This is a genomic window from Aquimarina agarivorans (assembly GCF_000218485.1).
GTDB classification, from domain to species: Bacteria; Bacteroidota; Bacteroidia; order Flavobacteriales; family Flavobacteriaceae; genus Aquimarina; species Aquimarina agarivorans.
Genome location: NZ_AFPB01000089.1, coordinates 1 through 57,671 on the forward strand (window position 1 = coordinate 1; position 57,671 = coordinate 57,671).

Below are 57,671 nucleotides of genomic sequence, written 5' to 3' on the forward strand. Positions count from 1 at the left end.
TTAATACCATCGCTGGGAATGGAATCGAGTTCTGAAATAATAATAATAATAATAATAATACCAGAAAGACTATCAAAACTCTTTCGCATATCGGTTGGTGGGACGTATAAAGTATAGCTGTTTGTAGAGCTTAAAGCTAGCATATCTATGTCTTTAAAGTTTATTCAAACTTAAAACACAACTATAAAATTTAAAATATGTATTTGCTCGGATGGATACGTTTCCTTTGTAATTAAAGTGCATAAAAAAAGTAGGGAAGATTTTATCTTCCCTACTTTATATCGTTTCCGATGTTAAATTTTTCTACTTAAAATCAGAGTTGATATTACAAATTTTATTATGGTTTAGTCTTTATCTATTAATGAGCAACCACAATTCTGTGTACTTCTTGTCTATTTCCTCCAGAAACTTTTAGTAAGTAAATACCATTACTTAAAGACTCTAGGTTGATAGTACTTACTGAACTTAAATCAGTTTCAGAAATTACTTTACCTTTTAAATCATAAATAGTTGCAGTATCAAAATCCTCAATACCAGCTAGCGTTAAAACATCAACAACTGGATTTGGATAAGCTTTTGTAGTATTGAAAGCTGCATCCGAGTCTAAAATTTTTGCTCCACTACCTGTACTTAAAGTAATTTTTTCTAAGTTCCATTGCCACTGATTACTTCCTGTTGCATTGATTCTTACAGTATGAGAGCCTGCTGATAAATTAACCGTACTTCCAGCTCTTAAAGCTCTAAAATCATTCCATTGCCCATTATTAGGAACATTGTCAGTAGAAACAATATTTCCATCAATCAAAAATTGAATTTGAGCATTATCTGAAGGGGAAGATATCATGTAATCGATAGTATAAATCCCAGCAGTAGCAACATTAATATTATAAGTTACATAATCTCCAGAATTTACATAATTAATATTAGCACCAGCATTATTAACACCTAAACCTGGTCCACCTGCAAAAGCATCATTAATAGTACCATTTGTACTATTAAAATCTTCAGCTTCAATTACTAAAGTTGCATTTGTATTTGGAGGAGTACCACCTCCACCAGAACCTTCAGTTCCATTAACAACTAATTCGCTAATATGTAAAAAATTTGAACCTGCTAATTGTACACGAACATATCTACCTGATCTATTTGCCTGGATTGTTGTAGGGGTACCTGCATTACCCGATGTAAAAAAGTTACCAACACCATTTTGGTTAATTGTTGTATTTAAATTTTTAGAACTAAATGGCGTATTAGAAACTAATACATGAAAATTACTTAATCTTTCTGCACAACAATCAGTTCTATTAAATACTTGTATGGTTGAAATATCTGAAACTACACCTAAATCAACTTCTACCCATGCATTTTGATCATTTTCAGTATGATTAAAGCTATTTGGATTTCCATCATTTGCTAATGATGCAGGCGAACCATTTAAATAGTTACTAGATTGAGTAACTGGTTTATTTAATGCAATATTATCTCCTCCTGTAACTGGAGGGGTACCTGGATCAACAGGTCCACCTTGCCCATCAACTAATTTATAGGTATGTACCCAATCCACTCTCATAGTATTTACACTATCATCATTCAAATGCTCTCTAAGAGCAAGACCTCCTAAAAAGTTTTCATCAGCAGTCCATAAATCCCAAATTAAGTTTAAATCTCTTGCAAAAATAATTTCTGGATATGTTCTTCCACTTCTATCCTCTCCGACTCTTACACTTCCTGCTTCTTCACCATCAAGATAAAAAGTCATATTTTTTTCATCTTTCCACCATACTCCTACTACGTGATAATCTTCGTTCCAACGCACTCCTCTTTTAGGATTATTGGCCGATAAATTTCTATTGTCAAAGTTATCCGCATTTCTTACTGTAAATCCGTTTGTTGCCTGAAAATATTGAGAATTCATTTGCCAAGGAAAGTTTGGTTGACAACCACAACTTGGTCTCGAATTATTTTCTATTACATCAATTTCATCTCTCCCCTCTAAATTTCCATTATTTAGCCAGAATGTATTATATGCAGATAAATGAGCAGTAATAATTCTACTCTCCGTATACATTGGATACTTTATTTGTGCATTTGAATAAATCCTTGAACTATGAAAATAAGTTGGATCTGGACCTTCAGTGGCTTTAATCCATAAATTTCCATCAGAAACACCCGAATTTTCTGCCACCATAAGAGTAGGTGTGTTAGGATATTGCCATAATTCTTTTCTCCATTTTACGGTATCAAATCCATTGTTAAATTCATCTGTCATTTCAGGATAAACTTCCCATGTTTTACCAGGAGGAGGTGTAGGTTGAGCATAAGCAGAAAATGCTGAACCAGCTAGTATAGCGGTAGCAATGCTTTTTTTTAAGTAATTCATTTTTAGCTTAGTTTTTAGAAAAACAGAAGAGCTTTTATACTCTTCTGCAATTAAATTTATATTTATTTAGTTATTTATTATTATTTGACTAATGTCTAACTACTACTTTTTGTAGTTCTTGTTTAACAGCCCCTTTGATTTGAACGATGTAAACTCCATTACTAACGTTACTTAAATCGATACTTTGCGTTTTTGTTAAGTCTACTTCAATTACATTTGATCCATCCAAACTATACAAGGTAGCTGAGTCAAATTCATCAACATTACTAAAGTTTAAATTTGTAGCTACAGGATTTGGATATATATTAACTGAAGGTAATAACTCATCGCTTAATGCTTTTGCTCCACTATTTCCAGTGCTTAATGTAATTCTATCTAAATTCCATTGCCATACATTACTTCCTGTTGCATTAATTCTAATTGTATGTGCACCAGCAGACAAATTAACTGTACTTGAAGCATTGATAGCTCCAAAAGTATCCCATGCACCATTATTTGATACATTATCAGTAGCAGCAACAACACCATCAACTACAAATTGAATTTGTGAATTATCAGATGGAGTTGAAATTAAATACTCAATTGAATAATCTCCAGCTGTAGCAACATTAATATTGTATGTAGCAAAATCACCAGAATTCACATAATTTATATAAGCACCAGCGTCATTTACACCAAGACCAGGTCCTCCTGCAAAAGCATCATTAAATGTACCGTTAGTAGTTGCAAAATCTTCTGCCTCTATAACTAAAGTAGCGCTACCACCACCTGTTGTAGGAGTTCCGCCTCCTGTATTAGTTCCTTCAGTCCCATTAACCACTAATTCTTGTACATGTAAGAAGTTTGATCCTGCCAATTGAACTCTAACATATCTACCTGTTCTATTTACATCAATCAAAGTAGGAGAACCAGCATTACCTGAAGTAAAGAAGTTACCCACACCAGATTGATTTATTGTTGCATTTAAGTCAGTAGATGAGAAAGGAGTATTAGAAACCAAAACATGGAAGTTACTTAATCTTCCTTCACAACAGTCTGTTCTATTAAATACCTGTATTGTTGTTATATCAGATACCGATCCTAAATCAACTTGCAACCATGCATTTGTATCATTATTAGTATGATTGATAGTGCTTTGGTTGCCATCAACTGCTAAAGAAGCTGGACTTCCTCCAAGATAATTACTTGATTGTGTTGCTGGTTTATTTAAGGCTATATTATTTCCTGATGGAATAACTGGAGGGGTACCTCCGCCTGTATTAGTAGCATTTACAGTTACATTTGTTGTATCAGTAAAGTTTCCATTAGCTGTAGTTGCTGTAATTACAGCACTACCTGCATTTACTCCAGTTACTACTCCAGAACCATTAACTGTAACTACGTTTGTATTACTTGAACTCCAAGTTACTGATTGATTAGTTGCATTTGAAGGAGTCACACTTGCTGATAAAGTTCCTGTTTGCCCTTCATCAATAGTTAAACTAGCTGGTGTTACATTTACTCCTGTAGCATCAACAATGTCTGGCTGGTCTGTAGGGTTTGATCTTCCCGGAGTTTTACTGAAATCCCAAGTTAATAGATTTACAATATTTACTTCTCCTACATGTTGAAAATCAACTACAATAGTATTGTTTCTTTGTACTAAACTAGCAGGAACTGGAATTTCTAAAGCTCCAAACCATTTAGATCTAAATTGTTGCTCACCTCTCCAATCGAATGGTACATCAACATCAACTCCATTAAATGTGAATTTATTTAATGATAAAAATCCATTTTCAGTTTGTGGAGCATCAAAAAGAGTTACAGTCATTTTAACCATTGCTTCAGCTTGGTTAGGATTAGCTGGAACATCAACATTATTTACAAAAAATGTATTATCTCCACCTTGAATATTTACTCTTTGGTCATCACTTACAGGTTCTCCATAAAATTTATTCTCAACAGAAGTTTCATTAACCGCAACTGCATTAGGGAATGTATACTTCAATATCATTGTAGCTTCAGGATTAACTGTAACTGAAGATGGAATATTATTTGTAGTGTTATCAGATAATACAATATCTCTAACACCTTCTAAGTATAAATGTTTTATTCTTACACTTGTTGCATTGTTATTATTGTCTTCAAAAAAGTTTAAATCAATAGTTGTTGCTTGTTCTTGTAGATTATTAAGAATTAAATAAACTTCATTTCCATCAACATAACTATCTACTTGAATATCTGGATCAGAAGACATCGTATCAACTCTGGTTCCATCAACATCTGCCCACAATTCATACCACTTTACTAACTCACTACGTTCCCATTCACCATCACCATCATCATCACGAAGCGTTTTGTAATGATAAACAACTTCAGGAATTCCATCACCATTACTATCTATATCTCTAAACTGTGCTTTTAATAAGTGAAAAGGCATTGATAATTCTATATAATCTGGTCTTTCCAAAAACTGCATCATCATAGCACTAAATGGTTTTAAGTTTTCCCAGTCGTAACGTGTATCATGAGGCATCGGATCCCATGCATTTGCTACTGCACCATATTCAGAAATAATTACTGGCTTTCTATTATTTTTTCCGTTTTTGTAAACATCATACCATTCTAACATTTCCAATGTAGCTTCCACATGACCCCCAGATCGTCTTTGCCCTCCATTGTTTTGATAACGAGGCCAGTCATAAAAATGCACAGAGTAAAAATCCATATTTTCACCAGCTCTGTCTAAAAACTCTTTCCAAATTACATCCCATTGATACCAATCTACATCACTTGGCAATGCAAATAGAGGCGTATCAACTTGACTTCTAGCATAATCTACTGCTACCTGATCGGCTGCTGTAGTTCCATAAAAATTTGCCACGTAATTAGGATCTCTAAATCTAGAAAAACCATCACCTCTAAAAAGGTCATGTAATCCCCAAGTCATACCTCCAATTTTTGGAGCTCTGCTACCTAATCTTTCTTTAATACCTTTTGCTACTAAATTATGATATTCCATAACATCTTCCCAACTAGACATCATAAATTGACCTGTATTTAATTCAAAATCAGGTTCATTTATTACTTCCCAATATTCTGGTATTTGGACTCCTTCTTCACTTGCATTTTCAACAAAAAATTCTTCTAAATACTGAACCATCCATTCAGCAGAAGTTTCAATATCTTGAGGTATCCAAATAAATCCATTTTCACGCCCCCATGCTGAACCATTTAAACCATTATCAAAATAAGATAAGGTTGGATACGTTGGATGCGCATTTGTTCCCATTATTGCTCCTTTACCTTGTTTTTCTTTAAAAGGTAATAAGCCTCTATCTGTAATTCGTTGTTGATATTCCCCTTTCCAAAAATCCAACAATACAGTTAAACTGTCTGGATCGTGATGGTTTCTATTATTTTCATCTTCAGGAGTGAACTGGTGTAAAAAAGAAGCAATACCATTATCACGTCCTAATTGAATATCCAATTCATTAAATAAATAATCGGCTTGATCTACTTCTCCTTCCCAAGCATTTTCATAAAGACTGGCGTGCATAGTAATATGCCTATCCCTTCCAAAATCAGATACTCCTCCTACAGAATGTTTAATGTTAAGATTAACATCAACATTTGCTGTTTGAGCTACAATCAAATTACCAACGAACATAAGAAGACCTACTCCCAGTGTTCTCTTTAATTTTAATTTCATAACAAGTTTAGTTTTGAGTTATTTTTCATATGTATTTAAGTTATTTTGATTAATGAATTCCTAAGTACACTTATTATTTACACCTATATGTTAAAAAAACGTTATAGCCATAATAAAACCTTTAAAAATGAATGAATCTTAAAAATTCAATTACCAGGGAATAAATATATTAATAAAAACCTATTAAAAACATCAAATTGAAACCACTAATATTAAAAATCAGGTAATTAGAGTAAGAATCGGCGTAAATGAATACTTACAAATTATTCCATTAACAATTTATACACATTTTTAGCAATAACTCAATAAACATTGGCTTAAATTAAATTATTAATAAAAAAAACACTGCAAAATTTCAAATAAAATACAAAAAACATAGATTAAATACACAAGTAGAAATGTAGTACTTGCATATACTAAATTGAATTTTATTTAAAAAAAAGTGCTTTTTTAACAGTTGTTAGATAGAAAAAAGCAGCTTTTTTTATGTTTTTATGGGTTTTGGACAGAAGTTTGCAACAAAAAAGTGCTAAGTATGCTTACAGGATGATCAATTTTACTACCTATAGCGTCTTTTATTTGAGTTCTACAGCTTGTTCCTGTAGCTGCAATGAGAGTTGTACTATCAGAATTTTTAATTTTCGGAATCAAAGATAATTCGGCAATTTGCATACTGGTTTTATAATGTTCCTTTTCATAACCAAATGATCCTGCCATTCCGCAACAACCAGAATTGATAATAGTAACTGTATTATTTTTTGGAAGATTTAATATTTTAAATGTTTTTGATATATCTGATAATACCTTTTGATGGCAATGTACGTGTAACTTAGTTTTTTGTTTTGCATCAGAAAATTGACTAGATTGAATATTTCCTAAATCTATTTCCTGAGCTAAAAATTCATCAATTAATAACACATTTTTTGCCAATTTACTTGCCGCTTTTTTGTCATCGGCTAATACCAAGTATTCATCTCTAAAGCTCAAAATGGCTGAAGGCTCTATGCCCACCAAAGGCACATCTTTTGAAACTAATTCTTCAAAAATAGCTACATTCTGGTTTGCTATTTTTTTAGCTTCTTTTAAAAATCCTTTAGATAACAACGCCCTACCACTTTGTTTGTGCTTAACAAAATTAACTTTATAGTTTAATGCTGTTAATAAAGCTATAGTATCTTTTCCTACCTGAACGTCAATGTAATTTGTAAATTCATCAATAAAAATGTACAATTCTTTTACGGGAGTAGCTATAACTGTTGTTTTTAAATATTTGACCAACCAGTTTGTTAAAGACTGCCTGTTTACATTGGGCAACTTACGTTCATTTGCAATACCTAGCAGTTTTTTTATAAACGTTGATGTTATTCTGTTATTAAATGTAAAGTTTGCTATTGGTGCTGTTTTTGAGGCTATGCTGTTCAACGAGTCATTAAAAGCAAAAACCTTGTCGCGTAATGATACCCCATTGGTTTTGTTATATTGATAAAGAAATTCTGCTTTTAATAGGCTTACATCAACATTGGAAGGACATTCACTTGCACAAGCTTTACAACTTATACACAAATCAAACACCTCTTTTAACGCTTTGCTATCAAATTGATTTTTTTTGTTGGAATTAGTCAACACCTCCCTTAATGCATTTGCTCTTGCTCGAGTAGTGTCTTTTTCGTTTTTAGTTGCTCTATAACTTGGACACATACCCCCTCCTGCATCCACAGATTTTCTGCAATCACCACTACCATTGCACTTTTCAGCCGCTCGCAAAATACCTTTTGATGCTGAAAAATCAATGACAGTTTTAATATTTGGAACTTCTACATCTACTTCATAACGCAAATTTTTATCAATTGGTAAGGGGTTTATGATTTTACCTTGATTAAAAATTCCCTCAGGGTCAAACGCTTTTTTTATTTGCTTTAATAGCTCATAATTTTCGTTTCCTATCATTTGCGGAATATAATTGGAACGCACAATCCCGTCGCCATGTTCACCGCTCATTGACCCTTGATACTTTTTTACTAAAAGTGCTACTGCATCAGTAATTTCTTTAAATAAAATAACATCGGTACTTTTTTTCAAATTTAAAATTGGACGTAAATGAATTTCACCTGCACCAGCATGCGCATAATAAACAGCATCTTGCTTAAAATTTTTCATTAATTGTGTGAAGTCGTCAATATACGGCGCAAGATCACTAATGGCTACAGCTGTATCTTCAATACAGGCTACTGCTTTATTGTCACCAACCATATTACCTAATAGACCTAGTCCCGCTTTTCGTAATTCTAGTGCTTTGGTAATATCATTATCATATAATACTGGTAAATCATCACTTAATCCTGAAAATTCTAAAGTTTCCAACAGGGCTGCTACTTGTTTTTCTAATTTATTCTTGGAATCCGCCCTTAACTCCAACATCAATATTGCCTTAGGATCTTCCTTTACAAAAAATCGATTTTTAGATTGTTCTATATTATTTTTAGTACAATCCAAAATGGTTTTATCCATCATTTCGCACGTATATAAATGATGCTTCATCACCAGAGCAACGGCTTTCATACAAGCTTCAATGGTACTAAAATGTGCAGCTATCATGGCTGCTTTATGGGGAGGTAAATCTTCTAATTGAAGTGTAATTTCAGTTGTTATTGACAAGGTTCCTTCGCTTCCCGCAAGGAGGTCACATAAATTTATTGTATCGCCTGTATTATAAAATGAATTTTTAAGTAATACATCTAATGCGTAACCCGTATTTCTGCGATGTATTTCGGGCTTTGGGTAATTATTTAGTATTTGTTTTTGATTAGCTGTACTATTAAGTATATTATTAACTGCATTATACACCTTTCCTTCCTGATCTTTTTGATCCAACTTTTGCTCGAATTCTTTTTTTGATAGCTCCGAAAAAATAGCTTCTCTTCCGTCAGAAAGTATGGTGGTCATTTTGACAATTTTATCACGCGTTACACCATAGCGAATGCTTGTAGTTCCACTACTGTTATTGCCCACCATACCGCCGAGCATACACCTATTTGATGTGGAAGTATTAGGTCCGAAAAACAAGCCGTATGGCGCCAAAAACCTATTCAAATCATCGCGAATAACGCCAGGTTGTACGGTCACGGTTTTAGCAACGGTATCCAGTGAAATTATTTTAGTCAAATATTTTGATACATCAACTATCAATCCAGTTCCTACGCATTGACCTGCTAAAGAAGTTCCTGCGGTTCTTGGAATTAAGTTCAAATGATTTTGGAGGGCGAAATTTACTATTTCTTGTATGTCTTGAGTATGCTTTGGAAAAACAACTGCTAAAGGCAATTTTCGATATACTGAGGCATCAGTTGCATAAATCATTTTAGTCAACTCATCGTAATTGACTTCACCTTCAATTTTATCTTGTAATGCTTCCCAATTCATTCTAATCCCTAAAATAGTTATACCGCAAATATATTGATTTAGATAATTGGGCTTCTTAGTTTTTTAGTTGTTGGTCTTGGGGTGTGGAGTATTGGAATATAGACAATAGGTAGTAGGCGGTGCGATGTGGATGTTTAACATTTGTTTGGTTGCTTGTTGGTATTTATTGAAAAAAATCAATCATTTACAAAAAAAAACCACACCATTTGAAAATGATGTGGCTATTATTTTTATCAAAAAAGTTTGAAGCTCAATATTGATTTTAAACATTAAAAAGGAAATGCATAACGTCACCATCCTTTACTACATAATTTTTACCTTCAACATTCAATTTTCCTGCTTCGCGAGCTTTAGTTTCGCTACCTAAGGCAACATAATCAGAGTAAGCTATAACTTCAGCTCTAATAAAACCTTTTTCAAAATCAGTATGTATTATACCTGCTGCTTGTGGTCCAGTAGCACCTATTGGAATGGTCCATGCCCGAACTTCTTTTTCTCCTGCGGTAAAATAAGTTTGCTGATTTAATAATTTATAAGCTGCTCTAATTAAAACAGCCGCACCTGGCTCTTCCAGCCCAACATCTTGCAAAAACATTTGACGCTCTTCATAATCTTCCAATTCATTAATATCAGCTTCAGTACCCACTGCTAAAATAATAACCTCAGCATTTTCATTAGCCACTGTTGCTTTTACTTTTTCAACATAAGCATTTCCTGAAACTGCAGCCCCTTCATCTACATTACATACATACAACACTGGTTTATCGGTAATTAATTGCAATTGCGATACAATCTCTTCTCTTTCATCATCTGTAAATTCAATAGCTCTTACCGAAATACCTCCTTCCAGTTGTTCTTTAATTTTTAAAAGAATAGCTTCTTCTTTTTGTGCCTCTTTATTTCCTGTACGCGAAGCTCGCTTTACTTTATCTAATTTTTTTTCAACTGCATCAAGATCCTTCAACTGCAATTCAATATCAATAGTTTCTTTATCTCGAATTGGATCTACGGATCCATCAACATGAACTATGTTATCATTGTCAAAACAACGCAACACATGGATAATGGCATCAGTTTCCCTAATGTTTGCTAAAAATTGATTCCCTAACCCTTCTCCTTTACTGGCTCCTTTTACCAAACCTGCAATATCAACAATTTCAACCGTTGCTGGTATTACACGCTCCGGATTGACTAATGACTCCAATTTTTCTAACCTTGGATCCGGAACATTTACAACACCAACATTGGGTTCAATTGTACAAAATGGGAAATTAGCACTTTGTGCTTTTGCGTTAGATAAACAATTAAATAATGTTGACTTTCCAACATTTGGTAATCCTACTATACCAGCTTTCATTCGGTGTTGTTTTTAAATTGTTTCTAATACTTATAAGCGGTTAGAAAACAATTTTTCTATTACGAGAATAATCTCAACTAAAAATATTTTCACTATGTGAATTAAACGACTGCAAATATAAGTGGCTTTAAGCTGGTATACAATGGAGCTTGAAATAATATTATCACTAATTTTAAATTTGAATAGTATTCTGAAAATCAATACATACTAAAATCAGATTTTTACTTTTTACGAAGCCAATATTGCGTTCTTCCCAATAACGAAAAACCTATATATCCTCTAACTTTTAATTTGTTAGTTGCTACCAATTCCAAATAACACTTGTATACGTTACCCGATTCAGGATCGGTAATCGTTCCTCCATTATATTCATCTTCATCCTTTTCAAGATCTTCAATAATAACCATTCCTAAAATTTTTTGCCCTTTTTTATCCCCTTCACAAGCTTCACAAACCGCGTTTGGAGCTCCTTTAAATTTTTCAACTATTTTCCCAAAATACTGCTCATTCTTTTTGAAGATTTCTACAACCGATCGTTTTTCGCCTGTTTTATCATCATAAGTTTCCCAATATCCTTCAATTTGCTGAGAAAAACCGACATTTATCCAAAAAAGCACACTCCATGCTACTAAAAATTTCATACTGTAAATCGTTTATTTATTTAAAGAAATGAAAATACTATTATTTACAACTAACTTTAAATGACTTCATGTTTTTTTATTGTTAACAAAAATAATTTCACATCGTTTTAATTTTTCTGTTTGAAATCATGAAGATAAAGCTTAGATTTGCGCCCTTACAATTTTAAAGAGAGGTGGCCGAGTGGTCGAAGGCGCACGCCTGGAAAGTGTGTATACACCAAAAGTGTATCGAGGGTTCGAATCCCTTCCTCTCTGCTAAAGCTTTCCTAATTAAAACCTCCTTATTCAACAGGAGGTTTTTTTATACATCAACTTTTTTAGCTATTGAGCAACTGATAACTTCACCTGAATAGTATTTTCACATATAAAATGAAAATCACGATCCTAATTAGTTTGCTTTTAGTAAAATGAACCATTTCCTGAATTTAGCTAGGTCATTCTTCCGAAATCAAAAGCAATTACTAAAAGCAATCAACTCTTAAATAAATGTTAAAGCACACAAATATAATAGTAATACTATTATATTTGTGTGTATAATATATTTAAATGGACGGGTTACTTGTAAATATTAAAATTAGCGTAAATGAAAAAATTTACCTTAAAGATCCAGAAAGCTCAGCCTTAGGAAAGCGTATTTTAAAACACAGTATCGAATTAATTCACGCGATCGGTTTTGAGAACTTCAATTTTAAAAAGTTAGGGAATGAAATTGGCTCAAATGAAAGTTCCATTTACAGGTATTTTGAAAACAAACACAAGCTTTTACTTTACCTGACTTCATGGTACTGGGGTTGGTTGGAATATAAATTAGTTTTTTCTACTAACGGTATTTCAAATACTGCGGACAAATTAGTGCGAGCGATCGAGATTATTTGTGATGTCATTCAGGAAGACTCGCGTTTTTCGCACATAAATGAAGTAAAACTTAGCCAAATTTTAATTTCCGAATACAGTAAATCCTACCTAACCAAGGAAGTAGACACTGAAAACAAAGAAGGTTATTTTTCCATTTATAAACGACTTATCATTCGAGTAAAAGAAATGATAGAAAACGTTAACCCTACATACCAATATCCAGCATCTTTAGCAAGTTCAGTTGTTGAAGGTGCTTTACATCAACATTTTTTTAAGAGAACATTTCCCCTCAATTACCGATTGTTCTGACACAAAAACAACCACTTCCTTTTACTGCGATTTAGTTTTAAAAACAATAATAAAATAGCTAACTATGATTACAGAATCTAAAACTCCATGGCAACGCTTTACTAGTTTACTGGAACTAGACCGAAAAGATATCCGCCAGATATTTTACTATGCTATTTTTGCTGGTTTGGTCGCCTTAACACTTCCGTTAGGAATTCAGGCCATAATTAATTTAATTCAAGGAGCACAAGTAAGTAGTTCCTGGGTAATACTTGTGGTACTAGTTACCGTTGGAGTTGCCTTTCAGGGAATATTACAATTAATGCAACTGCGTATTTTAGAAAATATGCAGCAAAAAATATTTGCTCGTGCCTCATTTGAATTTACTTACCGTTTTCCAAAAATTAAGCTTGAAGAATTACGAAATCATTATCCACCAGAGTTAGCCAATCGTTTTTTTGATATTTTAACCGTACAAAAAGGATTATCGAAAATACTAATTGATTTTCCAGCGGCAGGCTTACAAATTATTTTTGGGTTGATATTATTATCCTTTTATCACACCTTTTTTATCCTTTATGGATTTCTTTTAATAGGACTTATATACATTGTATTTACATTAACAGCCAAAAAGGGTATGGATACCAGTCTTAAAGAATCCAAAGGAAAGTATAAAGTTGCACATTGGATACAAGAGGTAGCGCGTTCATTAATTAGTTTCAAAATTTCAAGCAAAACTACCTTGGTGCTTGAACGTAATGATAAACTAACGTTAGACTATATTAACGCGCGCGAAAGTCACTTTAGGATTTTAATGATTCAGTTTGCTCAAATGATTGGTTTCAAAATTTTGGTTACCGCTGGATTACTAATTATTGGAGGTCTATTGGTACTTAATCAGCAAATGAATATTGGACAATTTGTTGCTGCCGAAATTATTATTTTATTGGTCATTGGTTCGGTTGAAAAACTAATTAAAGGTTTAGAATCATTTTACGATGTCCTTACTTCTTTAGAAAAAATTGGACAGGTTGTAGATAAAGAATTGGATAATGAAGACGGTGTAAATCCTTTTGATACTACTCAAACTACACTTAATGTGGAGCTTGACGAAATTAAATTTACTTCCGCAGATGGTAAAGAAATTATACGATCAGCTAATTTAACTATTATTGAAAAAGATCGAATTCTTTTATTGGGAGCTACTGGTTCAGGAAAATCTACTTTATTCAAAATTATTTCAGGTCTTATTCCTCCTACTAACGGTGTACTATATATAAATGACACCTCAATCCGTGCCATTTCATTAGAAGATTTCCGTACCGAAATTGGAGTTGTTCTTCCTGAGCAATTGCCTTTTGAAGGCACCATTCTTGAAAATATTACACTAGGTAACGCTAATATTTCTCAGGAGCGTTTGCATTGGACCTTAAAAAATACAGGATTATTGAGCTTTATTAAAGAACAACCAAAAGGCATACACACGCAAATACAGTCGGATGGATTGCACATTCCTTATAAAATTGCTAAGCGATTGGTGCTGGCTAGGGCAATAGTTACCAAACCAAAATTGTTATTACTAAAAGATGCTTTGGAAGATTTTGAAACCCAAGAAGCTAAAGATATTATCGACTTTTTAGTCGCCCCTGAAAGACCTTGGGCACTATTTATTGCCAGCCGAAGCTCGCTTTGGGACAATAAATGTAACAAAACAGTAGAGTTAAAAGACGGAGTTTTAATTACTAAATCGGATACAAATGCTTAATATTTCACACAACCAACTGAAAAAGAAAATACCGTTAGAAAGGTTTGAAGCATACCGAGCGGCAACCAAAACTGACCAATACAAATATTTTAATCGTTTTTTGGGTGCAACTGCTATAGTGGGTTTTGTATGCTTGTTTTTACCTTGGACTCAAAATGTGTCTGGTAAGGGTTATGTTACCACCTTAACCCCTGACCAACGACCGCAAACCATACAATCACCCATTCCTGGGAAAATAGAAAAATGGTTTATTCGCGAAGGTGATTTTGTTAAAAAAGGAGATACTATTCTTTTTATTTCCGAAGTAAAAAATGAATACATGGATCCGCGCCTAGTTGAGCGTACCAATACACAACGCGAAGCCAAAAGTAAATCCGTACTTTCATACATTGAAAAAACAAAAGCACTAGATAATCAAGTTGGCGCTTTACAAAATGAACGTCAATTAAAATTAAATCAGGCTAAAAATAAATTAAAGCAAGCTAAACTCAAGGTAATTAGTGATAGTACTGATTTTGTAGCCGTTAAAAACAATTATGACATTACCAAAAGGCAGTATGATCGTACTTTAATCCTCCAGTCCGAAGGGTTAAAAGCAGTTACCGATGTGGAACAAAAACGCTTAAAACTACAGGAAATGCAAGCCAAATTAATTTCGCAAGAAAATAAATTATTGGTAAGCCGAAATGAAATTTTTAATGCGCAACTGGAAATTAGCAGAACCTCTAATGAATATGCTAACAAAATATCCAAATCACGAAGCGATAAATTCACTGCCGAATCCAATCAATTTGATGCTGAAGCCCAAGTTTCCAAATTAGAAACACAAACAGCCAATTATAGCTTACGCAACCAACTTTATTACATTACGGCACCGCAGGATGGATTTATAAATAAAGCAATACGCAGCGGTATTGGCGAAACATTTAAAGAAGGTGAAAAATTAGTTAATATCATGCCCTCCAATTATGACTTGGCAGTGGAAACTTACGTACGACCGATAGATTTGCCTTTAATTCACCTTAATGAAGATATCCGAATACAATTTGATGGTTGGCCTGCTATATTTTTTAGCGGATGGCCAAATGCTTCCTATGGAACATACGGAGGAAAAGTAGTTGCCGTGGAAACTTTTATTAGCGATAATGGGAAGTTTAGAGTACTCATTGCACCAAATAAAGATGACCATAGTTGGCCTGATAAATTAAGGCCTGGTTCTGGTGCAATTACTATTGCTTTACTAGAAAATGTACCTCTTTGGTATGAACTATGGCGACAATTAAATGGCTTCCCACCTAATTACTACGTTCCCGAAGATGGCGCTAAAAAGGATAAAAGCGATATTAAAAAACTTAAAAAAGCTGTAAAATAATGAAGCAATTTTTTTTCCAATTCTCGGTCATATTTATGTTGCTCTGTAAAACGTTTTGTACAGCTCAAAAAATAACAATACCACCAACTGAAATTTTTAGTTATCAGGAGTTTTTAAGTTTTGTTAAAAAACACCATCCAGTAATAAAGCAAGCCAATTTAAACCTAAGTATGGGAGAGGCTAAATTATTAAAATCCAGAGGTGGTTTTGATCCTAAAATTGAAGTTGATTACCAAAATAAAGAATTTAAAAAACAGGAATATTACGATATTTTAAGCGCTACATTTAAAATTCCTACATGGTATGGTATTGAGTTTAAAGCCAATTTTGAAGAAAATACGGGGGTGTTTCTGAATCCGCAAAACAATGTGCCCGATAACGGACTTTATAGTGCTGGTGTTAGTGTATCAGCACTTGAAGGGCTTTTGATTAATGATCGAATGGCTACTTTAAAAAAGGCCAAATACTTTTTAGAACAATCAAGAGCAGAACGAACGTTGCTTACCAACGAATTAATTTACCAAGCTACATTAGCCTATTTTAATTGGATAAAAGCAACTACAGAGGAAACTATTTTTGAAAATTCATTAAAAAATGCTGAAATACGTTTTAACGCTACTAAACGTAGAGTTGAAACTGGCGATAAAGCCGTAATAGATTCGATTGAGGCAAAAATTACTTTTCAAAATAGAGGTTTAGGTTTGGAAGCCGCTAAATTGAAAAGAATAAAAAGTGCTTTCAAAGTAAGTAATTTTCTATGGTTAAATGACATTCCTTTGGAATTACAACCCAACGTAAGACCTAATGTTCCTGAAATTTCAGTTATCAATTCATTATTGCAAATCAATCAGCCTGAAGCTGATAGCTTACTTTTGGAAAACCATCCAAAAATACAATCCTTAAATTTTAAAATTGAAAGTCTAAATGTCGATCGAAGGTTAAAACTTAATAAGTTACTCCCAAAACTTGATTTAAATTACAATTTTATTAGTAGCTCGCCTGAGCAAATTGACACTTTTAATCAAAGAGAATATAAAGCAGGCATTAAATTTAGTACTCCCCTATTTTTGCGTAAAGAAAGGGGTGATTTACGATTATCAAAATTTAAATTACAGGATGCAAACTTTGAGCTTAATGCACAAACACTGGCCATTAGAAATAAAATCAATATTGCTTACGCAGAAATTAATTCACTAGACAAACAATTTATTTTAATTGAAGATATGGTTATTAATTACAGAACCATGCTAGCGGCTGAAGAACGTAAATTCTTTTTAGGTGAAAGCTCCTTATTTTTAGTGAATTCTCGGGAACAAAAATTAATCGATTCGCAATTAAAGCAAAATGAAATTCAAGTCAAATTATTAAATACCAGAGCTAAATTATTTAATAGTCTTGGGCTTTCGCCAGAAGAATAATTGGCTAAATTTAAATATTTAATTCTTTTTTTTGGGGAAAAAGTACAGCACCGATAGATACTTTAAAAAGGTTCCTTAAAAATCTTAAAATCCTTTGATGTTCACCTAAATTAAAAGAAAAAGTAGAAATGATTTAAACCATTTCTAACAGTAAACTAATTTCCCGTTTAAATAGTGCTTATTTTCATGATTATTCAAAGACAGAGTCAGTATTATTTATGCTCTAAAACTGTTTATGACGCTATTTGATCTTTAAAATATTAGACCAAAATACCACAAGCAAAATATTATAATTCAATTACCTTTAGCTATAAAATTCTATTTTGTAGTATCACCTTTATCATCCTCACTCGGAGTAAATAATTATAGCTACAAAGGAACCTATTACTATATTCTCAAATTAAGTCCTCTTTATTTTTAACTCCAGTAGTTTTTTGTTAATAATTATCTAAATCGGAATTTTTAAGAATCAAAATCAAATTACTAGCTTTTTTGATTACAAAAAACAAAATCGATTATTAAATTTACCCCTTGCTAAAATTATGTTAATTTATTAAAAAACGAACCTGTATTGGTTGCTTTAGGTTCGCTATAAATTACATACAAATTAAAAATTATTATGAAAAAGAAAATGATTACTGCTAGCTTACTAACTATATGCATGTTACTAATGCTAACACAATGCAGGGCTGTAAGAACGCTCAACGCAATTAGAACATCCAAACTAGAAATTGATGTATTAAGCCAAGATGAAAAAGAAGTTTATTTCTTTTCAATGATTCATGTAGGGAAAGCTGATTTTTATAAAAAAGTAAGAGAGCATATTAAAAAACTTAAGCAAGATGGTGCTGTGCTTTTTTACGAACAAATAAAAGGATCAGATGAATTATCGGTTAAAGATTCGTTAAAGTTTGCAAAAATTAAAGGAGAATTAGGTAAGTCTGAAGATTACAAGAAAATTTTTGAAGAAGAACTTGGATGGAAACTTGAAGGTCAAGACAATGATTCTTTTTTAAATATTGTAAATTCTAAAGATTACAATGTAGATTTAAATGTGAAGGAAATTTATGGGGCATTACACAAAAAAGGATTATTAAAAGAACTAAAAAAAGTAAATAAAAACTGGAAAATCACAAATAGCTATAATGCCAGTTTTTAATTAACTAAACGTATAAAACTAAGCTTTTTTGTTAAATATAATAAACATTAGCATGGCTAAAGCTGCGTTAATGTTTTATTGAAAAAATTAAGCAGCAGATAAAATATAAGGAAAGGTGCGCCAAAATTAAAACCTAATACCAGTTTTTATGGAACCATAAATATGCCTTTCATTAGGAACAACTCTTTCAAATGTAAAAAAATAAGCCCCACTCAAGTAAAAGTGCTTCCATGATACAAAAATATTGTGGGAAATATGTTGATCAAATACGCTTAATTTTTCAATTTTATGTATAGAATCTTCTCCAAAAATAGTACCCTGTGCTGTTGCATTAAAAGCATTTATTCTTCCCAAAAAACTGAGCTTATAAAATAACTCTATTTTTTTATCCTTTGGGGCTAGTATTTGATTGCCTTCGGCTACAGAAAAATGTAACTTTCGAAACCACCCCAATCGGAATGCAATTTCTGATGATGCATCAATATATAAATTTCCTAATTGTCCTTTTGCAATTCCGTAAAAATTAAACCATTTTAATTGAGGAGTAAAATCATAGATGAAGGCAGTATCAATATTAAAAAGAAACTGATTAGCCAGTTGAAAATCCCAACCTTCCAAAGTACTTTCATTTAAAATTTTGCTATGGAACCAATCTTGAATTTTCTCCGCACCCGATTGCTCACCCATTACCCCTATATGTACATTTGTTTTTAAAATTGACCTTGTATATGTGTTTGTAATGCCAACTCTACTAAATAAAATCCCTGCAAACGGACGATCAAACCTAAAAAGTCGTTTTTCTAAAATTTCACCTGAAATATTGCGGTTTGAAGGTGTAAAAGCCTCCTGTTTAATCGCTAATGTATAAAAATGTGCACTACTTTTTTTAAAAAACTTGTGAGCGCCAATAAATCTATCAGACTTAAAATTGTAAGTTACCCCCACTCCAAAGGAAAAGAACTCGTCTGTTTTTTTCCACCCTACAAAAATATCGTTATCAGTAACAATACCAATATCTCTGGTAAATCCGGAATTTCTCTGACCAAAAAAAAAGCATGGAAATAGTACTGCAATACAGCAAATAAAATTTATTCTCATTTATAATTAGTCCTTTTTATGACGGCTCAATACCTATAGGCGGCAAAAGTTGAATTGTATGAATTAGCCTAAATAGATATTTATGCTATTATCAGCATCAATAAAATTGCCTCATCCAAAAACTAAAATTTTGTATTAAATATTGCTATAATTATTAAGAATATTTTGTAGCGTTGTAACTGCTTGAGATACTGATTTCAAAAAAATTAAATCTATTATTCGATTCAATTTAAAAAATAAAGTACCAAATAATATACGGGATTACAGAAATTATTGTGCTTCGTACCTTAAGCCCTAGTATTTATAAATTATCAGAAAAAAACTAAAGGTTATTAAATTCAAAGTATAAATACATTTATTGCCCTATCCAACCTCGCTTTTTTTCTTCAACTTTAGAACTGATTTTTAATTCAGGTGTTAAAATCGTATTTGGATTAGCTGCTAGCTTTACAGATACATCTTTTTCAACTCCGTTACGGCTATATTTAATACTAACTTTTTTTCCAATTTTGTTTTGGTTCAAAGCATTCTTAAACTGCGTTAAGTTAGAAAACGGCTTGTTATCTAGGGAAATTATAATATCTCCTTTTTCCAAACCGCTTTCGTAAGCAGGTGTTCCTGGAATAGTATACGATACAATTTCTGCTAAATCTTTGTCATTAAAAGCTATTTCCGCACCTAAGTATGGAAGTTCAATAAAAGATATATTAATCCCCATGGACTCTAATATTTTTTGGAAATCAAATTCAGTATTTTTAATTATATAATCTTTGTAAAAATCGCTTGCAAAAAAATCTCCAGCATATTCTCTTAAAGTAGCGTAAATATTTTCATTGGTATAACCTTTATTAGTTTTACCGTATTTAGTCCAGATTAGGCTTATAAAATCATCTAAACTTAAATTTTCTTTGTCCCTAAGTTTTAAATCTAATAATAAAGCAATAACAAATCCATGATCTTCGTAAGGTATATATAAATTATGAGCATTAAGTGCGGTGTTATTTTCTAAATTACTTGCAAAATAGGCGCTCTTTTTACTCATTTCTAAGGTGTTGTTATATTTAAGCGCAGTTGATTTTATAACATCATTTAGTATATAAGAAACTTTTTCAAGATATTTATCTTCAGAAATAATTCTAGCTCTCACCATACTCAATAATCCGTAGTATTTAGAAAATCCTTCTGAAAACCAATATTCAGACGTTTGTACGTTTTCTTGTAAATTGAACGGCTCAAGTGAAACTGGTCTTATTCTTGTTTTATTGTAGGTTTTTGCAAAAAGAGATAACATAGATTCTAGCACTTTTAACGTTCCTAACTCTGCAACAGAGTTGGAATTCAACAAAATAGAAGAGCTTTTATGTTCAATAGCCATATTTTGGTTATAGCCTTTAAAACTTAATATATACAAATACGTTCCATTACTAAAATCAGGATAACTTCCAAAAACTTTGTACTGCTCCTTTATTGCTTCAGTAACCTTATTTAATAGTTCAGTAGCATAACCTTCACTACCTATTATAGCTATTTTTAATTCAAATTGTTTCCCACCAGAATCTAAAGTTTTTTGTACTACATTAAAATTACCTGCAAAAATCGGAGAGTCCATAAAAGCATTTAAATTTTCTGCCTCGTAGATGTTTTCTCCAGAATCTTTTAACTGAGTGGCTATTTTCCATTTTAAATCATCTCTGGAATTAAACTTTAATTTAACAGGTCTGCTGGCTAATTTAGGAACATAAATAAAAGCTGACGGATTATTTAAGATTACTTGGTCTTCAGAAAAATGAGAAAACACACCATCTCTAGTGTCACCAAATAATTTATAACTTATATTAATTTGACCTTTATGCTTTTCAACCAACCACTCACCTAATTTAGGTTGGGTAAATTTCAATTCTTTACCTGATTCATCAGTAATCCTGAAATTATAAATGTTTTGTGAAAATTGATAAAAACCAAAACTTCCTGGAGATTTTTTAGCCATTTTTAAAGTAACGTTTCCAGGTTGTAAATTACTGAATTTGGCTTTGATACTAGCTTCGTGATGTGCCACATTATCAAATGAAATTGAATAAATGTTTTTAACTTGCGAATAAGCAGTGATTACTGTAACAAGAATTAATATCAATGTAATATTAAACTTCATAATTGATAATATTTTTGATCTGCAAAACTACGATATTAATATAGATTTGCAAATAAATATTTAATTGATGCTCTTTAAAAGTAAGTATTTGAGTAATATATCGCAATAAATGAATTACGATTGTAATTTTTTTTGTTATTTAGTCATTATAAATAATTTAACTTAAATGATTCAATTTTCAAACCACCTGCAAAATGCTATTGATGTTGCCAAAGCTATAGCAAAAGAATATTATAACAAAGCTTATAGTCCGGCACACCTTTTAAAAGGCTTATTGCACAAAGATTCCGGCTTGAACGATTTTTTTAACTCTATAGGTGCAGATGTGTATTATATTGAAGAATGGTGTGACGTAAGAATTGAATCGTTACCAAAAGTTGCTTCCATTCCTCATAAAATTGAAGGGGATAATAATGTAGAAGCCGTTTGGAACGAAGCACAAAATTTGATGCTCAAAATTGGTGGAAATAACCTTAACGAAACAGCTGCATTAATTGCTCTAAGTACTCCAGGTGTAGGTTTTACTTATGAACAGCTAAAATCACTACCCTTACAGGCAAATGAAATTTTAAATGCGGTAACTTCCAATAGTACAAGTAAAGTTTTAAAAAAATCAGTTGGTTCCGGAAAAAGTGCAGATACCTCAATATTAGATCAATATTGTATAAATAAAAAAGAACAAGCTATAGAAGGAACGCTACAAAAGATATTCGGAAGAGACGGCGAAATTAAAATGATTATAGAAATTTTAGGACGCTATTCTAAACCAAATGTATTGATTTTAGGAGAATCTGGCGTTGGAAAATCTGTATTGTTAGATGGTTTTGTAAACGCTATAGAAGTTAGTAACGTTCCTGAAAACTTAGCTAATGCCACAGTGTATGAATTAGACTTAGTTACATTAGTTTCAGGAGCGAGCTATAAAAGTGAAGTTGAAGACCGTTTAAAAAAGATCTTTTCGGCATTAAAAACCTTTGAAAAACCAATTTTACTAATTGATGATATTTCTGATATTACCGAAAAAGAGAATAACAATCAAGGCTTAATTAATATTGTTAAGGCTGAATTATCTAAAGGCGGAGTTACAATTATCGCAACCGCTACCAATGATGCTTACAGAAAACATATCGAAATTCACCAAGGTTTATCCCGAAACTTCGAAATTATCAATCTTTTAGAGCCTTCAGAAGAAGATGCGCTCACTATGATTTCGAATACCATTGACTATTATACTGATTTTCATAATCTAAAAATTGACGACACTTCTATTGCTGAAGCAATAAGATTGGCAAAACGTTTTTCTAAAGACCGAAGTCTGCCTGATGCTGCTATCGATTTATTGGATCGTACCATGTCAGCTATAAGGTATATGTTATCTACCACAATTTCAAATATAGATTCACTTAAAGAAATTATTGAAGAAGAAAGAAGTAATGAAAACAGTCAAAATAAGTTGAGTGAACTGCGCTGGCAATGGTTCAATTTAAAAAACAAATTCAGTTACTTACTATTCAGTGAATTAGATGAAGAAATAAATTTTGATGATGTAGATACCGTTGAAAAGGCGATAGAAAAAATTGAATCTGTTCTCGATAGATTTAAAGAGATCAAAGAAAGTAAAAAAGAAGAAGTTACCAAAAGTGATATTTCGGCAACAATAGCTAATAAAACCGGGATCCCTGTCGGAAAATTACAAACCGATGAAAAAGAGCGTTTGCTTGCTATGGAATCGGTGTTACAACAGCGGGTTATTGGACAAGACCACGCCGTAAAAACAATTACCGATGCAATTTTAGAATCACGATCAGGATTAAGTAAAGCTGGTTTACCAGTTGGTTCTTTCTTTTTTACCGGACCCACCGGTACCGGAAAAACTGAACTAGCAAAATCATTAGCCGAATTTATGTTTCAAACCGAAGAAGCAATAATCAGGTTTGATATGTCAGAGTTTAAAGAAGAACATTCTGCGGCTCTTTTATATGGTGCGCCTCCTGGTTATGTGGGGTATGAAGAAGGTGGTGTTTTAGTAAATAAAATTAGGGAAAAACCGTATTCCATTGTACTTTTTGATGAAATTGAAAAAGCACATCCATCTGTTTTTGATATCTTTCTTCAAATATTAGACGAAGGAAAATTGAGCGATCGATTAGGTAAAGTTGGTGACTTTTCTAACGCAGTAATTTTATTTACTTCAAATATTGGAAGCAATAAAGTAATAGATTCGTTTAACCAAGGAATTGTTCCTGAATCTTCTGACCTTATGGAAATTATGGGTAACTATTTTAGACCTGAATTTTTGGGAAGACTTACAGAAATTGTACCTTTTGCGCCAATTTCTATTGACAATGTGGTTAAAATCTTCAACATTCAAATGAAAGATTTAAATAAATCATTGGAAAGACAAGGAATTACATTAAATTTATCAGAAAATGCCAAAGAGCATTTAGCAAAAAAAGGATTTACTCCTAAATACGGTGCCAGACCACTACGTGGTGTTATCCGTACCGAATTAAGGTCTCCTCTTTCTAAAAAAATAATTATAGGAGAAATTTCTAAAGGAAGTATTATAAATCTGGATTTTAAAAAAGAAAAATTACATTGGGAATTTAAATAAACTAACTTATATAATGCATTTAATTAGATTATGGATAATTATTCATTAGGAGGATCTGAAGTAAAATCAGATAACGGAGAGGCAATTATAGAAATTGGCCAAAACAAAACATTATTAGTTCAAAAACTTACACAAGATCCACCGGTAAAACCGGAAGTTGTAAAAGGCTTAAGTTCAATTGATGCTGTTTTTGAACATTTTAAACCCGAAATTGAGGTTACTCACGAAGACACTGATGGTGTGGAGAGTAAAGAAACGCTTAGGTTTAGTAATGTAGGCGATTTTACAAAAAAGGGAATTATAGAGCAAAGTGATTACTTAAAAAACCTTAATGCAGAAAAAGATCAGTACTTGAAGGTAGTAAAGCAATTAAAATCAAATAAAATTTTAAAAATGGCTTTAGAAAATCCGGATGCTAAATCAGCACTCTTAGAGTCTATTCATTCATTATTAACCGAATTAAAAGAAAAGTAGTTCTTTTAAAAAAGCTATAAGAAATTATGTGTGCATTAAAAAAACAGAGCCAATCGGTTACTATTGAAAATCCGGCTCAAAAATTAAAAGAAAACGAAGAAAAATTAGCTAAGTACGGTGGATTTGATCTTTTAGAATCTGCTATTGAGAATGTTCAGAATATGAACCCTCAACGTAAAGCACGAAAAAAAATATTTCTTTCAGAACAGTCTAAAAAAAACGAGCGTGAAATGCTTGCCAAAACCTTAGAGATTTGGGCAGACGTGCTGTCTTCTTCTGATGATATTGCTGAAATGGCAAACAATTCAGAAGAACAATCTAAAGCGGCAGATGTTTCTCTTACCAAGAATTTAGGTAGTGTATTGGAAGAAACCAGAGATATGGAACAATCGTACCGCTCTATGGCTTTGTTCTATAAAAATACAGAAAGTCAAAAAATTAAAAACATCAACATTGTAAACGCGGAATTAGATCAACTTAAAGACTTAGACAACACACGCTTTATTGATGCTATTGAGGAAGAATTAATACAAGGTTACGACCGTTTAGATTTACGGGATAACTACGGTTTATTAGTAATTCCTGGTTATTTAGGTTCTAATAAAGTAGTTGAAAAATGGGCGAAAATTGCGCATAAAAATAAGGTAATGATGGTTACCGATTTTGAGCATTTAGATGAACCTGACGATGTGATGGAAATGTTTGAACTAGCTAATCTTACTGGTGGTGATGATTACCGATCTAACGTAATTATGGCTTGTAACTGGTTAGTTGGTCGTGGTAAGTATGATGAAGTTGGTGAAGATGAAGATTTATACGTTCCACCTTCAAGCGCACTTGCAGGTAAAATTTACCAGACGTTGATGTCTCAGGTAACTGCGGGTAAAAAGTTTGGTGGGATCAATGAAGTAGATGGTGTTCGTTTCGACCTTAAAAAAGGAGAAGTATCTCAGCTTGAAAAAATGGGATTAGTGCCTATGGTGAACGAATACGGTAAAGTGATGGCATTTTCAGCTAAAACTTTGTTTAATGGTGATAATTTAGGGTTGCAAACATATTCAGTAGTTCGGGTATTTGACTACGTTACTAAAGTGTTAATGGACTTTTTAAACCGAAGAGCCTTTGAAAACTTTAACGCTAAAACCCGTAAAGAATTAATGAGTCAAATCGTGAAGTTTTTAGATGGTATTACTGGTCCAGATAAATTAATCGAAGATTTTTCTATAAAGCGTTTTGAGCAAGATCCAAAACAAAAAGATCGAATTTTATTGGATATTCATATGAAACCTTACTTCCCAGCCAAAAACTTTATGATCAAATTGGATGGTCAAAAAGGTGATGACGGTACCGAATGGGGTACCGATTATGAGCAGCAGTAGGTTGTTTAAAATGCAGTATATTTTAAAATCCGCTTAGTTTTCGCTAGGTGGATTTTTTAGTTTAAAATCAATATAGGTAATTCCCTGTAAAATTGGTAGTTAATCAGCTACCTCACTTTTAATTTTGCTTTCTCTCTTATAATTTCGCCAATAGGCCGATCTTCAATATTACTCTGTAACCACGATAAAATGTCCAAATATAAAAATGCACGTTTCTCGTAAGGATGATTTTCATATTTTTTTAATCGATCGTAAAGCTTTTTAAATTCTTCTTTAATTTTTAAAGGATTTACATTTTCAAGATTTCTTAAAAACTTAATCATCTCCTTTTGTACTGCATATAAATCATCCATTTTAATTAAAAACTTATAGGTATTTTGCAATTGCGTGTCTAAATGTAAATCCATTCTTGCTTCATAATGGGCTATTAAGCTTAGTACCCTTGAAAAGCAAAGTAAATCTTCGCGCATTTTTAAAGATTTGTTTTCTATAATTTTATTCAAATATTCAATACACTTTTCATGATCTTCCATACCAAAATACAAACATGCTATTTTGTAATAAAAAACCATAATATGGTGTCCATCAATATGATTTTTATGATGCGCCAGCCCTTCTAAAATTTCAGTGACTAGTGATAAACCATCTTTAAAAGTACCTTCGCTAAAATGAAGGTTAAGTTTGTTTGTATTAATGTACAAAAAGCTAAGTGCTACGGTATTTTCATGCTGGGGAAATCCATCAGAATGTACCATTTTTTCCAACCCAATTAATTTTGATCTAAGCGTCGCACTATCTTTAATGAGGAATAAAGATTCCATCAAGTAATTATTTCCTTTTAAAAAGAAAACAGGGTTAACGGCTATCATTTTTGGTTCTTCAAAAAAAAGATCCACCCATTTTTTAGAGTATTTGTAACACGATAAGAAATCTTGGGTCATAAAACTATACCACAAATGTGCCTTATAAAGCCATAATTTTTCTCTAAACCCCAGTAATTCCCAGTCATAATGTGGTAACCTTCCTTGAAAATACGTTCTTAAAAACTCATGCTCTTTATCATTTTTTACATAACCCGTTTTAAGCATTAATCCATAAAGCTGTAATGATAAATTAGATAATCGACTAGCGATTACATTTTTCATACTTAATTTTTTTGCCTGAATAGCTAGTTCATCCGCTCTGGATGAAATACTACGGGTAATATATTGTGTTTCTATTATTTTTTCAAGCTCAACAATTTCATAGGCCAAATTATTTTCTTCAATATCAATCGCCGAAATTTTGGCTTTATCTAAAATTTTTAAACTTTGCCTGTACAATCCTTTATGATATAAAATAGTTGCAAAATCCAACTGTTCCCTAATTTTCATACGCAAATTTTTATGCACAGGATTTAACCGAAGACTAATCAGTATTTGTTTATACAAATGCGCTTTCAAATTGGATAATTGTTGTTTTGTAACAATACCTTTAGTGATAATTTGAGCTTCGTCAAGCTTTTCGGACTTATCCAAATAATTAAATAAATTCAAAAACTTGGAGTCATTATTCCCGCCTAAGCGTCCAACATATACTTTAAATTGACGCTTTTCGGACTTGGTTAATGATTTTACCAATATAAATAAGGGATCTTTTAGTTCATTAGTCATTGTAAGAAAACAAGGGTTAATCCCTTTTAAAATAAGGGTTCGTGGTAATTATTAAAACATTTACCGTTGTAAGTGATTTACAAAAATAGCAAACATACCGTTTATAAAAATATACATTTGATATGAATGTTAAAAGTAAAATAACCGATGAGCGACAATAAAGTTCAAATTTTTGACACCACCTTACGAGATGGCGAGCAGGTCCCAGGATGTAAGCTGAATACTGAACAAAAACTAATTATTGCGGAACGTTTAGACCTTTTGGGTGTTGACGTTATTGAAGCAGGTTTTCCTGTTTCAAGCCCAGGTGATTTTAATTCGGTTACCGAAATCACCAAAATAATCCGTAACGCTACAGTTTGTGGTTTAACCCGAGCTGTGGAAAATGACATTAAAGTTGCTTCTGATGCGTTAAAATATGCAGTTAGACCAAGAATTCATACAGGCATTGGCACTTCCGAATCTCACATTAAACACAAATTCAAAACCACTCCCGAAAAAATTATTGAGCGCGGTGTTGCTGCAGTAAAATATGCAAAGTCATTTGTTGAAGATGTTGAATTTTATGCCGAGGATGCCGGAAGAACAGACAATGAATATTTAGCACGAGTGTGCGAAGCTATGGTTGCCGCTGGTGCCACAGTACTAAATATACCTGATACTACAGGGTATTGTTTGCCCGAAGAGTATGGTGCTAAAATTAAATATTTACGTGAAAATGTAAAAGGTATTCACAATGTAACATTATCATGCCACTGCCATAATGATTTAGGTTTAGCTACAGCTAATTCAATTGCAGGAGTTGTTAACGGAGCCCGACAAATTGAATGTACCATCAATGGTATTGGAGAACGTGCAGGGAATACTTCTTTGGAAGAAGTTGTTATGATTTTAAAACAACACCCTAAGTTGAACTTACATACTGATATCAACACAAAATTATTGTACGATACGAGTAAAATGGTATCGGAAAATATGGGAATGTATGTGCAACCCAATAAAGCTATTGTAGGTTCAAATGCTTTTGCTCACAGTTCTGGAATTCATCAGGATGGAGTAATAAAAAATCGAGAAACTTACGAAATTATCGATCCTGAAGAAGTTGGAGTTACCGAATCTGCCATTGTACTCACTGCCCGTAGTGGTAGAGCTGCCTTAGCCTACCGTGCTAAAAAAGTAGGTTACGAGCTTACAAAACTTCAGTTAGATGATGTTTACAAAGAATTTTTAGTTTACGCTGACCGTAAAAAAGAAGTGATAGATAAAGATATTCATAAAATTATGGAAGGTTTTAATATTAAGGCTTAAACCTTACTGATTAAAATAAATTATTAAAAAGATTGAAACTAAAATTTCAATCTTTTTTGTTTTTAAAGCAATTTTTAACAAAATTGAAAGATCGTGCGATTTAAAATGCTTTTAATTTTTTCAAAAAACTATTAAATACTATTTTTGAATTAGTAATAGCTATAAGTATGAAACTCAATATTGCAGTGTTAAGTGGCGACGGTATTGGCCCTGAAGTAACCGAACAAGCTGTAAAAGCACTAGATGCTGTTGCTGAGTACTACCTGCATGACTTTGTTTTTAAGGAAGCTTTAGTTGGAGCTACTGCCATTGAAAAAACAGGAACTCCCCTACCCAAAAAAACTATAGCCATTTGTAAAGAATGTGATACAGTGTTATTTGGTGCTATTGGAGATCCTAAGTTTGATAATGACCCCAGAACAAAAATATACCCTGAGCAAGGTCTTTTGGGACTTAGAAATGAATTGAATCTTTACGCTAATATTAGGCCAGTAATTGTTTACAATTACCTTTTAAATAATTCACCACTAAAACCGCAAAATGCACGCGGTACAAATATTCTTATTTATCGCGAACTCAGTGCGGGTTTATTTTATGGTGAAAAAGGCTTTAACGAAAACGAACAGCAAGCTTATGATGCTTGCACCTATACCGTAGCGCAAATTGAACGTATAGCGCATGATGCTTTTAAAGCAGCTCAAGGCAGAAAAAAGAAATTAACTTTAGTTGACAAATCAAACGTACTAGAAACTTCTCGTTTGTGGCGCAGAACAGTTATGGCTATGGCAAAATTGTATCCCAACGTTGCTGTTGAGTTGATGTATGTTGATCAAGCTGCTGCAAAAATCATTTTGAATCCAAAAAGTTTCGATGTCATTTTAACCGCTAACCTTATTGGCGATTTCATTTCGGAAGAGGCCAGTGCTTTGGTAGGTTCAAAAGGAATAATGGCTTCAGCTTCGCTAGGTGAAAAATACAGTCTGTTTGAGCCCATACACGGATCATACCCCGTTGCTACCAATAAAGGAATAGCCAACCCTATTGGTGCAATTTTATCAGCTGCAATGCTATTGGAACATTTTAATTTATTGGATGAAGCTGAGGCCATTAAGCGATCCATAACAAAAGCAATGGAACTCAATTTAACTACTCCTGATTTAAACAAACAAAAACCACTGAGTACCGAAAAAATTGGTGATTTTATTGCTGATTACATTTGTAATCCTGATTTGACTAACTTTAATATTGAAAATATTTATTTAGGTCAATCTACCATAATATAATTACAACTGCATCAGTAAAGCTCATTATAAACCTTAATAGTTACAAAAATAATTTATGATGAAATTACTAAGGTTCAGCTTTCTTTTTGCCATACTAATTTGTTTAGGCTTTTCTTCAAACTCACCAATGGATCGTTTTGTGTTACTTTTGGAAGAAATGGAAACTAGTTTTGCTCCTGAAAAAGCGTACATTCATACAGATAAACCTTTTTACACTTCTGGCGAAACTATTTGGCTAAAAAGCTACTTAATCAATGGAATTACACACAAAAAAACAAGCAAAAGTAATGTACTTCATATTGAACTCATTAATCCCCAGGATAGCATAGTATTTAAAGACAAGTTTTATATTGATGACAAAAAATTTGGTACTGCTGGCGATATTAAAATAAAAAAAGATTGGGAATCCGGAACTTATCAGTTGAGGGCATTTACTCGTTATATGCTTAATAACTCAACCGAATACTTTTTTAGAAAAAATATAAGAATAAAAAAACAAAATGATTTAAAAACTCTAGATCTAAATGAGATAAATAAAGTACCCGAACTGACCATTAGTCAAAATTCTAATCAAAAAGATAGTACATTTCCAAAAGATTTAAATATTCATTTTTATCCTGAAAGCGGTGAAATTGTCCCCAAAATTCCTAATAAATTTGGAATTAAAGCCACTGACAATCATGGTAAAGGGTTATACATCACAGGAGCTATAAAAGAAAAAGGAGTTAATGAAATATTAACTATGTTCAGAACTTTTGATTTTGGTTTAGGGATGACTTCTTTTACCCCCAAGAGCGGGGTGATATACATTGCAGAAGTAAGTACAAAAACAGGAACACTTGAATTTGAATTGCCTGTTGCTCCCGATCATAATCAAAACATAAGTATACAATCCGAAGATGATCACCTGAATCTAAAAATCAATAGTTCAACTACTTCGCTTTTAAATCATTTTATCATTGGACATTTAAGAGGCAAAGTTTTTTTTAGTAAAATGATATCGGAAAATAAGAAAAATATTGAAATTCAACTTCAAACAACTAAGATTTCTTCAGGAATCGCTCATTTCACACTTTTTACACCTAATGGAAACCCTGTGTGCGAAAGATTAACATTTATTGATAATGAAAGTAACTTAAATTGTTCAATTTCTGTAAGTAAAAAAATTGCAACTAAACGAGAACGACTTAATTTAAATGTAAATATAAATTCTAGAAATAAAAAAATAAAAAATGCTAATGTCTCTATTGCGATAACTCAAAAGAATGCAATACCGTTGTCTACAAACGAAAATATTAAAAGTTGGTTACTTTTAAATTCTGATTTAAGAGGTCAAGTAGCCAATGCTGCAATATTTTTTGATCTTAAAAAACCTAAAGCGCAAAGAAAACACTTATTGGAATCGTTATTATTAACGCATGGTTGGAGGCGTTTTACATGGGATAATGCGTTGAAAGATTTTTACAAAAATAGACAAGAACAGAAACCCGAAAAAGGCATTTACATAAAAGGTTACACCACCCCCATTAATCAGCCTCATAAAGCACAATTTGCACTTACTAAAATTCAATTTTTAGAAGGCAATTTTTATTCAAGTAAAAAATTCACAGATAAAACTGGTTATTTCGAATATGGTCCGTTCGTAATTTACGATAGTGTTAAAGCTGTTTTAAATGCAGAGATAACTGATTTCAAAAACTCGGAAAAAAAGAAAAATGTCGATATATATTTAAAAGAAGAACTAATAACTACTAAGATTGATCCAACACCAAAAAGTCAAATTGACATTGACAATAATTACTACAATAATTATATAAAAATACAAGAATATATTGGTCAATTAGAATTTACGTTTAATGGCGTAAATCAATTAAAAGAATTAATAATAAGTGGTAAAAAGAAAATAAAAATAAATTCAATTGATGACATAGTCAGTAAACTTTCTATTTATGGTGAACCTAGTAATCGAATTGTAGTTGATTCATTACCTGGTATAGATGGATTAAGTATTTTTGATTTAATAGGCAGAACGCCTGGTGTAACGCTGTCTGGTAATTACCCTGATCAAATTTTAAAAATAAGAGGACAAAGTACCTTTGTCGCTTCTAGTGATCCACTATTTTTAATAGATGGTGTTAGAGTAGATAGAAATTTTGTTAGTGGAATTAATGCCTCTGAAGTGTCGTTTGTTGATGTTTTAAAAGGAAATGATGCAGCCATATTTGGGGTCGAAGGTGCTAACGGAGTGATTGCAATTTATTTGATTGAACCAGGTTTATCTAAAAAGCAAAAGGCAAAAGGGGTACTAAGTTTTACAGCAAATCCATTCTATAAAGCTAAAGAATTCTTTTCTCCTGACTATTTTAAGGATGCCAGCAACCCGAAACCTGACTTTAGAACTACTTTGTATTGGAATCCAGATATTGACATTACAATAGACAAAACTCAAAACAATTATTTTTATACTGGCGATCAAACTGGAAAATTTCAAATTGAAATCCAAGGAATTACTGATGATGGCGAATTAATTTATGCTGTTGAAGAATTTGAAGTATATTAGAAAAGTAAACTATAACAAAAAGGGTTTTATTTTTTAAAACTCTTATTATTAGAAATTAAGGCATAAATCAGAAGCTAACCTGAGAAACTAATCATTAAGCTCAATTGAGTTTACTTCTTTTCAGTTATCATAAATAAAATCCTTTGAATTATCCAGTTCTTAAAATTTATACAAATTTGAATAGTATTAAATTAGATACATTAAAAACTCATTACATTATTAAGGAAGGAAAAACCTCATAAAATTATAGGAAAAGCTAAAATCACTGTTGATTACCCTGCTTTGGTAATGTCAATGCGCCTTATAAGTAACCAGTATTTAAATATTCTTATTCTTTTTTTGTAGAGAAATGAGTATTCACAATATGAAGCTTTTTTTTAAACTTATTCAAAAAATAATAAGGGTGTTTTTACGAATAATTTAAAAAAAAGCAATCCCAAAATTACCTGCTGTTTTGTTGTTCTTCAAAACATTTAATGCTTTGTAAAACAATCAAAATATCCTACATTAGTTGGTAATTCTAAACTCACAATTACAATTCAATTCTCAAGTAATTTGCACGGTTTTTTTTAGCTATTAAACAACATATTTTCATGAAAAAATTACTGGTACTATTTACTTTTTATTTGTTGAACAGTTATACATATGCCCAACAGGTTGATTCTACTTACGTAAAAAAACATTACTCCAAATCCGTACATAACATAAAAATGCGCGATGGCATCAAATTATACACCATTGTGTATACCCCAAAAGATCAATCCAAAAAATATCCTATTTTGTTGAATCGTACGTGTTACAATGCTTCAAAATATGATAATTTCAATGCTATTGGGCAACCTTCGGGTTATTTAGTACAGGACAAATATATTTTGGTCTATCAGGATGTAAGAGGAAGATATATGTCCGAGGGTAAATTTACCACCCTTACACCTAACATTCCTGGTAATGACAAAAAAAACAAAACGGCTATTGATGAAAGTTCCGATACTTATGACACCATTGACTGGTTAATCAAAAACATAAAAAATAATAACAAAAAAGTAGGAATGTTCGGTATTTCCTACCCTGGTTTTTATACGGCTGCAGCGTTGCCCGATGCCCATCCGGCCTTAAAAGCTTCATCCCCACAAGCTCCTATTTCTGATTTTTTCTTTGATGACTTTTTTCATCATGGTGCTTATTTAGAAAGTTACACCGCTGCTTTTCCCGTATTTGGCTATCAAAAACCAGGGTTAACTAAAAAACCTTGGTACATTGAACAGATCAAACGTTTTTACGATAACCCGCCTAATGATGGCTATAAATTTTACCTAAATCTTGGTCCATTAAAAAATATCACAAAAAAATACCATTATGATAATTTCTTTTGGAAGGAAATTACAACACATCCAAATTACGACTCATTTTGGCAGAAAAGAAGTATTTTACCTCACTTAAAAAATATTACTCCAGCAGTAATGACGGTTGGTGGCTGGTTTGATGCTGAAGACTTGTATGGCCCTATAAATATTTATAAAACCATTGAAAAAAATAACCCAAAAGCACAAAATACCATTGTAATGGGCCCTTGGGACCATGGCGGATGGGCTAGAGAAAAAGGCAAAACTACTCACAACCACATTCAGTTTGGCGATAGTATTTCTACTTTTTACCAAAAGGAAATTGAGCGCAAATTTTTTGCGCATCACCTAAAAGGAGAAGAAAGTAAAAAGTTACCCGAAGCTTATATGTTTGACACCGGAGCAAAAGCATGGAAAACTTATGATGCTTGGCCGCCAGAAAGTTCAAAAACAACGTTTCATTTTGGGAATAACGGAAAATTGGCAATCAATAAGGCAACCAACCCTCAGGAAGCGTTTGAATATTTAAGTGATCCTGCAAAACCCGTTCCCTACGTTTCGCAAATGGAAGGATTGACGTTTACGCCACGAAAATTTATGTCTGATGACCAAAGGCATGCTTCTAAAAGACCAGATGTACTTACGTTTATTTCTGATGAATTTACAAAGGATATGACCTTAGCTGGTGAAATTGTTGCGAAATTAAAAGTTTCTATGACAGGTACTGATGCTGATTTTATTGTAAAAATCATAGATGAATATCCTGAAGATCATCCTAATTACGATCATAACCCCAAAAATATCATTATGGGAGGATATCAACAACTGGTGCGTTCCGAGGTATTAAGAGGCAGATTCAGAAACAGTTTTGAAAACCCAGCGCCATTTGAACCGAATAAAATTTCGGATGTTAATATTCGCCTACAGGATATACTGCATACCTTTAAAAAAGGACATCGTATTGCTATACAAATACATAGCACCTGGTTTCCTTATATTGATCGAAATCCTCAGAAATATGTTGACAATATTTTTGAAGCTAATGCTGAAGATTTTATCAAATCGACAATTAAGGTTTACGGAAACTCTGTAGTTGAAATTGGTGGTCGAATTAGTATGTAGTAATGCACTAAATGACACAATAGTAAAATCACTGTAAACTCAAACCAGTTTATTTATACTAAAATGGCCTTAACTATTTGAAAATATATTATTTATAAATAGTCAAGGCTCTTTTTATTGGTACAAAATTTAACACATTCTAGTACCAGTAAAAGTAGCTATTCATGATTAATTTTAAAAGCAACCAAAGTATTCCTGTAATTTAATTGAGATTTTTATAATTATTGGGCTTTCTAAAAGTCAACAAGTAGGGCTGTTCTATTCCTACGAAAAATAACGTTCCTAAAAAGTAACACCCTACATCAATGATATCGGCAGTGTATCGCGAATTGAATTTAGGAAGTATCACTTCAAACCAAATACAACATAAAATTGTTACAACTACAAGTATTTTAACAGGGATAAACCTTGTATTTTCAATTTTTAAATACCGTATTATAGTTAAAGTAATTTTAAAAACAATGGGGAGAAATAAAAAGTCATTCAAATGATTATTCATCCATATTGGCAGTTGTACATTTATTTTTTGACTTATAATTACAACTAGTGCTATACTGAATAAAGGCAGATAATAGTTTCGTTTTAATAGTGTTATCATAGGTATTGAATTCACTTTTACAATTAGCATTACGCATTATTAAGCAGCTATATAAACCGTTATTAACGCCAATACACCAAAAACTCCCAATACCAAAAACCAAATTGAAAAAAAGAATCTTGCTATATAGCGTTTAAATCTATTTTCATGATTCACTGCTTTTTCAATAAATTCAGTGATACTACTTTGATCCTTAGTTTTATGTGCTTTTTTCAATTTATTAGCTGCATCCCTTTTGGCTTTTCTCCGTAAGGTGATATTAATTATAGCTCCACAGTTTTTACATATATCACTATTTTTAGTGGCAGTTCCGCATTCAGGACAAGTTCTGTAAGTTGTGTTTTTCACTTTTTATTTGTCACTTATTAATAAACATATAACCTGCTTACTTAAAAAACAAGCGGCATATAATTTCATATCAATAATAAATAATACTAGTAATGCATGTGGGTTTATTTACTATAATTGTTAGCTTAAATAAAAATTAAAAAAGCAAGGTAAACACCCACACGAATAAGACATTAAAAAAACCATAAATAAATAGCATAATATAAAATGGTATGTTGACAGCACCTAGTGAAATGGTAGTAACTTTATATCCTGCTTTTTTTATGTTGTGATCAATAGAATTTTTAGGTGACAATTCAATTTCTATTTGATCATTTTCATTTTCGCTTACGTAAAATATAGGCTGTTTATTAATAATTAAAATTTTGAAAATCTGATCAATCATAAATACGAATGGAGTAGCCATAAATTTGATTTTTTGTTCCAAAACTTTTTTTAGACTTGGCCGTATAACATAAATAGCAACACCCCTAAAAACATCTTAAAAAATATACATTTTCAACCAACTTGTAATTTAATTACCTCATCATCCGCAATGCCGTAAATTTGTTCTCCCAACTGTGGTTCAATGATAAAATTCCCTGTAAACGTGCCAAATGCTGGTAAAACCAATTGATTTGCTTGTTTAAAAAAACAGGGGATTGTTATTTGCTGTTTGCCAGCGCCAACTAACCGAACACCAGGATGAATGTGCCCTGAAATAGTAAAAAAACCTTCTTTTTTTTCAGGTTGATGGGTAAGATGAATGCCTTTTTTACTTAAAAAATCTATCACATTAACACCAATGGACTCATATTTTAGTACAGGGATAATATCATGATTTCCTGATACTAAAATTACTTTACACATTACGGTTTGTATCCATTGTTCAAAAAAAAACCATTCGTTATTTAAATGACTATGAAACAAATCTCCCAAAAAACACAACGTTGTTGGATTAAAATAGGAAACTACAGCATTCAATTGATTAAAATTTTCTGCTACTGATGCCATGGGCACCGGGCTACCATGCTTCCGAAAATGCGAAGCTTTACCCAAATGTACATCGGCAATAAGTAGCATTTGTTCATTTTTCCAAAAAATAGCACCGCTTGGGTGCAATATAAAAGAGTGCTCTTTTACAAAAATAGTTTCTAATTTCATCGACTTTGTAATGCGCTATGCCTTCATTAATAATGCAGTCATTCGCTTAATGCGATCTGCTAGCTTTTCTGAGGATAACTTCTCGCGTAAGCGATCCGTAATAATGGGAAAAGACAAAGGTGTGGGTTTCTTACATTTTTTTCCAAACTATCGTTTGCTTATGTATGCGTTCCAAGGCTAAAATAATGCGTCCTTCTTGCAATTGGTGCTCAAAAGTTTCAATAAAAGATTGTTGGTACAACAAATTTTCAGGTTCATGTTCACTAAATACATTAAAAAATAACTGCGAACTGGATTGCAAATGTTTGTTTTTTACCATTTTATTTGGATATCCCGTAAATACCAAACCCGAAATTACAGCAATGTCCCGAAATTTGCGTCGCGCCATTTCAGAGGCATTCAAACTTTTTTGCAAATCACTCTTTAAGTAATCAGTGGTAAACAAATCATTATCCAATACCTGTTGCATATCAAATTCCTGATCCGATAATAATTCAAACCCGTAATCATTAAACGCAATAGAAAAGGTAATTGGTACTAACAAACTAATGCGGTATGCCAATAGGCTTGCAATAGCCTCGTGTACAAATCGGCCTTCAAAGGGATAAAAAATAGCATGATATCCATCACGTGTTTTAAAAGTTTCAATTAAAAACTGGTCAGGTTTAGGAACGATACTTTCTTTTTCCTGTCGCTTAAAAATATGAGTCAATGCTTTCATTTCAGGAGATTTTTTCCCTGCACTCGCATGAGTTAAATACAACTCATCGCGTAACATTTCGCTCATTTCTGAGGATAAAGTCATTCTTCCTCCCATCCAGCTGGGCACTTTTGATGTTTTTTGTTTAGAAAGTTTAACAAGTACTTGCATGTTTTTAATGCGAAATAGTTCCAAATTCCTTCCTGCAAAAGTAAACACATCGCCAGGTTTTAATTTAGAAATAAACCACTCCTCAATACTGCCTAAAAAACCACCACTCAAAAATTTAACGGTTAACACCGCATCACTCACTATAGTTCCTATCTGTAAACGATGCCGCATGGCTACTGCCCTACTATTTACTCTAAATTTACCATCGGCTTCAATTTCCACTCTTTTGTATTCATCATAGGCCTGTAAGCTTTGACTCCCCAAGGTTATAAAATTTAAAATCCATTGGTATTGCGCATCGGTAATTGCCTGAAAGCAGAAAGTACTCCTCACCTCGGGCAGAATATCCTCTGGAAAAAAACCATTAGAAACTGCTAAGGTGGTTAAGTATTGCACTAGGACATCAAAACTGTTCAGGTAAGGAATTCTATCTTCAATAATTTGTTGCTTGACCGCTTTTTGTAATGCGGCAGACTCCACTAGCTCAATGGCATGTGTGGGTAAAAAATAAATAATACTTTCCTTACCTGGGGAATGACCACTCCTACCTGCTCGTTGCATAAATCGTGCTACTCCTTTAGGCCCCCCAATTTGAACAATAGTTTCCACAGGAGCAAAATCCACCCCCAAATCCAAGCTTGAAGTGCAAACAACTGCTTTTAAGCTTTCGTTATGAATGGCTTGCTCAACCCATAACCGTGTTTCTTTATTAATACTACCATGATGCATGGCTATTTCGCCAGCAAATTCAGGGTGTTTTTCTAATATTTTTTGAAACCATATTTCGCATTGTGCGCGTGTATTTGTAAAAAGTAGCGTGGTTTTACTATTTTTTATAATGGGTATAACCGCTTCCAATAAGTGCAACCCCAAATGACCCCGCCAAGGAAACGTTTCCATTTTTTCAGGAATAATAGATTTTACCGTGATTTTTTTATTCAGTTTTGCTTTGATTAGTACGGAGTTTTTATAGCTTTCCGAAGCTACTCCTAACAATACTTCTCTTGCCTGTTCCAAATTTCCTATGGTAGCTGAAATTCCCCAAATACGTAAATTGTTAGTAATATTTTTACATCGGGATAAAGCCAATTCCATTTGTACACCCCGTTTAGTTCCTAAAAGCTCGTGCCACTCATCGACCACAATGGCTTGCAAATTTTTAAATGTATTGTCGTAATCCTTTGATGCAAGCAATAGTTGCAAACTTTCAGGTGTGGTAATCAATAAATCGGGCATGAAGCGCTTTTGTGCCGCACGTTCTTTTTGAGATGTATCTCCACTACGTACCCCAACCTTAAGCGGAACACCAATACCTTCAATAAAACGCTCAGCTGATTGCTTAATTTCTAACGAAAGTGCCCTTAATGGTGTTATCCAAATCGCTTTTACGCCTTTTTGTGGTTTGGTGGCGTAATTAGGATTAGTTTTTAGGTAATTTAAAACAATCGGAATCCATAATGCATAGGTTTTTCCACTCCCTGTGGGCGCATTTAATAAACCATTTTTCCCTTGCAAAAAAGCATTCCAGGTTTGTTTTTGGAATGCAAAAGGTTTCCAATGCTGTTGCTCAAACCAATCCGTGGCTATTTTTTGTAATTGAGTTCTATTCATGGACTTCATTGGCTTGAATCATAGCTTTAATATCTGCAATGGCATTCGCTTCTTCAATTTTTTTATCGTGTCGCCAGCGTAAAATTCTAGGAAATCGAGTAGCTACGCCACTTTTATGGCGTTTGGAAAGTGCTACTCCCTCAAATGCTATTTCAAAAACTAATTCGGGCGTAACACTACGTACAGGTCCAAAACGCTCTAACGTATTCTTTTTTATCCAAGCATCCACTTTTCTAAATTCGGCATCGGTCAGGCCAGAATAAGCTTTTGCAAATGTGACCAATTCCTTTTTATCATTCCATAACGCAAAAGTATAGTCTGTAAATAAATTTGATCGCCTACCGTGCCCACGCATGGCATAGGTAAGTACGACATCAATAGTAAGTGGATCTACCTTCCATTTCAACCAATCTCCTTTTTTTCTTCCTACTTGATAGGTAGAAGCTAAACGTTTTATCATTAACCCCTCACTGCGCATTTCTCTCGATTTTCTTCGTTCTGCAGCCACCTGTTCCCAAGAAGTAAAAGCGTATGTTTTCGATAATTGCAAGGGTAAACTTATTTCTGTAACCTGCTTTAATAAAGCTTCCAATATTTTTCTGCGTTCTAAAAAGGAATGCTCCCGTATATCTTTTCCTTCCCATTCTAAAATATCATAAGCCTTTAAAATCACAGGGGCTTTTTGTAACAATGCTTTAGAAACTGTTTTCCGCCCAATTCGGGTTTGTAGCTCATTAAAATTTTGAATATCATTATTATAATACACTAAAATTTCGCCATCCAACACAGTTCCATTGGGTAGTTTACCTATAAATTCCTGAAATTCGGGGTATTTATCAGTGACCAATTCCTCGCCCCGGCTCCATACAAATAACTGATTATTCCTAACAATTACCTGAGCCCTAATTCCATCCCATTTATGTTCAAAACTCCAATCAGTTACATCCCCTAAACTTTCAGGAGTTTCTTCAACCGCATAAGCCAAGTAAAACGGATAAGGTTTAGAAATAGTATCGGATTCTTTTTGCTGAATTACTAAATCATGAAAACTGATGGTATTGGGATCCCAATTTCCCATTAATTTGTAAGCCAACACATCCTCGCTAATAGCTGTGGCCTTAGCTAAGGCTTTGGTCATTAATTTTTGACTAACGCCAATACGGAATCCTCCTGTAATTAATTTGGTAAACACAAAACGCTCGTAGTAATTTAATATGCTCCAGTTATCAAATAAATAAGCTTTTTTATCTGCTTCAGGTTTCGATTTTAAAGCGATGATCTCTCTTAAAAAAGTAGTCAAGTTTTTTTCTGTACGTTTTTCAGAAGCAGGAATGATTAAGGCAATAGTTTCTGCCAAATCCCCTACAATATGGTACGATTCCTCAAACAACCACAACGGAATATTTGCTAGTTCCGAAGCCCATTCCCTAAGTAAGGTAGTATTTACTGGTCTTGGTGGTCTGCGGTGTGATAGTATAGCAATAGTCCATACTTTGTCCGTATCTGGAGCTTGTTCAAAATAAGCAGCTAATGCATTTACCTTTGCATTGGTTTTATTGGTACTGTCCAGTACTTCTATTAAATCGGCAAAAAGCTTCATACTACCTGCTCCTCTCCTTTTTTTACTTCGCCATCAGGCAATTCTCCCTCATACTGTGTTTTTTCAGTACGTGCATCATAGCCTTGCTCCCTTAAGTATTTTGAAAAAATATCCGTATACCCATGAGTTGTAATAATTTTAGTAGCTTCAGTTGCTTTTATTGCCGAAAGTAACCCTTGCCAGTCACAATGATCGGAAAGTACAAAACCTTTATCAATCGCCCTGCGTCGGCGCGCACCCCTAAAAGCCATCCAACCACTGGCTGAACCAGTTACAAAAGGGGTCATTTTCAGTATCCACGGACTACCATGCGCGCTAGGTGGTGCCAAAACTAAGTTCCCTTTTAATTCTTTTTTAGTGGTATCCCGAGTAATTAAATGCGTTTTGGGAAAATCAACCATAAGCCGAATTACATTGGTCATATTTTCAATTGCTGCGTGCGTGTAAATTTTTCCAACTTCTGGGTTTAACCCACTTAATAAACGTTGAGCTTTACCCAAAGAGTATCCAAACAATACTGAGGTATTTCCTTCTGCTTTGTTTGCTGCCCACCAATTATTTATTGCGGCATATACTTGTTGTTGCGGCGTCCACTTAAATGCTGGAAGTCCAAAGGTACATTCCGTAATAAATGTATGACACTTAATGGGTTCAAAAGGTGCTGATATTCCATCATTCTCAGTTTTATAATCTCCTGTAAATACCCATACTTCGCCTTTATGCTCCACTCTTACTTGAGAGCTACCAATGATATGACCTGCTGGATGAAATGAAAATTTGACATTATTGATTACAAAACTTTCGTCATATGCCTTCCCCGTAACATTAATATCCCCTAAACGATGCGAAATAATGGGCACATTTGTATGGTGCGTAATGTATTTTTTATGCCCCCAGCGGCTATGATCCGCATGTCCGTGAGTAATTATCGCTTTGTCAACAGGGCGCCAGGGATCAATATATACGTCAGCTTCCTTACAGTAAATTCCTTCATTATTAAATATCAGCAAAGGAGTTTTCATAGGTCAATTTGTTGATTATTTTTTTTTAAAGTGGTACTTGAACTAAGACTTCTAGCACACAAAAAAAAACAAGTTAATTATTTAAAAATAGGGTTTATTGATCCTTTTTAGAAGCTTTTAATACTTAAACCGCTATAAATTAACAACTGTTCAACAAGGATAATACGCAAATATTTAACAAATTTTGGATTGCAATTTTGTAAATTTATGTTAAGTAAAATGGAAAAAGGATTAGTTTTCGTCTAATTGAATGATCAGAAACGCTATACAACTATAATATTATCTTAAACTAGCACCCTCAACTTCAAAATGTAGGCCTAACCAATACATTTGTTACTATTAATCACACTTACTAAATATAAACAAATGAAATCAAAAATCGTAGTTGCTGCGCTAGGCTTATTGCTTAGTGTACAAGCAACAATTGCTCAAACACCTAACCCACCAAGAGGAAAAAAATGGGTTAAAGTTAACGAATTATCAGACGAATTTAATGGTAACAAAATTGACGGAAATAAATGGTTTGATTACCATCCTTTTTGGAGAGGAAGACCGCCAAGTCAATTTAAAAAAGGAAATGCTACCGTTTCTGGTGGTTTCCTAAGATTAAAATCGACCCTGCAAAGAAGCCCCGAAAGTGTTCGTAATCCTTTATCAGACATATGGGTAGATGCTGCTGCTGTGGTTTCAAAAAAGAAAAATGCGCGTCCTGGTTATTATTACGAATGTTCAATGAAGACATCATCGCTATCCATGACTTCATCATTTTGGTTTAGAGTGGGTAGATTTTCGGAAATTGACGTTATTGAACATGTTGGTGCGCCAACGGGGAGCAGACATGAAAGAAACAGACAGCCACGCCTATACCATTCCAATACACACTATTACGGAAAGCATAACGGTGTAAGAAATGTGAGTGGTGAATCCAGACTTCCTGGAAATGGTAGAGATAATTTTTACACCTATGGATTTTGGTGGAAAAGTCCCAAAGAATTGATTTTTTACTTAAATGGTAAACAGGCACATAAAATTATACCTGCTCGTGATTTAGATGAAAATTTACACATGGTATTTGATACCGAAGTTTTCCCTTTTGCTCAAGCAGGAATTCCAACATTTGGTTTGCCTTTGCCTAAAAACCTGAATGACAACAGCAAAAATACGATGTTAGTTAATTGGGTAAGAACTTATAAATTGGAAAATGGAACCTCGCCGAATCCTACTCCTGCCCCAACGCCAACACCTGTGACACCACCTACTCAAGTAGGTAATGGTAACGCACCTATCAATACCACTATTTCATTGCGAAAAAGTGGAGGTGATAGAAAATTTGTTACTGGTGAAAACAACGGAAGCGCTTTAATTGCCCGAGGAAGTACTGTAAGAGGTTGGGAAAAATTTAGAGTAGAATCGCATCCTAAAGGAGGTATAGCTTTAAAGGCTTTGTCAAACAATAAATACGTTCAAGTACCTGACAGAAGTACTGATGCTCCTGTTAGACCTAACGGATCATTTAAAGGAGATTGGGAACGTTTTCAGTGGAAGTCTAAAGGAAATGGTAAAGTTGCCTTTAAAAGTATCCACACTGGAAAATGGTTACAGGCACCTTGGCTAACTGATAACACAGTTATAAGAGCGGTTGGCCCAAGAGATTTGGGTTGGGAAACATTTGACTGGAAAATTGAAAGTGGAAATAAAATTTTATCTGACTTAACCGAAGGACTTACTGCCTATCCAAACCCTGCAATTGATGAAATAACTGTTAATGGAACAAGCGATATTGATGTAAAGGTATATGATTTAAATGGCGCATTAGCACCAACAACTATTACTGGATCAACAAACAGCATTACTATCAATACAAGTAGCCTAACTAAAGGTGTATATTTTATTGAAACTAGTGCGGGTAAGAAAATTAAGTTTATCAAACAATAATAAAAAACAGCAGAACCAACTTAATATTTTCTCATGATGATTTAAAGGACTGTTCAAAAATTTGAACAGTCCTTTTTTTATTTACAATAGGGTTATCATTGATTTTTATTAAATCGTCTTTCATACAATTTTTCATTTATTTTTTTTGCAGCTTTTACCATATTTGTGTAGGGAATATCAGTGTTCCGGACAAATCCAACATTGTAATTTTCTCCATCGTAGGCACGACCTGAAATTGGAGAGTCGATATACTGAAACCAATGCGCCCCCCACAAAATAATTATTGTCAATTACAGATTCCATATACTTGGTATACATTCGTGCTCTATCCTTGGCATTTGCTGCCATAACCAAACCAGCATTAAATGTATCCGGGCCTACTACTCCTGCATGAAATTCTCCAATAATACTAGGCATATCAATAGTTTTTAAAAAATCCCAGTGTTTGCTACCAATAGTTTCCTCGTAGTAATTGTAACTCATTACATCGACATGTTTTTTTGCTGCTTTCACCACTTCTTGATTCATACCCCAGGCGGCAAATCGACAGCCCGTGTATAAATGATTGGGCATGTGCTTTTTCAATGCTAGCTTTGTTATTTCAAAATACTTGCTTGCAATTAACTCTAATAATTCGCTAAAATCGCGAACAATTTTTTTATTCAAGTTATCTTTTTTTGTTAAATCTACTCCAGACATTAAAACTTCCCAACTTGTAAAATGAGTTTCCCAAGCTTTATTCAATTTGTTAATTGAAGTATATTTTGATTGCAACAGCGTCACAAACTTCATTTTTGTAGGACTCTCAGTGGCATTCAATTTTAAAGCCTCAATAACAATTCCGTAGTGTCCTTTTAAGGAACCTGGCAACCCCCAGTTTTTTTCATTATCAATAAAAACTCCAATACAACAAGGGTTATTTTTAACTTCATTGGCAATATTTTTTACTGTTACTTCCGCACGATATTCAAATTCTTTATCAAAAACATCTGGAAATACTCCTCCCCAATAACCTGAAGGTACTGTTTTAAAATCACCAATGATCCAACCGTTAGCAAAGTATGGCATTTTATTTTGGTGGTAAAACTCCACGCCTGTCCAATTCCCGATAGAAGTAAACCTCCAATTTAAAAAACGATCCAAAGTAACCGTCTTCCATTTAGTTAAATGAGCCCCTGGAGTAATTTCTCCGTATTTACGTTCCAAATTTGCTTGGTAATGGCTAAATGTTTCTCCTTGCTTAAAAGGACTCAGGTAATGTTCTTTTCGATAACTGTAGTGATTGGCTAAAGGACTATCGTATGTTGGTAAATCCACAAACATAGCGTAGCGTTCGGGGTGAGCTACAAATGAAGTAGTAGTAACTGCTTTTTTCAAGGCAATCATTCCTTTAGAATCTTCAGGAGTAACATCGGCTTGTTCATCTTTTCTTACTTCATCATTTTTAAAATCCCTCCCCGTAAATGTAGTAGTGTTGGACATCCTTGCGTTAGCGATACCGTGCGAAAAAAACAAATAACCATCCGGATCAATCAACGTGAATTTGCTCCCTACTTTGCCAACCCTAAAGTAACCAGTGCCGTTTTGCTTCGGACCATTTAACCATCCTCCATATTTGCTTCTTCCAGTCATAGGACCTTCCTTATCCAATATTGCTAGTTCATTTACAGCAAGTTCCTTTAATTGTTTGTCTGAATATATTTTAGCTTCATAATCTTTTTTGGCAGGCTGACCGTAACCATCAACAATACCTACCAAGTAATCCTCAGGAATTTCTGGATTTTCAACTAACCGTACATTATCAATAATTATAGTTTTATTAACCGCTGGGTGCAACACGGAAAAATTAATTTCTGTAATTTCAGTAAGTTTATAAGGATGTTTCCCTCCCAAGTACTTCATATGTAACGCATTTGTTTTCCAAGGCGATGGATCATCCTTGAATCCGTTATCCTTATTTAAATATTTTCCTGCCAATTCAAAAAAAAGGTTTTAGTAGCTCCGCTTGCTATAGCTGCGGATCTTCTGACACTGTTTTTTTTCCTTTTATGGTAACAAATAGTTGTGTTGAATACTCTTTTGTAATGTTAGTAACATCAAAAACCAAACTGTAGTTTGTAAATTGTTGTGTGCTAATTGGTGTTGTAAAAAAGATAGCTGCACCACTTTTTTCTTCTCTCGCCTTAACTTCAATTTGTAAAGCTTTTTTTCCATTAGTATTCCCTTTGTCAAATACCGTAGTTACCTTAGCATTTCCAATAGTTTTTAAAGCTGTAATTGCATCATTTTCTTCAAAATTTAATAAAAGTAATTGTTTTTGCTCCTGCCATATATTACTGTTTTTATCAGCATTTACTTCTTGCCCAAAGCATATAAAAAAGCCACGTAGAATAAAAAGATAAAGTGTAGTTTTTAGTTTCACATAAAAAATAAAATTTACTTGAATGTTTTCGGATTTATAATCAACTAAATAATAACGATAAGTTTAATTTTAGAAATAATATGAAATAATTCTCTATCTATTTAGATATTATTATTTTAAAAAAATGTAATCCCCTTTGATTATTGATAATAAATAGTAAATTTATCCGAAAAAATTGTAATTAATGATAACCCCTGACTTTCCTAACAATGAGAGACTCCGCCAAAAAGCGGTTGAGAGTTATCAATTACTGGACACCAACCTGGAGGAAAAATATGATAATATCACTAATATATTATCGCAAATATGCAATACTCCTATAGCTTTAATTACGCTATTGGATAATGATAGAAATTTTTTTAAATCGCATCATGGAATTTCATTCAATGAATCTCCCAGAAATATTTCATTTTGTGGACATGCTATAAATCAAAATGAACCAGTTATGATTGTGCAAGATGCCAGAAAAGATGAGCGCTTTTATGACAATCCATTAGTTACGGATTTAAATGCCATTTTTTATGCGGGCGCACCATTAATTAATTCCAAAGGATATAAGTTAGGTACGTTGTGCGTGTATGATCACAAACCAAGAGTACTTACAAAAGAACAAATAAATGCTATTAAAATAATTTCAAAACAAGTAATAACTTTGTTTGAGCAACGCATTCAAAACAATAAACTTACTCTTTTAAAAGAAAGTTTACAGCGTAAAAATAAAAATCTTGAAAAATTTGCTGCTATAGTTTCTCACGACTTGAAATCGCCTGTAAATAATATTATTAGCCTTACCGAATTACTTAAAATTGAAAATCCAGATTTATCTAAGGATTCGTTGATGTCTATGAATTATTTAGAAAAATCGTCAAAATCAATAAAAAATTACATCGATGGTGTGCTGAGTTATTACAAAAGTGACGAATTATTGGAGCTAAAAAAAGAGCATTTTTTGATGGAACATTTAATTGAAGAATGTAAAAATTTAACCGACGTTAATCAAGAGGCTCAAATTAATTTAGAGGATAATGTAAATGAAATTTATTCCAACAAGTATGCTTTGGAACAAATTTTCACCAATTTGATTACAAATGCTATAAAATATAATGATAAAAAAAATATTGTTATAGCTATTTCCTGCAATCAGGATCCTGATTATTACTACTTTAAAGTATCTGACAATGGAATAGGAATTCCTGAAGAGTCCATTTCAAAAATATTTTGCTTATTTGAGCGCCTGGGTATTGAGGATAGATACGGAAACCAAGGCAATGGTATTGGTTTAGCAACTACTCACAACATAATTACTTCATTAGGCGGAGATATTACGGTGAGTTCCAAAATAAATGAAGGAAGCATCTTTAGTTTTTATATCGAAAAAGAATAAAATTTTTACAATTCCTTTAGTTAATAACGCTAGGCTTGCTTATTTAAATTCTGTAAATTGTTCCAACAATTAAGAATTTTACACAATGCGAATTAACGATAAATCCAATTATAAAGCATACGTTGCTGCAGAATACAGATACGAAACAATGCAATACAAACGCAGTGGAAACAGCGGTGTTTTACTACCTGCAATATCTTTAGGACTGTGGCATAATTTTAGTCATTTTGATCAATTGGCTAATGCCGATAATATTTTACGGACTGCTTTTGATTATGGAATTACGCATTTTGATTTGGCAAACAATTATGGCCCTCCCTACGGAAGTGCCGAAGAAAATTTTGGTACGCTATTAAAACGTAATTTTAGTGCTTACCGAGATGAGTTGTTTATTGCCTCCAAAGCAGGTTACGATATGTGGGCTGGACCTTATGGCAATTGGGGATCGCGTAAATATCTTATTTCTAGCATAGATCAAAGTTTGAAACGTATGCAGCTGGATTATGTAGATCTTTTTTACCACCATCGACCAGACCCTGAAACACCACTGGAAGAAACTGCCGTAGCCTTGTGCGATATCGTTAGACAAGGTAAAGCACTTTATATTGGAATATCAAATTATGAAGCTGACCGTACAAAAAAAATGGCTTCACTACTTACTGAATTAAATGTTCCTTTTATAATCCACCAAGCTAAATATTCTTTGTTTGAACGCGGTATAGAAAAAGAGCTTTTTGCTGCACTAGATGAAACCAAACTTGGTTGTATTGCTTTTTCACCATTAGCTCAAGGAATGCTCACTGACAAGTATTTGAATGGAATCCCAGCCGATTCCAGAGCTGGTAAAGAAAAAACATACCTGCAGCCCGAAACTGTAGCTGCAAAACTTTCTCAAATCAAACAATTGAACACCATAGCTGAAGGTAGAGGTCAAAAATTATCTCAAATGGCTATTGCTTGGATTCTTTCTAAAAAACAAATTTCATCGGTACTTGTTGGTGCAAGTTCTTCCAAACAATTAAAAGAAAATTTAGTGGCTATAAAAAATACAAGCTTTTCAGAAGAAGAACTGAAAAAAATTGATAAAATCACACTTATGTAACAGACAAATTTTCATATTAAAAATAAATTAAGAATTAAGTTACATTTAAGCTAACAACAAATTTAAAACACTTTTGCCAAACGGTAAACATTGGCTATATTTAACCACACATTGGGCTTATGAATAAAATTTTACATGTAGCAGCAGAATGCTACCCTATTGCAAAAGTTGGTGGTCTTGCAGATGTTGTCGGTGCACTCCCTAAATATCAGGAAAAATCGGGTATTACTTCGGAAGTTATAATGCCATTTTATCAAAAACCATTTACTCAAACTAATGAGCTCCAATGCATTTCCAATGATTTAGTTTATTTGGGACAAACTCCTTATGAATATGAAATCCTAGAGGTTCCAAAAACACATCTTGGATTTACTATTTATTTAGTCAAAATTGAAAATCTTACCGATCGTACCGAGGTATATGGTTATCATGACGATACGGAACGTTTTACTGCTTTTCAAAAGGTTGTTGCTGATTTTATATTGCAAATACAGCAAAAACCAGACGTAATTCATTGTCATGATCATCATACGGGTTTGCTTCCATTTTTTATTAGTTATGCTCATAAATATGAAAGTTTGAAAGACATTCCCACTGTGCTTACCATTCATAACGCACAGTATCAGGGTGAATTTAGTTTTGATAAACTCTATTATTTTCCTGAATATGATTTAAACCACTCCGGAATACTTGAATGGGATCATCAAATCAATCCATTGGCAACGGCCATTAAATGCGTTTGGAAAATAACCACAGTTTCACCAAGTTATTTGATTGAATTACAAAAAAATGCAAATGGATTGGAAAGCCTTTTATCTCACGAAAATAAAAAATCGCTTGGGATATTAAATGGTGTTGATCCTGAGGTATGGAATCCTAAAATAGACCCTTTACTTGAAAGCAACTTTGGACTACAAAATATAGCAAGTGGACGAAATGGAAATAAAGCTTGGCTTTGTAATAAATTTGATTTGGATAACACCAAACCACTTATGGCATTTATTGGTCGATTTGTGTATGAAAAAGGGTCTGACTTACTACCAGCAGTAATTACATCAATTTTTGATCAGCTAAAGCTTGATGTAACCGTTCTCATTTTAGGTAGTGGCGATAGTGGAACCACGGAACAATTAAAAGAGGTAAAGGAAAAATACAAAGGCAAATACAATCACCACATAGGGTATAATGAAAAATTATCCCATATTATTTACGGTGGAGCTGATTTTTTACTTATGCCGTCAAGGGTAGAACCATGCGGATTAAATCAAATGTATGCATTGCGTTATGGCATGATTCCTATTGTTAGTAAAGTTGGTGGTTTAATTGACACCATAACTGATGTGGATGCTAATGAAAATGGCTTCGGAATTACAATAGCCAATGTCAGCGTTCATGAAATTAGTTTTGGCATTCAGCGTGCGGTTGATATTTACAACAACAAATCGTTCTACAGTAAAAAAAGAAAACAAATAATGAAAATTGACAATAGCTGGGACAGTTCAGCTAAGCAATATATAAACATGTATCACTCACTTATAAAACAATAATTTAACAATGCTAAACAAAAAAGTTCTCAGTATTATCCTTGGAGGTGGCCGAGGAACAAGACTTGAGCCTCTTACAAGTCATAGATCAAAACCAGCTGTACCAGTAGCAGGAAAATACAGATTAGTTGATATTCCTATTTCTAACTGTATCCATAATGATTTAAAACGAATGTATGTTTTAACACAGTTTAATTCTGCATCCTTAAATTCACATGTAAAAAATACCTACCAGTTTAGTAATTTCAGTGATGCTTTTGTTGATATTTTAGCTGCGGAACAAACCCCAGATAATCAAACCTGGTTTCAGGGTACTGCGGATGCGGTAAGGCAATGTCAGCATCATTTTCATGGACATGAATATGAATATGCGCTCATTTTGTCAGGAGATCAATTGTACCAAATGGATTTAACCGAAATGATTAGTGCGCATGAAAAAAGTGGTGCCGATATTACCATTGCCACTCAACCTGTTTCTGCTAAAGAAGCTCCTGCTTTTGGAATATTAAAAACAGACGACGATAGTTTTATCCGAACTTTTACAGAAAAACCTCCTTTGGATAAATTAGCTGGTTGGGAATCGGAAGTTTCAGATGATATGAAAGCCGTAGGCAGAGAATATTTAGCCTCCATGGGGATTTATATTTTTAATAAATCTGTTATGGACGAAGCTTTAAAGAATACCACAACAATTGATTTTGGAAAAGAAATTATTCCTGATGCCATTACTAAAGGACAAAAAGTATTTGGTTATCAGTATGAGGGATATTGGGAAGATATTGGAACTATCAAATCATTTTTTGAGGCTAACTTAGCACTTACTGATGATATTCCTAAATTCAATTTGTTTGACAGGGATAATAACATCCTGACACGTGCACGTATTTTGCCTCCGAGTAAAGTTAATGTTACCACACTTAGCAAAGCTTTAATTAGTGAAGGCTGTATTCTTTCGGGTGACAGCATTGAACGTTGCGTCATAGGAATTAGATCGCGTATTGGGCGTAAAAGTATTTTGAAAAATACCTACATGATGGGTAGCGACTTTTACCAAACGCTAAACGAAGTAGCCGAACATGAAAAAAATGGTACTCCGTACGTAGGTGTAGGTGATAATTGTACCATTACTAATGCTATTTTGGAAAAAAATTGCTGTATTGGTAATAATGTTACTATTAATGGAGGAGATCACCTTAGCGATACCGAAACCGATACTTACGTAATTAGAGATGGTGTTATTGTTATTAAAAACAAAGCCATGATATTACCAAACACTGTTATTGGGTAAACTGAATAACAAATTAAAAGAAACTACTAAACAAATAGCATCGCATTAATGGAGCTTGTACAACCTTATTCTCTTTTTACCGATTTTGACATTTCTCTTTTCAAAAATGGCTCTCACTATAATTTGTTCGATAAATTTGGAGCCCATCCTTTAACAATTGATGGTGTAAAAGGCACCTATTTTTCTGTATGGGCGCCAACTGCTAAATCTGTTTCGGTTATTGGAAATTTCAACTTTTGGCAGGGTAACAATCATCAGTTGCTTGTCCGTTGGGATAGTTCAGGAATTTGGGAAGGATTTATTCCTAATGTCACTGCAGGTGAATTATACAAATACCGGATAGAATCTCACAATCAAGGAATTGTTACTGAAAAAGCTGATCCATACGGTAGACTTTGTGAATTGCCCCCAAAAACAGCGTCAATTGTTCAAAATCCATCTAAATATAAATGGAAAGATGATGCTTGGATGACGTACCGAAAAGATAAGAATGGTTTGGATAAACCCTATTCCGTATACGAAGTACATTTGGAATCTTGGAAAAAGAATGATGGTTATAAAAATTTAAGCTTTCGCGAGTTAGCTAAAGACCTGGTAAGTTATGTGTCAAAAATGAATTTTACTCATGTAGAATTTATGCCTATTATGGAATACCCGTTTTCTCCCTCATGGGGATATCAACTAACGGGTTATTTTGCTCCTAGTGCTCGCTTTGGAACGCCTGATGATTTAAAGTATTTGATTGATCAATTCCATAAACATGATATTGGAGTTATAGTGGATTGGGTACCCTCCCACTTCCCCGAAGACGCACATGGTTTAGGCTTTTTTGATGGTTCTAATTTATATGAACATCCTGACCCAAGGAAAGGGTACCACCAGGACTGGAAAAGTTTGATTTTTAATTACGGACGCAATGAAGTAAAAGCATTTCTTATTAGCAATGCGGTATTTTGGATGCAGGAATTTCATATTGACGCGCTTAGAGTAGATGCCGTAGCCTCCATGTTATATTTGGATTATTCTAGGGAGGAAGGTGAATGGGAACCTAACATATACGGTGGACGTGAAAATTTGGAAGCCATTGCATTTATCAAAGAATTCAATACAGAACTATACGCCCGTTTCAATGGTATCCAAACCATTGCTGAAGAATCCACGGCTTTTCCTGGCGTAACTAAACCCATTGAGTTAGGCGGTTTAGGCTTTGGTATGAAATGGATGATGGGCTGGATGCACGATACTTTGGATTACTTTGCTAAGGATACTATTTATCGTAAATACCACCATAACGAAATTACCTTCAGTTTAGCTTATGCATTTAGCGAAAATTTTATGCTTCCATTTTCACACGATGAAGTGGTTTATGGTAAAAAATCCTTAATTTACAGAATGCCTGGTGATGAATGGCAACGCTTTGCTAATTTAAGAGCCATGTATGGTTATATGTTTACCCACCCAGGAACTAAACTTTTATTTCAGGGTGCTGAATTTGGTCAAACTGAAGAATGGAACTTTCAACAAAGTTTAGATTGGCATTTGCTCGATTTTGATCCACATAAAAAATTACAGGCTTTTGTTGCTGACTTAAATGATTTGTATCAAAAAGAACCTGCATTATACGAAAAAGCATTTAGTCACGAAGGTTTTGAATGGATTGAGCATAATGATGCTGAAAAATCAGTGATTAGCTACATACGAAAAGGACACGATCCCAAAAATAATTTAATTGTTGTTTGTAATTTAACACCTTCTACAATAAAAAAATATAAATTAGGGGTAAATTCTAATAAAAATTTAAAAGAAATCTTTAATTCGGATTTAAAGAAATATCATGGAAGTGACATAAAAAATAGTAAATCAATAAAAGTTTCCAACAAAGGATGGCATTTTAAAAAATATTCAACCTTTATTACTTTACCTCCACTTTCTGTTATTGTTTTTAAACACGAATAAGTACCTTTAATAAGTATAAAATTGGAAAACCATTTCTTATGATATTAAATGAACATATAGAACGTAAAGGGAACATGTATCCTACCAAAGTGTTAAAACACGAAAAGGATATTGACACCTTTTTCTTTCACACTGAAAATGGAGTAATACTGCAACTTACTGTTCTTAGGGATAGCGTTGTACGTTTTAGATATTCGACTACAAATACTTTTGAAGATGATTTTTCGTATGCAATTGACAAAAAAGCTCTAAACGGCTATAATACCTTGGATATTGAAGAAACAGATGATACTTACATAATTACCACCGAAAAAATTGCCATTCATATTTTAAAAAGTAATTTAAAAGTTACTATTTATGATATTGAGGAAAATTGTATTATCCTTCAGGATGAACAAGGATTTCACTGGGAAGAAAGTTATGAGCTAGGGAGTGACATTGTTAAAATGAGTAAAATTTCAGCTGACGCAGAAAGTTTTTACGCATTAGGAGACAAACCCTTGCACTCAAATTTGAAAGGGAAACGAGTCGAAAACTGGGCTACAGATTCATACGCCTTTGGCAGCAATACGGATCCCATTTACAAAGCCATTCCTTTTTACGTAGGCTTACATCATAAAAAAGCTTACGGAGTATTTTTTGACAATACGTTCCGCAGCTATTTTGACTTCTGCCATGAGCGTCGAAATGTAACAAGCTTTTGGGCGCAAGGTGGCGAAATGAATTACTACTTCATTTACGGTCCAAAAATGGAAGATGTAGTTATCAAATACACACAACTTACAGGAGTGCCTGAAATGCCACCATTGTGGGCCTTAGGATTTCATCAATGTAAATGGAGTTACTACCCTGAAGCTAAAGTAAAGGAAATTACGGGTAAATTTAGAGCGTTAAACATCCCATGTGATGCCATTTATTTGGATATTGATTATATGGATGGTTTTCGATGCTTTACGTGGGACAAAGAGAAGTTTCCTGATCCCAAACACATGGTTAAGGAACTGTCCGACGATGGTTTTAAAACCGTAGTAATTATTGATCCAGGAATTAAAATTGATTACAACTACGATGTATTTTTAGAAGGCTTAGAAAACGATTACTATTGCAAACGTGCCGATGGACCATATATGAAAGGGAAAGTTTGGCCTGGGGAATGCTATTTTCCAGATTATACACGGCCTGAAGTTAGAGAATGGTGGGCAACCTTATTTAAAGGATTAATTGAAGAAGTTGGCGTGCGTGGTGTATGGAATGATATGAATGAGCCTGCTGTGATGGATGTTCCGGGGAAATCATTTCCTAATGATGTGCGTCATGATTATGATGGCCACCCATGCAGTCACCGAAAGGCACATAATATTTACGGTATGCAAATGGCACGAGCTACTTACCATGGTGTAAAACGTGCTGGCTACCCTACCCGACCTTTTGTTATTACACGTTCAGCCTACTCAGGAACTCAACGCTATACAAGTACTTGGATGGGCGATAATATTGCCACTTGGGAACATTTGGTAATTGCTAACCGACAAATTCAGCGCATGTGCATGTCGGGCTATTCCTTTGCGGGTACTGATATCGGTGGATTTGCGGAACAACCGCAAGGTGAATTATTTGCTCGTTGGATTCAATTAGGGATTTTTCATCCTTTTTTTAGAGTACATTCAAGTGGGGATCACGGCGAACAAGAACCTTGGTCTTTTGGTGATGAAATAACAGATATTTCGCGTAAGTTTATTGAAATTAGATATACTTTACTGCCTTACATATACACTGCCTTTTACAATTATATTAAGGAGGGCATTCCAATGTTAAAATCATTAGTGATATTTGATCAAGAGGATGTTCAAACGCATTACCGCACCGACGAATTTATTTTTGGAAACCAAATTTTAGTTTGTCCAATTAATGAACCCAATACCAAAGGGAGACGCATGTATATTCCTAAGGGCATTTGGTTTGATTTTTGGTCCAATACTGTAATTATGGGAGGTAAAGAATATTGGGTTGATGCTGATTTAGATTCCATGCCTATTTTTGTAAAATCAGGTGCAATCATACCGCGATATCCTGTGCAACAATATGTGGGAGAAAAAAATATTGAAGAGCTTCAACTTGATTGCTATTACAAAAATGGCATTGAAAAATCTGTAGTGTATGAAGATGAAAATGATGGCTATGGCTACAAAAAAGGAGTATTTAGCAAACGTGATTTTATTTACACGGGAAAAGATAATGAAATCACTATTCAGCAATTTAAAACAGGTAAATATAAAACTAGCTACAAATCTTTAAAAATTAGTTTAATTGGTAGTCCTTTTACCGTGAAATCAATGGAGCTGGATAATCAAAAATTTACTCCTGAAATTATTTATAAAGGTGGTGTAGCCGAATTTAATATTCCTAAAGATTTTACTGAATTACATATACTTGGTTAACCTTAAATATTTTACTTAGTACTTAATAGATATTATATAAATGACAAAACCCTTACTAGTAAGGGTTTTGTTATAAAATAATTTTACAATATTTTTATTTAGTAAATTTTAATGTTGTACTCTTTTTTGATGCCAAATCTTCGACATGTAAAAAATAAAATCCTTTAGATAAATGATTTATTTTATTTTCAGCTTTATTTTTATCCAATTTATCTTGAGTAATAACACCTCCTGATAAATCAAATATTGTGTAAGTCATTTGGTTATTATCTCCATTTATAATTATAGAGTTATCTGTTGAACTATACATAATTTGTACCATATCATCATTAGTAGTATCTACGGTATCAAAATCAGTTATAAATAATGTATCATCTATTAAACCTGCTGCTTTTCCAAAATCTGGTATTCCAAATCCCAATTCATTATCTGGTGTATTTGCTTGACTTGAAGCTTTTCTAACAATATCCATTATTTCAGACGGTGTTTTTTCTGGAATACTTTGCCATAAACATGCAATTGCGCCACTTATTAATGGAGCCGCAAAAGATGTACCGTCGTATTCCAACAAATCACCTCCCGTTAAATCAAAACCAATTGCTGTTCCTAATACACTTTGAGATAATGCTGCAACGTCGGGCTTTTGTCTGCCATCAGCACTTGGTCCTATTGAAGAATATCTCCATCTTTTATTATCAGCTTCCACCCCAGCAACACTTAATACGTTCGGAGAATCTGCGGGGGTTGAAATAATCTTCCAAGGATCTTGACCTAAATTACCTGCGGAAACAACTGTTAACATCCCTTTTTCTAAAGCTAAACTTGCCCCTCTGGCTATAAAGGATGTTTTCCCATCCATATCAGTTTTTTTATAATTGTATTTTTCTTCGTCAAATTGATCATAACCTAATGAGGTGTTTATTATATCAACTCCTAGACTATCTGCTCTTTCTGCTGCAGCTATCCAAAAAATTTCTTCTTTAGGACTTTCACTTTCCATTACTTCTGTAACAAAATTATAATACGATGCATCGGGTGCTGTTCCTACATATTTTAATTCATTTCCACTTGAAGTAAATTT

At 33.2% G+C, this 57,671-nt stretch carries 35 protein-coding genes, 1 tRNA gene and 2 pseudogenes (1 of these 38 running past the window's edge); 20 read left to right on the plus strand and 18 right to left on the minus strand.

Going from position 1 to position 57,671, the window contains the following annotated elements; translation table 11 throughout:
- Positions 1 to 358: 358 nt before the first annotated feature.
- The 5 genes from GMC_RS0104690 to GMC_RS0104715 form a co-directional block, all read right to left on the minus strand.
- The gene (locus GMC_RS0104690) at positions 359 to 2,380 is read right to left on the minus strand and encodes a galactose-binding domain-containing protein (protein ID WP_010521048.1); all 2,022 of its coding nucleotides are present in this window, start codon (positions 2,378 to 2,380) and stop codon (positions 359 to 361) included.
- A gap of 88 nt (positions 2,381 to 2,468) precedes the next feature.
- Positions 2,469 to 6,071 carry a galactose-binding domain-containing protein gene (locus tag GMC_RS0104695; protein WP_010521049.1) on the minus strand — a complete coding sequence of 1,201 codons (3,603 nt, stop codon included), beginning with the start codon at positions 6,069 to 6,071 and terminating at the stop codon, positions 2,469 to 2,471.
- A gap of 492 nt (positions 6,072 to 6,563) precedes the next feature.
- Positions 6,564 to 9,491 (minus strand): FAD-binding and (Fe-S)-binding domain-containing protein, encoded by a 2,928-nt coding sequence (locus GMC_RS0104700; RefSeq protein ID WP_010521050.1) that lies wholly within the window; start codon positions 9,489 to 9,491, stop codon positions 6,564 to 6,566.
- Positions 9,492 to 9,753: 262 nt separating this feature from the next.
- Positions 9,754 to 10,848 (minus strand): redox-regulated ATPase YchF, encoded by a 1,095-nt coding sequence (gene ychF, locus GMC_RS0104710; protein WP_010521051.1) that lies wholly within the window; start codon positions 10,846 to 10,848, stop codon positions 9,754 to 9,756.
- A 221-nt stretch (positions 10,849 to 11,069) separates the two neighbouring features.
- Positions 11,070 to 11,489 (minus strand): DUF2147 domain-containing protein, encoded by a 420-nt coding sequence (locus tag GMC_RS0104715; protein WP_010521052.1) that lies wholly within the window; start codon positions 11,487 to 11,489, stop codon positions 11,070 to 11,072.
- A gap of 167 nt (positions 11,490 to 11,656) precedes the next feature.
- Here GMC_RS0104715 and GMC_RS0104720 point away from each other — a divergent pair.
- The 6 genes and pseudogenes from GMC_RS0104720 to GMC_RS0104745 all read left to right on the plus strand — a co-directional run bounded on the left by GMC_RS0104720 (position 11,657) and on the right by GMC_RS0104745 (position 18,346).
- A tRNA-Ser gene (locus GMC_RS0104720) sits at positions 11,657 to 11,744 on the plus strand.
- Between the two features lie 291 nt (positions 11,745 to 12,035).
- A pseudogene (locus GMC_RS19070) lies at positions 12,036 to 12,711 on the plus strand (TetR/AcrR family transcriptional regulator).
- 6 nt (positions 12,712 to 12,717) lie between these two features.
- A complete protein-coding gene (locus tag GMC_RS0104730; RefSeq protein WP_010521054.1) occupies positions 12,718 to 14,397 on the plus strand; it encodes a peptidase domain-containing ABC transporter in 1,680 nt (559 codons plus the stop codon).
- Positions 14,390 to 15,769, plus strand: a complete 1,380-nt coding sequence (locus GMC_RS0104735) for an HlyD family secretion protein (RefSeq protein ID WP_010521055.1) — start codon at positions 14,390 to 14,392, stop codon at positions 15,767 to 15,769. Before GMC_RS0104730 ends, GMC_RS0104735 begins: the two co-directional genes overlap by 8 nt.
- The gene (locus tag GMC_RS0104740) at positions 15,769 to 17,187 is read left to right on the plus strand and encodes a TolC family protein (protein ID WP_010521056.1); all 1,419 of its coding nucleotides are present in this window, start codon (positions 15,769 to 15,771) and stop codon (positions 17,185 to 17,187) included. Before GMC_RS0104735 ends, GMC_RS0104740 begins: the two co-directional genes overlap by 1 nt.
- A 619-nt stretch (positions 17,188 to 17,806) precedes the next feature.
- Positions 17,807 to 18,346, plus strand: a complete 540-nt coding sequence (locus GMC_RS0104745) for a hypothetical protein (RefSeq protein ID WP_010521057.1) — start codon at positions 17,807 to 17,809, stop codon at positions 18,344 to 18,346.
- A gap of 126 nt (positions 18,347 to 18,472) precedes the next feature.
- Here the strand turns inward: GMC_RS0104745 and GMC_RS0104750 are convergent, their stop codons facing one another.
- Together GMC_RS0104750 and GMC_RS0104755 are read right to left on the minus strand one after the other, a co-directional pair.
- Entirely contained in the window at positions 18,473 to 19,444 is a 972-nt protein-coding gene (locus GMC_RS0104750) for a lipid A-modifier LpxR family protein (RefSeq protein ID WP_010521058.1), read from the minus strand.
- A gap of 355 nt (positions 19,445 to 19,799) precedes the next feature.
- The gene (locus GMC_RS0104755) at positions 19,800 to 21,593 is read right to left on the minus strand and encodes a M61 family metallopeptidase (RefSeq protein ID WP_010521059.1); all 1,794 of its coding nucleotides are present in this window, start codon (positions 21,591 to 21,593) and stop codon (positions 19,800 to 19,802) included.
- A 166-nt stretch (positions 21,594 to 21,759) separates the two neighbouring features.
- Here GMC_RS0104755 and GMC_RS0104760 point away from each other — a divergent pair, with 166 nt between their 5' ends.
- From GMC_RS0104760 to GMC_RS0104770, 3 genes are read left to right on the plus strand one after another with little or no spacing between them, the layout of a single operon-like run.
- A complete protein-coding gene (locus GMC_RS0104760; RefSeq protein ID WP_010521060.1) occupies positions 21,760 to 24,207 on the plus strand; it encodes an ATP-dependent Clp protease ATP-binding subunit in 2,448 nt (815 codons plus the stop codon).
- Positions 24,208 to 24,237: 30 nt separating this feature from the next.
- On the plus strand, positions 24,238 to 24,681 hold the full coding sequence (locus tag GMC_RS0104765; protein ID WP_010521061.1) for a hypothetical protein: 444 nt from the start codon (positions 24,238 to 24,240) through the stop codon (positions 24,679 to 24,681).
- 26 nt (positions 24,682 to 24,707) lie between these two features.
- Positions 24,708 to 26,060 (plus strand): DUF5458 family protein, encoded by a 1,353-nt coding sequence (locus tag GMC_RS0104770; RefSeq protein ID WP_010521062.1) that lies wholly within the window; start codon positions 24,708 to 24,710, stop codon positions 26,058 to 26,060.
- Between the two features lie 107 nt (positions 26,061 to 26,167).
- Here the strand turns inward: GMC_RS0104770 and GMC_RS0104775 are convergent, their stop codons facing one another.
- Entirely contained in the window at positions 26,168 to 27,712 is a 1,545-nt protein-coding gene (locus tag GMC_RS0104775; protein ID WP_010521063.1) for a hypothetical protein, read from the minus strand.
- Between the two features lie 147 nt (positions 27,713 to 27,859).
- On the opposite strand from GMC_RS0104775, the gene GMC_RS19075 reads away from it, so the two are divergent.
- The 4 genes from GMC_RS19075 to GMC_RS0104795 all read left to right on the plus strand — a co-directional run bounded on the left by GMC_RS19075 (position 27,860) and on the right by GMC_RS0104795 (position 35,328).
- On the plus strand, positions 27,860 to 29,020 hold the full coding sequence (locus GMC_RS19075) for a 2-isopropylmalate synthase (protein WP_010521064.1): 1,161 nt from the start codon (positions 27,860 to 27,862) through the stop codon (positions 29,018 to 29,020).
- A gap of 167 nt (positions 29,021 to 29,187) precedes the next feature.
- The gene (leuB, locus tag GMC_RS0104785; protein ID WP_010521065.1) at positions 29,188 to 30,303 is read left to right on the plus strand and encodes a 3-isopropylmalate dehydrogenase; all 1,116 of its coding nucleotides are present in this window, start codon (positions 29,188 to 29,190) and stop codon (positions 30,301 to 30,303) included.
- A 55-nt stretch (positions 30,304 to 30,358) separates the two neighbouring features.
- Positions 30,359 to 32,863 (plus strand): TonB-dependent receptor plug domain-containing protein, encoded by a 2,505-nt coding sequence (locus tag GMC_RS0104790; protein ID WP_238527925.1) that lies wholly within the window; start codon positions 30,359 to 30,361, stop codon positions 32,861 to 32,863.
- Positions 32,864 to 33,456: 593 nt separating this feature from the next.
- Positions 33,457 to 35,328 (plus strand): CocE/NonD family hydrolase, encoded by a 1,872-nt coding sequence (locus GMC_RS0104795; protein ID WP_010521067.1) that lies wholly within the window; start codon positions 33,457 to 33,459, stop codon positions 35,326 to 35,328.
- Positions 35,329 to 35,530: 202 nt separating this feature from the next.
- Here GMC_RS0104795 and GMC_RS21470 read toward each other — a convergent pair whose 3' ends face one another.
- The 7 genes and pseudogenes from GMC_RS21470 to GMC_RS0104830 form a co-directional block, all read right to left on the minus strand.
- Complete coding sequence (locus GMC_RS21470) at positions 35,531 to 35,926, minus strand: hypothetical protein (RefSeq protein WP_138940566.1); 396 nt, start codon at positions 35,924 to 35,926, stop codon at positions 35,531 to 35,533.
- Between the two features lie 39 nt (positions 35,927 to 35,965).
- On the minus strand, positions 35,966 to 36,274 hold the full coding sequence (locus GMC_RS0104805; protein WP_010521069.1) for a hypothetical protein: 309 nt from the start codon (positions 36,272 to 36,274) through the stop codon (positions 35,966 to 35,968).
- A 136-nt stretch (positions 36,275 to 36,410) separates the two neighbouring features.
- On the minus strand, positions 36,411 to 36,680 hold the full coding sequence (locus GMC_RS0104810) for a hypothetical protein (protein WP_040472430.1): 270 nt from the start codon (positions 36,678 to 36,680) through the stop codon (positions 36,411 to 36,413).
- 92 nt (positions 36,681 to 36,772) lie between these two features.
- Positions 36,773 to 37,417, minus strand: coding sequence for a ligase-associated DNA damage response endonuclease PdeM (pdeM, locus tag GMC_RS0104815; protein WP_010521071.1), 645 nt, complete (start codon positions 37,415 to 37,417; stop codon positions 36,773 to 36,775).
- A gap of 15 nt (positions 37,418 to 37,432) precedes the next feature.
- Positions 37,433 to 39,899: pseudogene (locus GMC_RS19080) on the minus strand (ligase-associated DNA damage response DEXH box helicase).
- On the minus strand, positions 39,892 to 41,499 hold the full coding sequence (locus GMC_RS0104825; RefSeq protein ID WP_010521073.1) for an ATP-dependent DNA ligase: 1,608 nt from the start codon (positions 41,497 to 41,499) through the stop codon (positions 39,892 to 39,894). The pseudogene GMC_RS19080 and the gene GMC_RS0104825 overlap by 8 nt, the downstream one beginning before the upstream one ends.
- Positions 41,496 to 42,521, minus strand: coding sequence for a ligase-associated DNA damage response exonuclease (locus GMC_RS0104830; protein WP_010521074.1), 1,026 nt, complete (start codon positions 42,519 to 42,521; stop codon positions 41,496 to 41,498). Before GMC_RS0104830 ends, GMC_RS0104825 begins: the two co-directional genes overlap by 4 nt.
- Before the next feature lie 366 nt (positions 42,522 to 42,887).
- Here GMC_RS0104830 and GMC_RS0104835 point away from each other — a divergent pair, with 366 nt between their 5' ends.
- Positions 42,888 to 44,456, plus strand: coding sequence for a T9SS type A sorting domain-containing protein (locus GMC_RS0104835; RefSeq protein ID WP_010521075.1), 1,569 nt, complete (start codon positions 42,888 to 42,890; stop codon positions 44,454 to 44,456).
- 177 nt (positions 44,457 to 44,633) lie between these two features.
- Here the strand turns inward: GMC_RS0104835 and GMC_RS22540 are convergent, their stop codons facing one another.
- Positions 44,634 to 46,433 carry a beta-galactosidase gene (locus tag GMC_RS22540; protein ID WP_010521076.1) on the minus strand — a complete coding sequence of 600 codons (1,800 nt, stop codon included), beginning with the start codon at positions 46,431 to 46,433 and terminating at the stop codon, positions 44,634 to 44,636.
- A 31-nt stretch (positions 46,434 to 46,464) separates the two neighbouring features.
- Positions 46,465 to 46,878: a hypothetical protein gene (locus GMC_RS20515; protein ID WP_010521077.1), complete on the minus strand. Its 414-nt coding sequence runs from the start codon at positions 46,876 to 46,878 to the stop codon at positions 46,465 to 46,467.
- Between the two features lie 184 nt (positions 46,879 to 47,062).
- Between GMC_RS20515 and GMC_RS0104850 the strand changes: the two genes are divergently transcribed.
- From GMC_RS0104850 to GMC_RS0104875, 6 genes are all read left to right on the plus strand, one after another.
- Positions 47,063 to 48,262, plus strand: coding sequence for a GAF domain-containing sensor histidine kinase (locus GMC_RS0104850; protein ID WP_010521078.1), 1,200 nt, complete (start codon positions 47,063 to 47,065; stop codon positions 48,260 to 48,262).
- A gap of 85 nt (positions 48,263 to 48,347) precedes the next feature.
- Positions 48,348 to 49,364, plus strand: coding sequence for an aldo/keto reductase (locus tag GMC_RS0104855; RefSeq protein WP_010521079.1), 1,017 nt, complete (start codon positions 48,348 to 48,350; stop codon positions 49,362 to 49,364).
- A gap of 119 nt (positions 49,365 to 49,483) precedes the next feature.
- A complete protein-coding gene (locus GMC_RS0104860; RefSeq protein WP_010521080.1) occupies positions 49,484 to 50,911 on the plus strand; it encodes a glycogen synthase in 1,428 nt (475 codons plus the stop codon).
- A 7-nt stretch (positions 50,912 to 50,918) separates the two neighbouring features.
- On the plus strand, positions 50,919 to 52,196 hold the full coding sequence (locus tag GMC_RS0104865; protein ID WP_010521081.1) for a glucose-1-phosphate adenylyltransferase: 1,278 nt from the start codon (positions 50,919 to 50,921) through the stop codon (positions 52,194 to 52,196).
- Between the two features lie 48 nt (positions 52,197 to 52,244).
- A complete protein-coding gene (gene glgB, locus GMC_RS0104870; protein ID WP_010521082.1) occupies positions 52,245 to 54,152 on the plus strand; it encodes a 1,4-alpha-glucan branching protein GlgB in 1,908 nt (635 codons plus the stop codon).
- Between the two features lie 38 nt (positions 54,153 to 54,190).
- Positions 54,191 to 56,590 carry a glycoside hydrolase family 31 protein gene (locus tag GMC_RS0104875; RefSeq protein WP_010521083.1) on the plus strand — a complete coding sequence of 800 codons (2,400 nt, stop codon included), beginning with the start codon at positions 54,191 to 54,193 and terminating at the stop codon, positions 56,588 to 56,590.
- A 94-nt stretch (positions 56,591 to 56,684) separates the two neighbouring features.
- On the opposite strand, the gene GMC_RS0104880 is transcribed toward GMC_RS0104875, so the two are convergent.
- A protein-coding gene (locus GMC_RS0104880; protein WP_010521084.1) for a S8 family peptidase crosses the window boundary here: on the minus strand, positions 56,685 to 57,671 show its 3' portion. It continues 741 nt past the right edge of the window; only the last 987 of its 1,728 coding nucleotides appear in the window; the start codon falls outside the window, past its right edge; its stop codon occupies positions 56,685 to 56,687.

Coding starts and splice junctions, on each gene's coding strand:
- GMC_RS0104745 (WP_010521057.1), top strand. CDS start 17,807: ATGAAAAAGAAAATGATTACTGCTAGCTTACTAACTATATGCATGTTA.
- GMC_RS0104740 (WP_010521056.1), top strand. CDS start 15,769: ATGAAGCAATTTTTTTTCCAATTCTCGGTCATATTTATGTTGCTCTGT.
- GMC_RS0104860 (WP_010521080.1), top strand. CDS start 49,484: ATGAATAAAATTTTACATGTAGCAGCAGAATGCTACCCTATTGCAAAA.
- GMC_RS0104795 (WP_010521067.1), top strand. CDS start 33,457: ATGAAAAAATTACTGGTACTATTTACTTTTTATTTGTTGAACAGTTAT.
- GMC_RS0104855 (WP_010521079.1), top strand. CDS start 48,348: ATGCGAATTAACGATAAATCCAATTATAAAGCATACGTTGCTGCAGAA.
- GMC_RS0104865 (WP_010521081.1), top strand. CDS start 50,919: ATGCTAAACAAAAAAGTTCTCAGTATTATCCTTGGAGGTGGCCGAGGA.
- GMC_RS0104730 (WP_010521054.1), top strand. CDS start 12,718: ATGATTACAGAATCTAAAACTCCATGGCAACGCTTTACTAGTTTACTG.
- GMC_RS0104765 (WP_010521061.1), top strand. CDS start 24,238: ATGGATAATTATTCATTAGGAGGATCTGAAGTAAAATCAGATAACGGA.
- GMC_RS0104850 (WP_010521078.1), top strand. CDS start 47,063: ATGATAACCCCTGACTTTCCTAACAATGAGAGACTCCGCCAAAAAGCG.
- leuB (WP_010521065.1), top strand. CDS start 29,188: ATGAAACTCAATATTGCAGTGTTAAGTGGCGACGGTATTGGCCCTGAA.
- GMC_RS0104790 (WP_238527925.1), top strand. CDS start 30,359: ATGATGAAATTACTAAGGTTCAGCTTTCTTTTTGCCATACTAATTTGT.
- glgB (WP_010521082.1), top strand. CDS start 52,245: ATGGAGCTTGTACAACCTTATTCTCTTTTTACCGATTTTGACATTTCT.
- GMC_RS21470 (WP_138940566.1), bottom strand. CDS start 35,926: ATGATAACACTATTAAAACGAAACTATTATCTGCCTTTATTCAGTATA.
- GMC_RS0104875 (WP_010521083.1), top strand. CDS start 54,191: ATGATATTAAATGAACATATAGAACGTAAAGGGAACATGTATCCTACC.
- GMC_RS0104835 (WP_010521075.1), top strand. CDS start 42,888: ATGAAATCAAAAATCGTAGTTGCTGCGCTAGGCTTATTGCTTAGTGTA.
- ychF (WP_010521051.1), bottom strand. CDS start 10,848: ATGAAAGCTGGTATAGTAGGATTACCAAATGTTGGAAAGTCAACATTA.
- GMC_RS0104750 (WP_010521058.1), bottom strand. CDS start 19,444: ATGAGAATAAATTTTATTTGCTGTATTGCAGTACTATTTCCATGCTTT.
- GMC_RS0104735 (WP_010521055.1), top strand. CDS start 14,390: ATGCTTAATATTTCACACAACCAACTGAAAAAGAAAATACCGTTAGAA.
- GMC_RS0104775 (WP_010521063.1), bottom strand. CDS start 27,712: ATGACTAATGAACTAAAAGATCCCTTATTTATATTGGTAAAATCATTA.
- GMC_RS0104810 (WP_040472430.1), bottom strand. CDS start 36,680: ATGGCTACTCCATTCGTATTTATGATTGATCAGATTTTCAAAATTTTA.
- GMC_RS0104755 (WP_010521059.1), bottom strand. CDS start 21,593: ATGAAGTTTAATATTACATTGATATTAATTCTTGTTACAGTAATCACT.
- GMC_RS0104700 (WP_010521050.1), bottom strand. CDS start 9,491: ATGAATTGGGAAGCATTACAAGATAAAATTGAAGGTGAAGTCAATTAC.
- GMC_RS0104830 (WP_010521074.1), bottom strand. CDS start 42,521: ATGAAAACTCCTTTGCTGATATTTAATAATGAAGGAATTTACTGTAAG.
- GMC_RS0104760 (WP_010521060.1), top strand. CDS start 21,760: ATGATTCAATTTTCAAACCACCTGCAAAATGCTATTGATGTTGCCAAA.
- GMC_RS0104715 (WP_010521052.1), bottom strand. CDS start 11,489: ATGAAATTTTTAGTAGCATGGAGTGTGCTTTTTTGGATAAATGTCGGT.
- GMC_RS0104695 (WP_010521049.1), bottom strand. CDS start 6,071: ATGAAATTAAAATTAAAGAGAACACTGGGAGTAGGTCTTCTTATGTTC.
- pdeM (WP_010521071.1), bottom strand. CDS start 37,417: ATGAAATTAGAAACTATTTTTGTAAAAGAGCACTCTTTTATATTGCAC.
- GMC_RS0104770 (WP_010521062.1), top strand. CDS start 24,708: ATGTGTGCATTAAAAAAACAGAGCCAATCGGTTACTATTGAAAATCCG.
- GMC_RS19075 (WP_010521064.1), top strand. CDS start 27,860: ATGAGCGACAATAAAGTTCAAATTTTTGACACCACCTTACGAGATGGC.
- GMC_RS0104825 (WP_010521073.1), bottom strand. CDS start 41,499: ATGAAGCTTTTTGCCGATTTAATAGAAGTACTGGACAGTACCAATAAA.
- GMC_RS0104690 (WP_010521048.1), bottom strand. CDS start 2,380: ATGAATTACTTAAAAAAAAGCATTGCTACCGCTATACTAGCTGGTTCA.